At 48.1% G+C, this 57,671-nt stretch carries 55 protein-coding genes, 1 tRNA gene and 1 riboswitch (1 of these 57 running past the window's edge); of the genes, 32 read left to right on the top strand and 24 right to left on the bottom strand.

All coding sequences use genetic code 11. The features are described 5' to 3' along the window. Window positions 1-140: 140 nt before the first annotated feature. The 7 genes from BBP27_RS00555 to BBP27_RS00525 form a co-directional block, all read right to left on the bottom strand. Window positions 141-896 carry a methylated-DNA--[protein]-cysteine S-methyltransferase gene (locus BBP27_RS00555; RefSeq protein ID WP_188211860.1) on the bottom strand — a complete coding sequence of 252 codons (756 nt, stop codon included), beginning with the start codon at window positions 894-896 and terminating at the stop codon, window positions 141-143. A 6-nt stretch (window positions 897-902) separates the two neighbouring features. Beyond that, the gene (locus BBP27_RS00550) at window positions 903-1,250 is read right to left on the bottom strand and encodes a VOC family protein (RefSeq protein WP_070822023.1); all 348 of its coding nucleotides are present in this window, start codon (window positions 1,248-1,250) and stop codon (window positions 903-905) included. 95 nt (window positions 1,251-1,345) lie between these two features. Continuing rightward, window positions 1,346-2,479 carry a succinyl-diaminopimelate desuccinylase gene (gene dapE / locus BBP27_RS00545; RefSeq protein ID WP_188211861.1) on the bottom strand — a complete coding sequence of 378 codons (1,134 nt, stop codon included), beginning with the start codon at window positions 2,477-2,479 and terminating at the stop codon, window positions 1,346-1,348. A gap of 111 nt (window positions 2,480-2,590) precedes the next feature. Beyond that, a complete protein-coding gene (locus tag BBP27_RS00540) occupies window positions 2,591-3,211 on the bottom strand; it encodes a glucose-6-phosphate 1-dehydrogenase family protein (protein WP_188211862.1) in 621 nt (206 codons plus the stop codon). A gap of 33 nt (window positions 3,212-3,244) precedes the next feature. After that, a complete protein-coding gene (locus tag BBP27_RS00535) occupies window positions 3,245-3,754 on the bottom strand; it encodes a hemerythrin domain-containing protein (RefSeq protein ID WP_188211863.1) in 510 nt (169 codons plus the stop codon). A 92-nt stretch (window positions 3,755-3,846) separates the two neighbouring features. Continuing rightward, window positions 3,847-4,425 carry an azurin gene (gene azu, locus BBP27_RS00530; RefSeq protein WP_003748712.1) on the bottom strand — a complete coding sequence of 193 codons (579 nt, stop codon included), beginning with the start codon at window positions 4,423-4,425 and terminating at the stop codon, window positions 3,847-3,849. Between the two features lie 291 nt (window positions 4,426-4,716). Then, window positions 4,717-5,139, bottom strand: a complete 423-nt coding sequence (locus tag BBP27_RS00525; RefSeq protein WP_188211864.1) for a DciA family protein — start codon at window positions 5,137-5,139, stop codon at window positions 4,717-4,719. 155 nt (window positions 5,140-5,294) lie between these two features. Between BBP27_RS00525 and secA the strand changes: the two genes are divergently transcribed. The 3 genes from secA (at window position 5,295) to BBP27_RS00510 (ending at window position 9,835) form a co-directional block, all read left to right on the top strand. Further along, window positions 5,295-8,048 (top strand): preprotein translocase subunit SecA, encoded by a 2,754-nt coding sequence (secA, locus tag BBP27_RS00520; protein ID WP_188211865.1) that lies wholly within the window; start codon window positions 5,295-5,297, stop codon window positions 8,046-8,048. 128 nt (window positions 8,049-8,176) lie between these two features. After that, complete coding sequence (aroC, locus tag BBP27_RS00515; RefSeq protein ID WP_188211866.1) at window positions 8,177-9,277, top strand: chorismate synthase; 1,101 nt, start codon at window positions 8,177-8,179, stop codon at window positions 9,275-9,277. A gap of 117 nt (window positions 9,278-9,394) precedes the next feature. Next, a complete protein-coding gene (locus BBP27_RS00510) occupies window positions 9,395-9,835 on the top strand; it encodes a ProQ/FINO family protein (protein WP_188211867.1) in 441 nt (146 codons plus the stop codon). 344 nt (window positions 9,836-10,179) lie between these two features. Here the strand turns inward: BBP27_RS00510 and BBP27_RS00505 are convergent, their stop codons facing one another. Then, window positions 10,180-11,754 (bottom strand): inorganic phosphate transporter, encoded by a 1,575-nt coding sequence (locus tag BBP27_RS00505; protein WP_003748724.1) that lies wholly within the window; start codon window positions 11,752-11,754, stop codon window positions 10,180-10,182. A gap of 153 nt (window positions 11,755-11,907) precedes the next feature. Between BBP27_RS00505 and BBP27_RS00500 the strand changes: the two genes are divergently transcribed. Continuing rightward, the gene (locus BBP27_RS00500) at window positions 11,908-13,017 is read left to right on the top strand and encodes an anhydro-N-acetylmuramic acid kinase (protein WP_188211868.1); all 1,110 of its coding nucleotides are present in this window, start codon (window positions 11,908-11,910) and stop codon (window positions 13,015-13,017) included. Window positions 13,018-13,073: 56 nt separating this feature from the next. Here the strand turns inward: BBP27_RS00500 and BBP27_RS00495 are convergent, their stop codons facing one another. From BBP27_RS00495 to rlmD, 9 genes are all read right to left on the bottom strand, one after another. Beyond that, window positions 13,074-14,633 carry a TerC family protein gene (locus BBP27_RS00495; protein WP_188211869.1) on the bottom strand — a complete coding sequence of 520 codons (1,560 nt, stop codon included), beginning with the start codon at window positions 14,631-14,633 and terminating at the stop codon, window positions 13,074-13,076. 449 nt (window positions 14,634-15,082) lie between these two features. Beyond that, window positions 15,083-15,478 carry a UCP019853 family protein gene (locus BBP27_RS00490; protein WP_188211870.1) on the bottom strand — a complete coding sequence of 132 codons (396 nt, stop codon included), beginning with the start codon at window positions 15,476-15,478 and terminating at the stop codon, window positions 15,083-15,085. A gap of 245 nt (window positions 15,479-15,723) precedes the next feature. After that, a tRNA-Asn gene (locus tag BBP27_RS00485) sits at window positions 15,724-15,799 on the bottom strand. A 98-nt stretch (window positions 15,800-15,897) separates the two neighbouring features. Continuing rightward, the gene (locus BBP27_RS00480; RefSeq protein WP_003679682.1) at window positions 15,898-16,257 is read right to left on the bottom strand and encodes a roadblock/LC7 domain-containing protein; all 360 of its coding nucleotides are present in this window, start codon (window positions 16,255-16,257) and stop codon (window positions 15,898-15,900) included. 39 nt (window positions 16,258-16,296) lie between these two features. Further along, the gene (locus BBP27_RS00475; protein WP_003748732.1) at window positions 16,297-16,938 is read right to left on the bottom strand and encodes a hypothetical protein; all 642 of its coding nucleotides are present in this window, start codon (window positions 16,936-16,938) and stop codon (window positions 16,297-16,299) included. 1 nt (window position 16,939) lies between these two features. After that, window positions 16,940-17,476 (bottom strand): GTP-binding protein, encoded by a 537-nt coding sequence (locus BBP27_RS00470; protein ID WP_003748733.1) that lies wholly within the window; start codon window positions 17,474-17,476, stop codon window positions 16,940-16,942. 10 nt (window positions 17,477-17,486) lie between these two features. Next, window positions 17,487-18,590: a response regulator gene (locus BBP27_RS00465; protein WP_003748735.1), complete on the bottom strand. Its 1,104-nt coding sequence runs from the start codon at window positions 18,588-18,590 to the stop codon at window positions 17,487-17,489. Between the two features lie 23 nt (window positions 18,591-18,613). After that, window positions 18,614-20,101, bottom strand: a complete 1,488-nt coding sequence (locus BBP27_RS00460) for a 23S rRNA methyltransferase (protein WP_070822019.1) — start codon at window positions 20,099-20,101, stop codon at window positions 18,614-18,616. A gap of 124 nt (window positions 20,102-20,225) precedes the next feature. Beyond that, on the bottom strand, window positions 20,226-21,551 hold the full coding sequence (rlmD, locus tag BBP27_RS00455) for a 23S rRNA (uracil(1939)-C(5))-methyltransferase RlmD (RefSeq protein ID WP_188211871.1): 1,326 nt from the start codon (window positions 21,549-21,551) through the stop codon (window positions 20,226-20,228). A gap of 139 nt (window positions 21,552-21,690) precedes the next feature. Here rlmD and BBP27_RS00450 point away from each other — a divergent pair, with 139 nt between their 5' ends. Next, a complete protein-coding gene (locus tag BBP27_RS00450; RefSeq protein ID WP_188211872.1) occupies window positions 21,691-22,752 on the top strand; it encodes a L,D-transpeptidase in 1,062 nt (353 codons plus the stop codon). Between the two features lie 95 nt (window positions 22,753-22,847). On the opposite strand, the gene queC is transcribed toward BBP27_RS00450, so the two are convergent. After that, window positions 22,848-23,507, bottom strand: a complete 660-nt coding sequence (gene queC / locus BBP27_RS00445) for a 7-cyano-7-deazaguanine synthase QueC (RefSeq protein ID WP_188211873.1) — start codon at window positions 23,505-23,507, stop codon at window positions 22,848-22,850. A 3-nt stretch (window positions 23,508-23,510) separates the two neighbouring features. Then, window positions 23,511-23,556: riboswitch (PreQ1 riboswitch) on the bottom strand. Window positions 23,557-23,627: 71 nt separating this feature from the next. Here queC and BBP27_RS00440 point away from each other — a divergent pair. Next, entirely contained in the window at window positions 23,628-24,227 is a 600-nt protein-coding gene (locus BBP27_RS00440; protein ID WP_188211874.1) for a CDP-alcohol phosphatidyltransferase family protein, read from the top strand. Window positions 24,228-24,366: 139 nt separating this feature from the next. On the opposite strand, the gene BBP27_RS00435 is transcribed toward BBP27_RS00440, so the two are convergent. Beyond that, window positions 24,367-26,229 (bottom strand): Pycsar system effector family protein, encoded by a 1,863-nt coding sequence (locus tag BBP27_RS00435; RefSeq protein ID WP_188211875.1) that lies wholly within the window; start codon window positions 26,227-26,229, stop codon window positions 24,367-24,369. Between the two features lie 166 nt (window positions 26,230-26,395). Then, window positions 26,396-26,680 (bottom strand): PepSY domain-containing protein, encoded by a 285-nt coding sequence (locus BBP27_RS00430; protein WP_049323918.1) that lies wholly within the window; start codon window positions 26,678-26,680, stop codon window positions 26,396-26,398. 234 nt (window positions 26,681-26,914) lie between these two features. Between BBP27_RS00430 and BBP27_RS00425 the strand changes: the two genes are divergently transcribed. The 10 genes from BBP27_RS00425 (at window position 26,915) to ubiT (ending at window position 36,502) form a co-directional block, all read left to right on the top strand. Next, window positions 26,915-27,685 carry a PP2C family protein-serine/threonine phosphatase gene (locus BBP27_RS00425; protein WP_188211876.1) on the top strand — a complete coding sequence of 257 codons (771 nt, stop codon included), beginning with the start codon at window positions 26,915-26,917 and terminating at the stop codon, window positions 27,683-27,685. A 156-nt stretch (window positions 27,686-27,841) separates the two neighbouring features. Beyond that, window positions 27,842-29,584, top strand: a complete 1,743-nt coding sequence (locus tag BBP27_RS00420) for a bifunctional alpha/beta hydrolase/class I SAM-dependent methyltransferase (RefSeq protein WP_188211877.1) — start codon at window positions 27,842-27,844, stop codon at window positions 29,582-29,584. A 64-nt stretch (window positions 29,585-29,648) separates the two neighbouring features. Next, on the top strand, window positions 29,649-30,935 hold the full coding sequence (locus tag BBP27_RS00415) for a phosphatase PAP2/dual specificity phosphatase family protein (RefSeq protein ID WP_188211878.1): 1,287 nt from the start codon (window positions 29,649-29,651) through the stop codon (window positions 30,933-30,935). A gap of 2 nt (window positions 30,936-30,937) precedes the next feature. Next, a complete protein-coding gene (locus tag BBP27_RS00410) occupies window positions 30,938-31,312 on the top strand; it encodes a hypothetical protein (RefSeq protein WP_188211928.1) in 375 nt (124 codons plus the stop codon). A gap of 63 nt (window positions 31,313-31,375) precedes the next feature. Beyond that, window positions 31,376-32,083, top strand: coding sequence for a lysophospholipid acyltransferase family protein (locus tag BBP27_RS00405; protein ID WP_049323910.1), 708 nt, complete (start codon window positions 31,376-31,378; stop codon window positions 32,081-32,083). Beyond that, on the top strand, window positions 32,080-33,069 hold the full coding sequence (locus BBP27_RS00400; protein WP_049323909.1) for a phosphatidate cytidylyltransferase: 990 nt from the start codon (window positions 32,080-32,082) through the stop codon (window positions 33,067-33,069). Before BBP27_RS00405 ends, BBP27_RS00400 begins: the two co-directional genes overlap by 4 nt. Before the next feature lie 108 nt (window positions 33,070-33,177). Further along, on the top strand, window positions 33,178-33,798 hold the full coding sequence (locus BBP27_RS00395; RefSeq protein ID WP_188211879.1) for a DUF2238 domain-containing protein: 621 nt from the start codon (window positions 33,178-33,180) through the stop codon (window positions 33,796-33,798). 335 nt (window positions 33,799-34,133) lie between these two features. Then, window positions 34,134-35,141 (top strand): ubiquinone anaerobic biosynthesis protein UbiU, encoded by a 1,008-nt coding sequence (ubiU, locus tag BBP27_RS00390; RefSeq protein WP_188211880.1) that lies wholly within the window; start codon window positions 34,134-34,136, stop codon window positions 35,139-35,141. Window positions 35,142-35,151: 10 nt separating this feature from the next. Beyond that, window positions 35,152-36,069, top strand: coding sequence for a U32 family peptidase (locus tag BBP27_RS00385; protein WP_070822660.1), 918 nt, complete (start codon window positions 35,152-35,154; stop codon window positions 36,067-36,069). After that, complete coding sequence (gene ubiT / locus BBP27_RS00380) at window positions 36,056-36,502, top strand: ubiquinone anaerobic biosynthesis accessory factor UbiT (RefSeq protein ID WP_188211881.1); 447 nt, start codon at window positions 36,056-36,058, stop codon at window positions 36,500-36,502. The genes BBP27_RS00385 and ubiT overlap by 14 nt, the downstream gene beginning before the upstream one ends. Before the next feature lie 152 nt (window positions 36,503-36,654). Here ubiT and ccoP read toward each other — a convergent pair whose 3' ends face one another. The 4 genes from ccoP to ccoN are packed head-to-tail and all read right to left on the bottom strand — an operon-like array spanning window position 36,655 to window position 40,272. Beyond that, on the bottom strand, window positions 36,655-38,001 hold the full coding sequence (gene ccoP / locus BBP27_RS00375; RefSeq protein WP_188211882.1) for a cytochrome-c oxidase, cbb3-type subunit III: 1,347 nt from the start codon (window positions 37,999-38,001) through the stop codon (window positions 36,655-36,657). Then, a complete protein-coding gene (locus BBP27_RS00370) occupies window positions 38,001-38,198 on the bottom strand; it encodes a cbb3-type cytochrome oxidase subunit 3 (protein ID WP_003748776.1) in 198 nt (65 codons plus the stop codon). Before BBP27_RS00370 ends, ccoP begins: the two co-directional genes overlap by 1 nt. Window positions 38,199-38,202: 4 nt before the next feature. Beyond that, window positions 38,203-38,814: a cytochrome-c oxidase, cbb3-type subunit II gene (gene ccoO, locus BBP27_RS00365; RefSeq protein ID WP_003748778.1), complete on the bottom strand. Its 612-nt coding sequence runs from the start codon at window positions 38,812-38,814 to the stop codon at window positions 38,203-38,205. A gap of 24 nt (window positions 38,815-38,838) precedes the next feature. Further along, complete coding sequence (ccoN, locus tag BBP27_RS00360) at window positions 38,839-40,272, bottom strand: cytochrome-c oxidase, cbb3-type subunit I (RefSeq protein ID WP_003748780.1); 1,434 nt, start codon at window positions 40,270-40,272, stop codon at window positions 38,839-38,841. A 332-nt stretch (window positions 40,273-40,604) separates the two neighbouring features. Here ccoN and BBP27_RS00355 point away from each other — a divergent pair, with 332 nt between their 5' ends. The 16 genes from BBP27_RS00355 to nqrF form a co-directional block, all read left to right on the top strand. After that, the gene (locus BBP27_RS00355) at window positions 40,605-42,356 is read left to right on the top strand and encodes a M61 family metallopeptidase (RefSeq protein ID WP_188211883.1); all 1,752 of its coding nucleotides are present in this window, start codon (window positions 40,605-40,607) and stop codon (window positions 42,354-42,356) included. A 78-nt stretch (window positions 42,357-42,434) separates the two neighbouring features. After that, window positions 42,435-42,875, top strand: coding sequence for a TIGR01244 family sulfur transferase (locus BBP27_RS00350; RefSeq protein WP_188211884.1), 441 nt, complete (start codon window positions 42,435-42,437; stop codon window positions 42,873-42,875). Between the two features lie 422 nt (window positions 42,876-43,297). Continuing rightward, entirely contained in the window at window positions 43,298-43,594 is a 297-nt protein-coding gene (locus BBP27_RS00345; protein WP_003680870.1) for a helix-turn-helix domain-containing protein, read from the top strand. Window positions 43,595-43,613: 19 nt separating this feature from the next. Next, complete coding sequence (gene glnD / locus BBP27_RS00340; RefSeq protein WP_188211885.1) at window positions 43,614-46,172, top strand: [protein-PII] uridylyltransferase; 2,559 nt, start codon at window positions 43,614-43,616, stop codon at window positions 46,170-46,172. A 790-nt stretch (window positions 46,173-46,962) separates the two neighbouring features. Then, window positions 46,963-47,430 (top strand): pilin, encoded by a 468-nt coding sequence (locus BBP27_RS00335; protein ID WP_070822668.1) that lies wholly within the window; start codon window positions 46,963-46,965, stop codon window positions 47,428-47,430. Between the two features lie 92 nt (window positions 47,431-47,522). Next, window positions 47,523-47,996, top strand: a complete 474-nt coding sequence (locus tag BBP27_RS00325; protein ID WP_188211886.1) for a pilin — start codon at window positions 47,523-47,525, stop codon at window positions 47,994-47,996. Between the two features lie 405 nt (window positions 47,997-48,401). Beyond that, the gene (locus BBP27_RS00320; RefSeq protein WP_003684427.1) at window positions 48,402-48,884 is read left to right on the top strand and encodes an Lrp/AsnC family transcriptional regulator; all 483 of its coding nucleotides are present in this window, start codon (window positions 48,402-48,404) and stop codon (window positions 48,882-48,884) included. Window positions 48,885-49,001: 117 nt separating this feature from the next. Then, window positions 49,002-49,598 (top strand): DUF1415 domain-containing protein, encoded by a 597-nt coding sequence (locus tag BBP27_RS00315; RefSeq protein ID WP_070587487.1) that lies wholly within the window; start codon window positions 49,002-49,004, stop codon window positions 49,596-49,598. Between the two features lie 13 nt (window positions 49,599-49,611). Then, the gene (locus BBP27_RS00310) at window positions 49,612-49,971 is read left to right on the top strand and encodes a YbaN family protein (protein ID WP_049323898.1); all 360 of its coding nucleotides are present in this window, start codon (window positions 49,612-49,614) and stop codon (window positions 49,969-49,971) included. Window positions 49,972-50,411: 440 nt separating this feature from the next. Continuing rightward, window positions 50,412-51,830, top strand: coding sequence for a sodium:proton antiporter (locus BBP27_RS00305; RefSeq protein WP_188211887.1), 1,419 nt, complete (start codon window positions 50,412-50,414; stop codon window positions 51,828-51,830). Window positions 51,831-52,166: 336 nt separating this feature from the next. Further along, a complete protein-coding gene (locus tag BBP27_RS00300) occupies window positions 52,167-53,510 on the top strand; it encodes a Na(+)-translocating NADH-quinone reductase subunit A (RefSeq protein ID WP_003748800.1) in 1,344 nt (447 codons plus the stop codon). A gap of 2 nt (window positions 53,511-53,512) precedes the next feature. Continuing rightward, window positions 53,513-54,745 (top strand): NADH:ubiquinone reductase (Na(+)-transporting) subunit B, encoded by a 1,233-nt coding sequence (locus tag BBP27_RS00295; RefSeq protein ID WP_003748802.1) that lies wholly within the window; start codon window positions 53,513-53,515, stop codon window positions 54,743-54,745. Further along, complete coding sequence (locus BBP27_RS00290; protein WP_003748805.1) at window positions 54,738-55,514, top strand: Na(+)-translocating NADH-quinone reductase subunit C; 777 nt, start codon at window positions 54,738-54,740, stop codon at window positions 55,512-55,514. The genes BBP27_RS00295 and BBP27_RS00290 overlap by 8 nt, the downstream gene beginning before the upstream one ends. Continuing rightward, window positions 55,514-56,140 carry an NADH:ubiquinone reductase (Na(+)-transporting) subunit D gene (locus BBP27_RS00285; protein WP_003684313.1) on the top strand — a complete coding sequence of 209 codons (627 nt, stop codon included), beginning with the start codon at window positions 55,514-55,516 and terminating at the stop codon, window positions 56,138-56,140. The genes BBP27_RS00290 and BBP27_RS00285 overlap by 1 nt, the downstream gene beginning before the upstream one ends. Window positions 56,141-56,143: 3 nt before the next feature. Further along, a complete protein-coding gene (gene nqrE, locus BBP27_RS00280; protein WP_003684365.1) occupies window positions 56,144-56,737 on the top strand; it encodes an NADH:ubiquinone reductase (Na(+)-transporting) subunit E in 594 nt (197 codons plus the stop codon). 13 nt (window positions 56,738-56,750) lie between these two features. Then, a protein-coding gene (nqrF, locus tag BBP27_RS00275) for an NADH:ubiquinone reductase (Na(+)-transporting) subunit F (protein WP_003748808.1) crosses the window boundary here: on the top strand, window positions 56,751-57,671 show its 5' portion. It continues 297 nt past the right edge of the window; only the first 921 of its 1,218 coding nucleotides appear in the window; the start codon lies at window positions 56,751-56,753; its stop codon lies off the right edge, out of view.

Below are 57,671 nucleotides of genomic sequence, written 5' to 3'. Positions count from 1 at the left end.
CGTATTTCTCTTTTCTAGCGTGGGCGTTGCCCAACATTTTTCTCCGTGCAGATTTTGTCGGACTTCCCCGACCTTCTGCTACTCAATTTTTCAGAATGCGAAGCCTGCCCGTAGCGCGGCCTCTTATCCTCTATCAAAACTCAAAACAAGGCCGTCTGAACTTCGCCTCGCTCCAAGGCAAGCAACGATTGTTTGCGGTTCAAACCGCCTGCGTAGCCGGTCAGCTTGCCGTCGCTGCCGATAACGCGGTGGCAGGGAATCAGGATGGACACCTTGTTCTGCCCGTTGGCAGCGGCAACGGCGCGGACGGCTTTAGGATTACCCAACTGCTGCGCCTGCTCCTTGTAGCTGCGCGTTTCGCCGTAAGGAATGGTCAGCAGCGCATTCCATACCTGCTGCTGAAAGGCCGTGCCTATCATTTCCAAAGGCGTCGCAAAAACTTTCAGACGGCCTTGGAAGTATAAATCCAATTCTTGGCGCAAAAGTTGCGTTTGCTCATTTTCTTGGAAAATAAACTGTCCGTGCAAAGCTTTTTGGACAGCCGTGATTTCCTGCTCTAGCTGTTTCTGCCCGACAAATTCCAGCAGACACAAACCCTTACTGCCGAATACCGCCAACATCTCGCCCAAAGGCGTGGCAACCGCGGCCGCAGTCAGTTCGTTCGGACTATCAGGATAACGCGTTTCCAACAGTCGGATAGCTCGGCGGATACGGACATATTCTTCAGGCGCACAACCGATACAGTCAATAAAATCCTGCTTAAACTGCTTGGCTTCGTGTTCGGTAAGACGCTCGTGCAACAAGGTTTCGAGGTCTGTGGAAAAATCGGTTTCCAGCCGCTCGCGGATTTCATTCCACTTTGATGGAAGTCTGTTTAAAGAAGGCAGAGTAATCATCTACATTTACTCCCGATAATCAACAAACCCCAAACGATTACCCGACGGATCAAAAAATTCCACAGCCCATCCGGTACGAATACGGAAAGGTTCACTTAGAAAACGGATATTTCTACCCTGTAACGCCGCATACTTCGCCTGCACATCATCCACTTCAATCCACACAGCAGGTGTCATATTGGGAAATTTATTCCGCTCTTTGAGAATGATGGCAGCTTCTTCTTCGCCCACCCGAAAAGCAACCATGCCACTTTCGGAAAAGTCGAATTTAACGGGCAAATCCAGTACATCTTGGTAAAAACGGCAACTGGTAACCAGATCATCTGCGGGAAAGAAAAAATTATCGTACTTCAATTTTTCTCCTTATCAACTAATTGTTATCACAGTATTACCTAAGAAAAATATACACCATTTTATCAGGCTAATATCCTACTTTTCAGACGGCCTTTTCACTTCAACAAACGTTTCAACATACCTTCATACACCGCCGACAACTTCGGAATATCGTCCAGCCGCACGTTTTCATTGATTTGGTGGATGGTCGCGTTGGACGGGCCTAATTCGATGAGTTCTTTGGCAATGGCCTTGATGAAGCGTCCGTCCGAAGTGCCGCCGGTAGTGGACAATTCGGCCTCAACGCCACAAATCTCGGCAATGGCTTCGCGTGCCACGTCGGTCAGTTTGCCCGCGTGGGTTAGGAAAGGTTGGCCTGAACAAGACCACTGCAAATCGTATTGCACACCGTGTTTGTCCAAAATGGCGTGGACGCGTTGTTTCAGCCCTTCTTCGGTGGACTCGGTAGAAAAGCGGAAATTGAATTTGACGTTCAGCTCTCCCGGAATCACATTGGTCGCGCCTGTGCCGCCGTTGATATTGGAAATTTGGAAACTGGTCGGCGGGAAGTATTCGTTGCCCTCGTCCCAGACTTCCTGCGTCAACTCCAGCAAGGCCGGGGCAAAAGTATGCACGGGATTGATGGCCAAATGCGGATAGGCAATATGGCCTTGCTTACCTTTGACGGTCAGGTTGCCCGACAACGAGCCACGCCGTCCGTTTTTCAACATATCGCCTAATTTATCCACAGCAGTCGGTTCGCCGACGATACAGTAATCAATCAACTCGCCGCGCGCTTTCAACACATCGACGACTTTGGTCGTGCCGTCCAGCGCATCGCCCTCTTCGTCCGAAGTAATCAGGAGCGCAATGCTGCCTTGATGATCGGGATGTTCGGCAACGAAACGCTCGCAGGCGGTAACGAAACAGGCAATGCTGGTTTTCATGTCCGCCGCACCGCGGCCATACAGACGGCCTTCACGCTCGGTCGGTTCAAACGGTGGCGAATCCCATTTTTCAACAGGGCCTGTCGGCACAACGTCGGTGTGCCCGGCAAAGCAGAACACCGGAGCCTGTGTACCGCGGCGCAACCAAACATTTTTGGTATCGCCAAAATGAAGCTCTTCTACGGCAAAACCGATTTTTTGCAGGCGTTCGGCCAGCAGTTGTTGGCAATTTTGGTCATCCGGCGTAACGGATGGGCGGGAAATCAACGCTTTGGCGAGTTCTAGGGATTGGGTTTCGGTCATTGTGTTTACTTTGAAAAACAGGCCGTCTGAAACGTTCTGAATATGATTTTCAGACGGCCTTGAGTTTATTTGAAGATACTGAATAGGCAGTCTGCCTTTCGGTATTCTGAGTTATTTTCCATGGCAAGCTTCATAAAGCGGCAGTAAGTCTTCCACTGTTTCCACTATCCATTTCGCGACATCCTGCTTGCCCAAATCATCGCGTTCGATGTGTTTGCCGATACAGAAGAAATCTTTGTCGTCTCGAAGCTTTCTATCGCCGTCGCTTTGTTGGGCGACGGTGCGGTAGTCGTCATATTCGCTTTCCGCACCGTGCCACATATCGAAGGAAGCGTATTTTTCGGTATCAAAATTATCCAGCCAGCGGTTGTAATCAGGCAGCGCAATGGGGGAAATATCGGCTTTATAGCAGTGCCAATCCAAGCTGACGCTCAAACGGCGGCGGTTGAGCAAAATCGATAAAATTGCTGCGGAATTTTTATATTGTTCGTATTTGAAATAGGCAAAGAAATGGGCGCGGACCTGCCAGCCGTTACACCAGCGTTCAATATGCGGCGGCGCAAACGGCGCACCCAATTCGGCGGCAACCTGCTGGATCAGCTGCTGCCATACCTGCCAGTTTTCTTTATAGTCCGCCTTGATTTGCGGAATACTTTCAGGCTGGTATTTTTTAAGCTGGGAAAATTGGAAAAAGGGAATATTGAACAAATCGCAACTTTTTGGGGTCAGCATAATATATCCTTGAGACGATTGTTTCAGACGGCCTTATTTGCGGCGGCGTGCAGCCATAATTTCGCCGATTTCGGTCAGTTTTTCTTTGGGGATAAAGGTTTTGCCCATATCAAACAGCGGCTCTTCAATCGCCAGATGGACATCATATCCTGCGACAAAGCGTTTGAACGCTTCCGCATCAGGGACATAGGCGTTGTCTGCTTCGAGTTTGGCGAATTCGGCGGATACTGCCGCCCAGTTGTTGTGCAGGCTGATATGTTGGCGCAACAGCTCGTCAACGCTTTCTTGAGCTTGCGGCGCATATTGCAATAGAAGCGGGAAGAAATTTTCTTCTTCGTCTTCATGGTGCAACGGCGCGGCAACATTAAAATATTGGGCAATCTGGCGGATGGTTTGCAAAACGATTTGATTGCAGCCGTTTTCGGCAATATAGTCCGACAACATGGCAACCTGGCTGCAGAAACGGCGCACTTTGCCATGACAGGCGTACAGCATTTCAATGGGTTCGGCAAAAGTAACGCTTTTGGTTTCAAACGGATTCATGGTTTTGAGGTTTTATTCTTAAATTAATGTTTCCAGATTATAACAAAACAGCCTGCGCAAGGCAGGCTGTCTGTTTTTAAGCTTAAAGCGGATTAGTCAACCAAAGTAACTTTACCGTTCATCAAAGCACCGTGACCTGGGAAGGTACAAGCGAATTTGTATTCGCCGCCGGCCAATTTAGCAGGATCCAGAGTCAGGGAAGCTTCTTCGCCGCCGCCAACCAGTTTGGTGTGGGCAACAACGCGTGCGTCGTCAGGTTTAACGTAGTCAGTTGCAGCAGCACCGGCACCGTCTTTGAAAATACCGTCCATGTCTTCGGCTTTACCGATGACGATGTTGTGACCCATGCTTTCTTTCGGTTGGGTACCGGTGTGTTTCAAAGTAATGGTGAATTCTTTACAAGCTTTGCTTACTTGGATTTCTTTAGTGTTGAACTGCATAGCGTCGTTGGCTTCAACAGTAGTTGCGCAGTTGCCGGCAGCAGGAGCGGCGGCAGCATCGGCCGGAGCAGCTTCAGATGCAGGAGCGGCATCGGCAGGTGCAGTAGTTTCTGCAGGAGCAGCTTCAGAAGCAGCGGAAGCAGCAGGTGCTTCAGCAGGTTTTGCAGCTTCTTGAGAGCATGCAGCCAAGCCGATAACGGCAGCGGAAATCAGAGCCAGATAAGCTTTCATTGATGTATCTCCTAATGATGAGAGTCTTGTTAAGTTCTATTAATAGAACCCGCGCGAATATATTAACAAAGGCAAATACCAAACTTAAACTTATTCACGCAGAGCGATAAGAAATTCAGGCGTTATTTTGCTACAAACTTCACACGAAATCAAAGTTTCAGGCCAAGTTTACATCAGTTTACCTAAAAGAAAACAGTTACTGTTTAGGTCGTATTTCTTTAGTATTAGATGCTATCAGTCAAATGAAATAAGTTTTAACATTTATTAACTGTAATCTCATTCGGCATGATTTTAGCGGCTGTGTTTGCGTACCAATTCTGCCAATGCCGCTGCCAATTCGGGATGCTTGCCTTCCAATTTGGCCGCAGCCGCATCGAAGCTGTCCAAAGCGGCCTCGCTCAATTGCAAGCTGTTGGTTTTCGGTTGAGGCGGAGGCTTGGGGACCACCCTGACCGCCACTTCCCGTATTCCGTCATGCAATGCTTGCAACTTGGGCAACATGGCGGGCAGAATCATTTTCAAACGCGAAGCAGCCATATTGTTGGCGGCCAGCAAAACCAGTCTTCCGTCTTCGATACAGGCCGTCTGAAAATGCGGATGCAGGTTGACCGGCAAAACCGTTTTGATTTTTGCATCCAATTTCCGCCATTGTTGCGATTGTTGCAACAAGCCCGCCAATAAGCGGTCGCGCTTGCCCAATTGTGCTAAATCCATATATTTCAGACGGCCTTTCAGTAAATTAACCAAACAATTACAATTGAAATACAGCAAAACCGCCTTTATTTCAAACAGCATTACCGCGTTATACAAGCGCTTGTGTTAAAATCCCAATTTCGCCCACCTATTATATCAAGGCGCAGGAATTATTCATGCTGACAAACATTGCTAAGAAAATCTTCGGCAGCCGCAACGACCGCCTGCTGAAACAATATCGTAAATCCGTTGCTAAAATCAATGCACTCGAAGAACAGATGAAAGCGTTGAGCGACGCAGATTTACAGGCCAAAACCGCCGAATTCAAACAACGCCTCGCTGACGGACAAACGCTAGATGATATTTTGGTTGAAGCCTTTGCCGTCTGCCGCGAGGCATCCCGCCGCGTATTGGGCATGCGCCACTTCGATGTACAGCTGATCGGCGGTATGGTCCTGCACCATGGCAAAATTGCCGAAATGCGTACCGGTGAAGGTAAAACTCTGGTGGCTACCCTTGCCGTTTACCTGAATGCATTGTCAGGAAAAGGTGTACACGTCGTTACCGTCAACGACTACCTCGCCTCTCGTGACGCGGGCATTATGGAGCCGTTGTACAATTTCTTAGGATTGAGCGTCGGCGTGATCGTAGCCGATTTGCAACCTTTCGAACGCCAAACCGCTTACGGTGCCGACATTACTTACGGTACAAACAACGAATTCGGCTTCGACTACCTGCGCGACAATATGGTGACCGACCAATACGACAAAGTTCAGCGCGAATTGAACTTTGCCGTTGTCGACGAAGTGGACTCCATTTTGATCGACGAAGCGCGTACGCCGCTGATTATTTCCGGCCAGGCAGATGACAACATCCAGCTCTACCGCGTGATGGATGCCGTTCCGGCCCACCTTATCCGCCAAGAAACCGAAGAAGGCGAAGGCGATTACTGGGTGGACGAAAAAGCACACCAAGTTATTCTGAGCGAAGCCGGTCACGAACACGCCGAGCAAATCCTGACCCAAATGGGCTTATTGCAGGAAAACGACTCGCTCTACTCTGCCGCCAATATTTCCCTGATGCACCACCTCATGGCGGCATTGCGTGCGCACACTCTGTTCCACAAAGACCAACACTACGTCATTCAAGACGGCGAAATCGTGATTGTGGACGAGTTCACAGGCCGTCTGATGGCCGGCCGCCGTTGGTCCGAAGGCTTGCACCAAGCCGTTGAAGCCAAAGAAGGCGTAGAAATCAAACGCGAAAACCAAACGCTTGCCTCCATTACCTTCCAAAACTACTTCCGCCTGTACAGCAAACTGTCCGGCATGACCGGTACGGCCGACACCGAAGCCTTCGAGTTCCAAAGCATTTACAACCTCGAAACCGTCATCATCCCGACCAACCGTCCCGTACAACGCAAAGACTTCAACGACCAAATCTTCCGCTCAGCCGAAGAAAAATTTGAAGCCGTTGTCAAAGACATCACCGAATGCCACAAAAACGGCCAACCGGTTTTGGTCGGTACCACCAGCATCGAAAACTCCGAACTGGTTTCCCGTTTGTTACACGAAGCCGGTCTGCCGCACAACGTCCTCAACGCCAAAGAACACGAGCGCGAGGCATTGATTGTGGCCCAAGCCGGTAAAGTCGGCGCAATTACCGTTGCCACCAACATGGCCGGCCGCGGTACCGATATTGTCTTGGGCGGCAACCTCAAACATCAAATCGAAGCCATCCACGCCGATGAAACCCTGAGCGAACAGCAAAAACAAGCGCAAATTTCCGCCCTTGAAAGCGGCTGGCAAACCGAACACGACCAAGTTGTGGCCGCAGGCGGTTTGCACATTATCGGTACGGAACGCCACGAAAGCCGCCGTATCGACAACCAATTGCGCGGTCGTGCAGGCCGTCAGGGCGATCCCGGCTCCAGCCGTTTTTACCTGTCGTTTGAAGACCCATTGCTGCGCCTCTTCGCACTCGACCGTGCCGCCGCCATCCTCAACCGTCTGGCACCCGAACGCGGCGTTGCCATCGAACACGGCCTGCTGACCCGTCAAATCGAAGGTGCGCAACGTAAAGTCGAAGGCCGCAACTTCGATATGCGTAAACAGGTTTTGGAATACGATGACGTTGCCAACGACCAACGTAAAGTGATTTACCATCAACGCAACGAAATCCTGACGACTAAAGACGTCAGCGATTTGACCCGCGAAATCCGCGCCGACGTTATCAGCGACTTGGTTGATTACCACATTCCGCCTGACAGCATGGAAGAGCAATGGGACATTCCGGCACTTGAGCACCAACTTGCCGCCGATTTCCGCCTGCATGTCGATATTAAAGGCTGGTTGAAAGAAGACAGCACTTTGGACAACCAAGACATTAAAGAGCGTCTCATCAAACGCATCGAAGACGAATATGCCGAGAAAGTCGAATTGGTCGGCAAACAAGCCATGTCGGATTTCGAACGCAACGTTATGCTGCAAGTTATCGACAACCAATGGCGCGAACACCTCGCCGCCATGGACTACCTGCGCCAAGGCATCCATCTGCGCAGCTATGCTCAGAAGAATCCGAAACAAGAATACAAACGTGAAGCTTTCATCATGTTTGAAAACCTGTGGCGCAGCATCAAACAAAACATTGCCGCTTTGCTGACTGCCGTTCAAATCGAGCGCAACAGCGAATACGACCACACCGCCGCACAAAGCGTCAGCGATGTTCAAACCGTCCACTCCGACGCGCCCGATATGGAAGAATTGCTCGGCCAATCGCAAACCGATTTGGTAACCGAAGCATTCGATCCTGACGGTACCGACTTCAGCCCTGAAGCGCTTGCACAAAACGGCCTGATTGTTCACCGCAACGATCCTTGCCCTTGCGGCAGCGGCCTGAAATACAAACAGTGCCACGGTAAATTGAACTAAGCAGTCAATTCAAAAGGCCGTCTGAACAGTGAAACGAGAATCTTTGATTTCGTTCTCACATCTGTTCAGACGGCCTGAGAATTATCCAAACAAAAAATTTCCAAACCCAATTTCAAAAGAGTATCCCTATGGCAGGCAATACTTTCGGACAAATCTTTACCGTTACCACTTTCGGCGAAAGCCACGGCGCAGGCTTGGGCTGCATCATCGACGGCTGTCCGCCCGGATTAGAATTGAGCGAAGCGGATATCCAATTTGACCTTGACCGCCGCAAACCCGGCACCAGCCGCCACGTTACCCAACGCCGCGAAGCCGACCAAGTCGAAATCCTCTCCGGCGTATTCGAAGGCAAAACCACCGGCACCCCCATCGCCCTCCTGATCCGTAATACCGACCAACGCAGCAAAGACTATGGCAATATCGCCACCAGCTTCCGTCCCGGACATGCCGATTACACCTACTGGCACAAATACGGCACACGCGACTACCGCGGCGGCGGTAGAAGTTCCGCCCGCGAAACCGCCGCACGTGTTGCCGCCGGAGCAGTCGCTAAAAAATGGCTGAAAGAAAAATTCGGCACGGAAATTACCGCCTACGTTACCCAAGTCGGTGAAAAAGAAATCCAGTTTGAAGGTTACGAATATATTTCCCAAAATCCTTTTTTTGTCGCAAACCAAAGTCAAATTGAGGACTTGGAAAACTATATGGACAGTGTGCGCAAAGCATTGGACTCTGTCGGCGCAAAACTGCATATCGAAGCGGCTAACGTCCCCGTCGGCTTGGGCGAACCGGTTTTTGACCGCCTCGATGCAGAAATTGCCTATGCCATGATGGGCATCAATGCCGTCAAAGGCGTAGAAATCGGCGCAGGTTTTGATAGCGTAACGCAACGCGGCAGCGAGCATGGAGACGAACTCACGCCTCAAGGTTTTCTATCCAACCACTCAGGCGGCATCTTGGGCGGCATCAGCACCGGGCAAGACATTCATGTGAATATTGCCATCAAACCGACCAGCTCCATCGCCACACCGCGCCGCAGCATCGATATAGAAGGCAATCCTGTCGAGCTTGCCACACACGGCCGCCACGACCCCTGCGTCGGATTACGCGCCGCTCCGATTGCAGAAGCCATGCTGGCATTGGTATTGATTGACCACGCCTTACGCTATCGTGCGCAAAATGCCGATGTACAGGTCAATACACCGGACATCGCCAAACTGGGAAAATAACCGTTTATTTCTGAATATTCTCAGAAAAATTTAGCCAAATCACAGTCTTTATACTACAATAGCACCTTATTGCCGTATGAAGAAAATACGGATTTAGATTAGAGGAATACAACCGCAATGGCACAAGAAACCGCTTTGGGCGCTGCACTGAAATCTGCCGTCCAAACCATGAGCAAGAAAAAACAAACAGACATGATTGCCGACCACATTTACGGCAAATATGATGTGTTCAAACGATTCAAACCGTTGGCTGTCGGCATCGACCAAGATTTGGTTGCCGCCCTGCCCCAATACGACCCTGCACTGATTGCACGCGTACTGGCCAACCACTGCCGCCGCCCACGCTATCTGAAAGCCTTGGCCCGCGGCGGCAAACGTTTCGACCTGAACAACCGCTTCAAAGGCGAGGTCAGCGCAGAAGAGCAAACCATCGCCCAACAGCATCCTGCCGTTCAACAGGCATTGGCTGCACAAGCCGAACGCCAAGCCGCTAAAGCCGCCGCTGAAGCAGAAGAGGCTCCTACTCAAGCTGAGGAGACCAACAAAGCTGCTGAATAATGTTCAGACGGCCTGTCATAGCTTGTTCTAAATAAAGACCCCGATTCAATGACTTTCTTTAATGTCGTTGAATCGGGTTTTTTATTACTGAGTCTTATCTGATCGTGAACTGATTAAAAATAGTTTTACTTTTTTCTCACTAAGCTAATTCTTGAAACCAAAATCTTGTCTAAGCTATTCCCAACAAGGTATTTCTCTATCACCTTGATTATTCTTGTATCAGTTCAAACATTGAAAAGCATGATTTATGCATCGTTAAAACAAACTAAAATCTATCCCTTATAAAAATAAGCAAAGGCCGTCTGAAATCTATCTTTCAGACGGCCTTTTTCAATCAAGTAATCTTAAAACACGGCCTGCAAAACCAAATAGCTGACAACAGACAAAACGGCAGCGGCAGGCAAGGTAATGACCCAAGCAAGGCCGATCGGTTTCATCAATTTCCAGTTGGCATTGCGGTTAACTAAGCCGATACCCAAAACGGCACCTACCAAGATATGGGTACTGGAAACAGGCAAGCCCATAAATGATGCGGCCATCACAACGGCGGCGGCAGAAAGCTCTGCAGAAAAACCTGACGCAGGGTGCATTTCCGCCAAGCTGGTCCCTACAGTTTTAATCACTTCTTTGCCGACAAACCACAAACCGACGATCAAAGCGATACCGAAAGTTAACATAGCAATCGGCGGCACGGCGTTTTGAGCAGTAATGCTGTTGGTACGCAGCACATCCATAATCGCGGCAAACGGACCAATCGCATTGGCAATATCGTTCGCACCATGGCTGAATGCGAAACCGCAAGCGGTAAACACCTGCATCCATGAGAACATTTGGAAGGTCGATTTATCCAAATCTTTGCGTTTCAAACTTTTGGCGAATACGAATGTACCCATCCAAATAGCCGCGCCGATCATGAAAATGGTCAGGAAGCTGTTGACGTTGCTCATACCCAAATGCAGATTTTTCAGACCTTTGAAAATCAGCATGGCCGCAATCATCATGCCACCGACAGAAGCAATAAACGGCACCCAGGAATGCAGGGCTTTGTAAGAATCCACTTCGCCCTTACGGCTGTCAAAGCGGTATAGGCCGCGATAATACTCAGACTGCAACTCTTCGGGATCAAAGTCCGGCTCATCATAAATTTGGGCATCATGCGCCATTTTGGTGGCGTATTCGACTTTTTCAGATTCACTCAAGGCCTCAAAAAACTGGCGGTGCTCTTCTTTATAGGCTTTCTTCTCCAGTTTGATGCCTTTCAGCGTATTGCCTGCCCAAGAGTTGTAATCCAAAACATTTTTCTTGATTCGTGAAAACAACAGATAGGAAACGATACCGCCCAAAACCGGGGACAAAATCCAAGACAAGGCAATCTCGCCCAATTTATCCCACTGAATCAATGCAACGGAATCTACGCCGTTTAACGTCGCCATACACAATGCACTACCGACAATACCGCCGATAATCGCATGCGTCGTCGAGACAGGAAGGCCTTTGTGCGAGGCAAAAAGCAGCCACAATGCCGCAGCCAAAAGCGCAGACATCATAATAAAGACAAACTGCATCGGATCCAAATGCATCGCATTCAAATCGACAATACCCTTGCGGATGGTATCTGTTACCTCGCCGCCGGCAATCACTGCGCCGCTGACTTCAAATACTGCCGCAATCAGCAAGGCTTGAGGAATGGTTAATGTGCCGGAGCCGACACTTGTACCGAAAGAGTTGGCAATATCGTTACCGCCCACATTAAACGCCATAAAGACGCCAAAAAAGGTGGCAAGGATAAACAGGCCGGAGTGGTTGTAATGGGTATAACCCAGGCCCCAATAAATAAAATAGCCGACCATGCTCACAAGCATAGCGGCGAAAGCCGTATTAATCAGCTTCAAGTTCGCACTCGACTGAGTTTGAGCCATGGAAAGTTTCCTTTTGGAAAACATGTTGAGTCGCGCTATTTTAACCTCTTTGTAATCTTTCTTGCACCAACTATTTACATTAAACACCGAAATTCCCGTAAAAACGTCAAAAGGCGTTAAAATGTCGTTTTACCTTCCCTTTCTGTAACCGAAATGCAACCCCAATACTATATCGGCATCATGTCCGGAACCAGCATGGACGGTGCCGATGCCGTACTGATTCAAATGCAGGGCAAGCAATGGCAACGAGCCGTCGCCCATAGTTTTCTCCCCTATTCAGACGGCCTGCGCCAAGAATTGTTGGCACTGCAAGACATGGGCGAAAATGAATTGCACAGAAGCAATATTCTGGCGCAAACACTCAGCCGCCTATACGCCCAAACCGTACAGCAACTGTTGGCAGAGCAAAACCTTTCTGCCAAAGACATTGCCGCAATCGGCTGCCACGGACAAACCATCCGCCATGCGCCTGAACACGGTTACAGCATTCAACTGGTTAACCTCCCCCTTTTGGCCGAACTGACTGGCATTTTCACGGTCGGCGACTTCCGCAGCCGCGACCTTGCCTGCAACGGTCAAGGTGCGCCCCTCGTCCCCGCTTTTCACGAAGCGCTGTTTCAAGATGCGAATGAAACCCGCGCCGTACTCAACATTGGCGGCATTTCCAATATCAGCATCCTCCCGCCCAACAGCCCTTCTTTCGGCTTCGATACCGGCCCCGGCAATATGTTGATGGATGCATGGATGCAACATATCTGGCAACAGCCTTACGACAAAAACGGGGAAAAAGCCGCACAAGGCGAAATCCTCCCTGACCTGCTCGCTTCCCTGCTCGACCATCCTTACTTCAGCCGCTCCTATCCGAAAAGTACAGGCCGAGAGTTGTTTTCCCTAAGCTGGCTTCAAGACCGTCTGAAAGGTGATGAAAAGCCGGAAGATGTCATGCGCACATTGGTCTTTTATACTGCACAAACTATTTTTGACGCGACCAAACAAGCTGCCCCGGCAATTCATCATCTTTATATCTGCGGCGGCGGCATCCGCAATCCGGTTTTGATGCAAGACTTGGAAACCCTGTTTTCTCCCGACACCCAATTGCACAGCACAGCCAAGCTCCATCTTGATCCGCAATGGGTCGAAGCCGCCGCTTTTGCCTGGCTTGCAGCCTGTTGGTGCAATCAAGTTCCGAGCAATCCGCACCATGCGACCGGCGCACATTCACACCGGATTTTAGGCTCTGGACATTACGGCAACCAAAGTTGAATCAATAAAAAAGCCGTCTGAACATTTTCAGACGGCCTTTACTAATTAGCCTTTACTTATTCTTCTTCCGGCAAACGGTTGATTTTCACACGAGCAATCCGTTGTCCGTCTTTTTCAACCACTTCAAAACGCCAACCGTGATAATCGATGAAATCGCCTACATCAGGAATACTTTGCAACTCTTCCATAATCAAGCCGGCAACGGTATGAAAGTCAGCGTCTTCCTCTTGGGCAGGTAGATTCAATTGAGAAGCCAATTCCACATACTCCAATGCACCATCCACAGACAGCGTTTCATCCTGACTGGCTGGAGCAGCTTCTTCTTCCTCACGCTCAAACTCTTCGGGGAATTCACCGGCAATGGTTTCCAACAAATCTTTCATGGTCACCATACCCAGCACCGCACCAAATTCATCCACTACCAAGGCATAATCCGCGCTGCTTTGACGGAACAATTCAATCGCATTCAACGCCGTCGTACTGTCCGGCAAAATCAACGGCTGGCGCAAGGCCGTCTGAATATTGATTTCTCCCGATTCAAGCAGCTGGTTCAGCAAATCTTTTTTACTGATATAGCCCAAAGGCTCATCTACACCTGCCTTACCGACAACCAACAAACGGCTATACGGCGTATTTTTCAACTGCGCATTTTGTTCTTCCCGACTTTGGGAAATATCCAATTTCTCGATTTCCCGACGCGGAATCATCACACCCATAATCGGACGCTCCGCCAAAGTCAGCACGCTGCGAATCATGGATTTTTCGTTTTCTTCAAAATGCTCGTCATCGCCGCCGTTATCGCCTGCTTTTGCCAAAATGCTTTCGCGGATACCCATCATGCCCAACACATTTTCAGCGGTGCGCTTACGCCAAGAAGTACTGATGTAGTCATTTTTGCGGGCATTCTTTTGCGAAACCTGATTAAACAGTTCGATCAAAATCGAGAAGCCGATCGCCGCATACAAATAGCCTTTCGGAATATGGAAATGGAAGGCTTCCGCAATCAGGCTGAAACCAATCATCAACAAGAAACCCAAACACAACATCACAACGGTCGGATGCTTGTCCACAAAGGCAGTCAACAGTTTGCTGGCGGAAATCATCACCGTCATCGCCACAACCACTGCACCCATTGCTACCACAATATGATCAACCATCGCCACTGCCGTAATGACAGAATCGATAGAGAAAACCGCATCCAAAATCAAGATTTGCGCCACAACGCCCCAAAAGGAAGAATGCTTCTTCTGTCCTTCAGCAACCGCAAATTGATTGTGGCCTTCAAGTCGTTCGTGCAGCTCGGTAGTCGCTTTATAAAGCAGGAAAATACCGCCGGCAAACATAATCATGTCTTTGCCGGAAATCTCCAAGCCACCCAGCTCAAACAAAGGATGCGTCAGCGTCATGATATGCGCCATGAAGCCCAGCATGAAAATCCGAATAACGACAGCCAAACCCAAGCCCGTTATCCGCGCCCTATCCCGTTGCGACGGTTTGACCTTGTTTGCCAAAATCGCTACGAAAACAAGGTTATCAATACCTAAAACAACTTCCAAAACCAGAAGCGTGGCAAAGCCTATCCAAGTATGCGGCTCGGCCAACCAACTGAAATCCATAATGATTGCGTTCCTTTAAAATACAAAAAGGCAGCCGTTCCGCTTAAAACGGACAGACTGCCAAATTTCGGGCATAAATAAAGGGAAAGAAGCGGTATAACAACTACTCTGCTCTGCGTCTTTCATGAAAAATTTATGCCCCGGTCAAAAATAATGGCAAACAGTTTATCAGTTTGACGAAAGAAAGGCAAAGTCCGACAGCATATTTTCTTTTAAAAACAGTCTACAGCTGCCAACAAATCACTTTCTCCAGCGTTAATAAAAGGAATCGGTCGATTTGGTGATCATGGTTTGTTCGGTTTGCCGAAAGAAGATTCTTATAAGACCCCCCCTAAATGCCTGGGTGAAAATTTATTTTTTTTACCAAGGTCTCAAGCCGTCTGAAAAATTGGGATTTTTTCAGACGACACGGTTTATATAGACAATAATTTTCTTAGAAAATATAACGATTATATTCTTTCAGAAATTACGGATATACTTAATCTCCATACAGTTAAAGTAATTAATCTGCCATCTAAATAAGAATATTCTAATTGAAGAGCATCATCTTCAAAGCAAATATTTCCAGCTGTAAATATATTGCCATCTAGCCTACCTGTTATCTTATATTGTGTACTATCACCTATTCTTTCAAAAGGAATAATAACAGATTCATCTGTATTAACCTCTTCCAATATAAACTCATCAATAATGAAATAGTCAAGTTCCACATTGTAAACTTTATTCACTTCAATAGCCATTGGACAACAATTAAGGAAACAATATAGATCGTTATTTTCTATAGAAAAATATGCAAATTCCTCAATTGTTTCATCCATTTTTTTTAGCTTTGCTGAATAAATCATTTTTAACCTTTCATAAATTATTTTACTTCATAAATTGTTTTATCTTTTGGATTGCTACGATTTATAGCTTTCCAAAACTCTTTTCCACTTTTCACATGGATGGTTGTGATGTAACCTTGATGATTTGTTCCTATAAAGACTGATGAATTAAGTGTAATCATTTAATCAATTACCATCAAAATATCTTAAAATATTAACCAATAGATAAAATAAAAACCACCATGTAACATGGTGGTTTTCAAATCTGGCTCCCCGACCTGGGCTCGAACCAGGGACCTGCGGATTAACAGTCCGTCGCTCTACCGACTGAGCTATCGGGGAATTAAAGATAAGATTATATAGAAAATATCAGAAACCTGTCAAGCAACAATCTATATAAAAACAAAAATATTTTTATATCTTTTTAATTTATAAAACTTTTATAAGATTTCAGCAATTTGTTTGGCCGCACGTTTCGCATCCAACAAAATCAAACCCAATTTACCGCTTTCTTTTGCCATCAATGCCAACACTGCATTTTCACCTGCCTGACTCAGCAGAATATAGCCATTTTTACCTTTAACCATTACCTGATCCAACTCACCGCAAGCCAACTCGTGTACGGAACGATTACCCAACGCCAAAAGCGTTGCCGACATCGCACCTACACGGTCTGCATTCAAATGCGAAGGCAGCATGGTTGCGATTGGCAGGCCGTCTGTAGAAATAACTGCAGAAGCAGTGATATCCGCAGAGGTATTGTTCAAATCGCTTAATACAGAGATTAATAGTTGTTGCATAGTCGCTCCATTCTAAAATAAATATCGGTCAGGCAAAAATCAACGGCTGCCGTATCGGTGGTACAGCACTTTAACCAAAGTAACAAAAGCCTCTTTATTTAAATCAGGCATGCCGCCAATTACCAAAATCAGTTTGGTCATGCCAATATACAGTGGGAAAAAGGTCAATTCACTTTGGCCAGAAGGATCACAAATACCCCATGCGCTATTATTGATATGCAGGTTATTGCGAATCAAAAGACGGTGATTGTCTTCCATTTTGGCCACTTCGCTCGCCAAAAGGCCCAATTCTTCCGCAGCCTCGTGATGGAAATTGGCATTGGCAAAATACAAACCGTTTTCATCAGCCAACAAAGCTTTGCCAGAATTAGACAACTGTTCCAACAATGTCGGTAATTGCTCGTCAGTCAGATGGATGTCCTCTGTGCTGATTTCCTCGTCACCGTACAAAAACTCCAAGCGTTGGAGGCGATACAACAGGTTTAAAGCGGTATTGATATCGCTGGTGTCTGCCCACGCCAAAAGTTTTTCACTGCTGATGGTTTCAGACGGCTCTGCGCGCAACAAACCATACAATAAAGTTCTGCTGGCGCTGGGCGTATCGCTTGAAACGGCATAATACGCACCTGCCGGTGTAATCTTAGGATATAAATTTGATTGTAAAGAGAGTGTCGCTTCCATCTTATACCTCTAATCCGGGGTCAATTGAGAACAACATGGCAGTAACCAATTGTTTTACATCGTCTTCTCGACGTGCATCAATCTCAAAAACCGGTACATTAAAATTATTCTGTGCTAAATATTTTTGATAAACATCTACGCTTGGCAAGGAGCGGATATCCATCTTCGTTACCCCTACAACCAAAGGCGCTTTTTTCAGCAACTCGCGGAACGCATCCAAGAAAAATTGCAAATCTTTCAATGGGTTGCTTCTTGTATTATCTAAAAGAAGCACTAAGCCCATGCTGCCTTGGCTCAGAATTTCCCACATAAAATTAAAACGCTCCTGACCAGGCGTGCCGTAAAGGTGAACCTTGGTTTCCTCATCCAAATGAATGACACCGTAGTCCATTGCCACAGTCGTGTACCCCTTGCGGACAAGTGTCATATCGGATGCGGATGCATCGGTTTGAACCGGCGGTTCATCAGATAAAGCTGAAATTGCAGTGGTTTTACCTACGCCAACAGGACCGGTAAAGATAATTTTATTTTCTTTCATGACGTGTCCTTTACGATTTACCCAGCAACTTACGCATCAGGCGTTGCAACAGGCCGCGAGGTTGTTCTTTAGACGGACCGGCAACTTTTTGAGCCTCTTTGCTCATTGCTGTTTCAGGTACGTCTTTGCTATTCACATCAATCTGTTCATTCAAGGAAGGCGTATTGTTCGCATCTGTTGCAAACTCTGTATCTGTCGCCAAAAAGCCTGTTATATATGTTGCCGATAAATAATTCAAAATATCAGGCATTTCTAATGGCATGACTTTATAGAGAACATTCAAATTAACGGATGTCTTCGTCAGAAATGCCGACAAACGCATAGATTCCGGAACATGCGCCAAACGGGTTAAGTTTGGCCAACGCTTGAGCGTAAAGACAGTTTGCGGCGTCATCGGATAAATCAGACGGCCTGATGCAGTCCAAATAGCCATCTGCCACAAGCATGACATAATGGTAACTTTGGCTTTCTCTTTCCATTGCGGATTATCAGGAACAGCCTTACACACAACTGCCAAGTTATCGTTTTTACACAATTTCTCCAGCTCATTGGCACTGACTGTCAGCAGCACACGTTGAATACTGGGAAACACGATCAATATCGGCTTGCCTTCATGCAAGACGGCAATATCTTGGTGTCCTTGACTGGCAAATTTCAGCGCACCCAACAAGCCTTTATTTGGATTAAATCGGCGAATGGTGGCTTTTCTTGCGCCATCGGAATTTGATTGTCCTTTATTCTCTTCAGCCGCTTGTTGTTCAGACGGCTCAAAAACATTCCCGCCCTGAGCCAGGCTGCGCAAAACAGGAAACAAGGTATCGAATTTAACCGGCTTGGCCAAATAAGGAGTCGTTACGGTTGGCAATTCAGAAGAAAACATTGCCACAGGTACTTCCGGATAAGTTTTCTTCGACTCTTTCCAAGCTTCTACACCTGCCGGCGTATCGGTATCAACCAATACCAAATCCGGTTTTTCATCAGAATCAGGAGAAACGATGACGTAATTCGTCGTATTGTGCATTTTAAATGCCATACGGAATACCGCCTGCTGTTGCTCACCCATCTCCTGTAACATAACCCGTATGGTTTTAATTTTTGGTAAATGATTATTCATTACTCGTACTTTCTACGATTATCTTATTTTTTTGAATATTGGTTCATTCGTTGCAAGAGACGACTCATTGCCAAGACAACCTCTTCAGGCAGGCTGACAACACGCTCGCGCAACAGGCGCAGGAATTGCTCCAAACGTCCCCAGTCTTCGACGCGTTCGTACAAATCAAACAAGATGATGTACAGCTGCGATTCTTGAGGATACTGCAAAACAGCTTGTTCCAGAGTGCTGATAGCCAAATCCAACTGACCGTAGGCCAACAGAGATTCCACTTCTTTCAGAGCTTCATCAGCAGGTGAAGAGCTCGCGCTGATGACAGAAGAATCTTTTTGAACCAAATCGCGATATTTGGCCTTCATCTGCAAAGAACTTGGCTGAATATAACCGCGCTTCAAACCAATCTCTTTAATTTGCTGTTCAGACGGCCCTTTTTCCAAATCATCAAAAATTTCGTGATAACCAAGGCTATAACCCCAACCAAGCATACGTTCTTTTACTTGACGGCCATATTGGCCCAAAGAGTGGTAAAGCTTCCACAGATGCTTGGCAAACTGCCCTACTTCTTCATTCTGATAATCCAGACGCAAGGCATCGATAATGAGACCAGCAGGTTTCGCAGAAGTTTGGATTGCTTTGTTGTATTGATGCAAAGCAGTCTCGTAACTAATTTTGTCTTTCAGGATTTTTGCACTGCGCTCCGGCTTAGCAAAACCAATCACCGCACCCATCTCTTCAGGGCTGATTTCGCCAAAGTCTTTCTTGCCTAATACGATAGGCGCGCGTTTGCCCATACCTGGCACAACAATGCGTTCGGCCGAATCGTTCTCAAAGGCAATATGCTCGTCGGAAGCAACTTCCAAACCGCTTTGTTCGCCAATTTGACGATCCACTTCCTGCATATTCCAACCGAGATGATGTTCGGCAAAAACGCGCAGGCGCAGGTTGGTTGAATCTAAAGCCAAACCGGCTTTCAAGTATTCAGCTACGCTGTCTTCAGAAAGGGAAGCACTATGGCGCTCAAGCGTATCTGCGAGCATGTCGATATTGCCGACGCGCAGATTCAAACCGATTAATTCATGAACCAGTTTTTCCGGTGCACCATCTTCCAAGGTATTGAGATAACCGGCCAAAGACTCTGCAGCCTTGCTCTCATAACCAAATTGTTTATAAACCTGGTATTCGGTCAATGGATCGACTTCTTGCGCAGAAACAGAAGCCGTAGCATTGCTTGAGCCGCTTCCACCCCATTCCCAATCTTGATTATCTGCATTGGAAACTGTCTGGTTGACTTTCTCAATCCAGTCGTTTCCATCCTCAGAGGAGGCTGTATGAGCGGCAGATTTATGGCCGCCTTTTGATGCATGTGCGCTTTGTTTGCCTGAGTTGCCTCTTTGTTCACTACTTTGTTTATGACGAACAAAAAACAACACCAGCAAAAAAAGCACCAGCAAAAAAATAGTTAAAAGTTGATAGTTCAAGAACACCTCCCGGTCTTGTGCTGCAAACTGCATTTATTAACATCTGTTGCTTTACACGCAACTTCAACGTTATGAATTCCCCAAACGAATGATGATAACATGAATGCACTCATTTTTACATTAAAAACCCTACTCACATAAAGGACTTGATACCAATTTACAACTCAAACACACCGATGGATTCAACATGCGAGGTTTGTGCAAACATATTCATGATTCCCGCCGCCTTAAACTTATAGCCCTTATCAAACAAGACACCGGCATCCCGTGCAAATGTTGATGGATTACACGAAACATATACTATTTTTTGGGGTAAAAACGGCTTATGTATCGATTTGACAACAGCATAAGCTCCGCTTCTCGGCGGATCGAGCAACATCTTGTCAAATTGCCCCCATGACTCAACAGTTTTTTCATCGGTATCGAACAAGTCGGCAACAGAAAACGTCATATTCTCAGCACAACGATTCAGGCGGGCATTTTCCCTTGCCCTATCTACCAAATAATCGGCGCCTTCAATACCGACAACCGATGCGCCACTTTTCGCCAGCGGCAAACTGAAATTGCCCAAACCGCAAAACAAATCGGCAATCCTCTCCCCTTTTTGAGGGTTTAAAAGCCTGACCGCCCTTGCCACCATCACTTCGTTCAATTGCGCATTAATCTGCGTAAAATCACCCGGCTTGTAAGGCATTTCCACATCAAATTGAGCAAAATTATAGTTCAGGGCAGGCGCATTCTCGGGATAAAACGGCAAGGACTCGGCATGATCCTGCAGCCATATTTGCCATGCTTTTTCAGCACCCGACAATATCTTATCAAACCAATTACGCAATTCGCTTAATATTTGTCCAAACGGTTGATTTACGAAACGAATGTTGAGTACGGTCACATCTCTCCCGCAATAAAACTCAACAAATTTCACTTTTACACCGTCATCATGCAGCTTTTGCAGCAAATTTCGGACATCAGGCAATTTATCGGAAACATGTTTAGGCAAAATAGAACAATGGCGGATATTGACGACATCATGACTTTTTTTAGCCTGAAAACCGAGTTTCAGACGGCCTTTTTTATCCACTGCAACACTTAAACGTGCTCTATCGCGATAATACCAGGAGAAACCATATAAAGGAGGCAAAATTATCTCCGGCTTGACCTTACCTATCCGTTCCAACTGCTCTTCCAAAATCCGTTGCTTTAATGCAACTTGCGCGCCAAAGGAAACATGTTGGAGCGAACAGCCGCCACATGTATCAAAATAGCAACAAGCGGGCTCCACGCGTTCGGAAGAAGGTTTTAAAACCGTTTCGACCTGAGCTTCTGCAAACTGCTTTTTTTCTTTATGAATGGCAAACGTTACACGCTCTCCGGGCAGCGCACCGCCGATGAATACAGTCTTCCCATCGACTCTGGCAACACCCCTGCCCTCATAATCCAAAGAAAAAACTTCCGCCTCTTGATACCGTTCTTTCACACTCATACCGTTTCCGTCAGACAGCCGCTTACCGGCCGTCTGACTGTCTTTCAATACCGAAAGCGCATATTTTCTCACAAAAACACAGAGTTTCAGGTATCATGCGCCAAAAACTTTCATTTCAATCCCTACAAAAAAAGACGACATGAAAAAATTATTCCTTGGCCTGACAGCCGCTCTTCTGACCTCGGCCGCTGCTGCAAACACACTTATTCCAGACGTCTCTCCCGCCTCTTCCGGACAACACGTCGTTATCAATATTACGCAACAGCGTCTATTCCTCTACGACAACGGCAAACTGAGCAAAATTTATCCTGTTGCCGTCGGCAAAGCCATGACCCAAACCACTCTGGGCGAACACAAAATCGGCGCCAAAGCCTACAACCCGGTTTGGCACATCCCTAAATCCATCCAAAAAGAACGCAATGACGGCGTAAAAAGCGTACCGGCCGGCCCGAATAATCCGCTGGGTCCGGTATTCGTCCGTCTTGGCGACCCTAAATTAAGCCTAGGCATTCACGGCACCAATGCCCCTGCCAGCGTACCCGGCGTCCGCAGCCATGGTTGCGTGCGCATGAAATCGCCTGATGCATTGGAATTTGCCAAAACCATCGCAACAGGTTCTCCTGCCTCCGTTATCTACCAAATGGCAAGCCTGAACGAAGATGCCAACCAAAACTTATGGCTGGCTGCCTATCGTGACCCATACGACAAGAAAAACCTTGATACGGCTGCCCTGAAAAAAAGCATTGCCGCTTGGGCAAAAGCGCACGGCAAAACCATTCCTGCAGCGCGTGTGGATGCAATCCTGAAAGGACGCACCGGCGCGGCAAACTGTCTGACCTGCGCTAAAGGCGTGAAACTCAAATCGCCTTTAAAATCTTTGGCATGGACCAGCGGCACGGATGCTTACAGCAAACCAAAAGTCATGCCAAAACCGGCTCCTGCTAAAGATGTGGTATTGCCTCAAGGCACTGAAATCGAAGTCGATGCTACCGACGATACAAACAAGGCAGCATCCGAACCGAAACAAAGCGTTCGTCCGACTCCGGTGAAACCGGCAAAACCTGCTGCCAAACCGGCAACCACTCCTGCTGAGACGCCTGCTTCCGAGCCTAAAGCCGCTTCGGAACCGGCTACTGTCCCGGCCTCTGCGCCTGCGAAAGAGGCTCCGGCAAGCAGCGAACCGGAAGATTTGCTGTTCTAAGCAGAACAAAACACATAACCAAAGGCCGTCTGAAACGAATTGTTCAGACGGCCTTTTCGTATTACTGGATATTGGAAATAGATGCTCCTCTTAATTCAGACGGCCTTTTTGCTTTCCAAATATTCTGACAAGCCGCGCTCGCGCAAAATACAGCTTGGGCATTCATGACAACCGCCGACCACACCGTTATAACAAGTATGCGTATGCTCGCGAATATAATCCAACACACCCATTTCATCCGCCAATGCCCAAGTTTGCGCTTTGGTTAAATACATCAAGGGCGTGTGGATTTGAAAAGCGTAATCCATGGCCAGATTCAGCGTGACATTCATCGACTTGACGAACACATCGCGGCAGTCGGGATAACCTGAAAAGTCGGTTTCGCACACGCCGGCAATGATATGGCGTATCCCCTGCCCTTTGGCATAAATAGCGGCGTAAAGCAAAAACAAAGCATTGCGTCCATCTACAAATGTATTGGGCAGGCCGTCTGAAGCTGTTTCAATGGATGCCGTATCATCCATCAAAGCGTTATGCGTAATCTGTTGCATCAGGCTCAAATCGAGTACGGTCTGCTTCACGCCCAAATCTTGGGCAATCCAACGCGCGCGCTCCAATTCGATGGCGTGGCGTTGCCCATATTGAAAAGTGATGGCCTGCACATTTTCACGGCCATAGGTTTGAATTGCCTGAATCAGGCAGGTCGTTGAATCCTGCCCGCCCGAAAAAATAACGAGGGCTTGCTGTTTTTCCATTGTAAATTCCTAGTTTTGTTAACGCGGGAGGTTTGCGAACCGCGTGATTCGAAGATTGACTGATTATAACGGATTTCGTCTATAATCACGGCACTTCATTTTCTTTTATATAGCATAATTATGAGCATCTACGCCCTGAAACCAAAATTTCAAAACCTGTTGCGCCCCATTGTTAAGCGACTGTATCAAAAAGGCATTACTGCCAATCAGGTTACCCTGTTTGCCTGCGCCGTTTCCATTTTAATCGGTTTGCTTTTAGCATTGTTTGCAGGTGTATCCACATTGTTCTGGCTTTTGCCGATCTGGTTGTTTGTCCGCATGGCGCTGAATGCGATGGACGGTATGCTGGCACGGGAATTCGGCCAACAATCGGCATTGGGCGGCTATTTGAATGAAATCACCGATATTGCCGCCGATGCTGCTTTATATCTGCCTTTTGCCTTTATCGCGCCCTTCGGTGGCGTACAAATTGCCCTGTTTATTTGGCTGGCGGCAATGACCGAGTTTTGCGGCGTTTTGGGACAAGTTCATGGCAACGGCCGGCGTTATGACGGGCCATTCGGCAAAAGCGACCGCGCATTCTTTATCGGCGCATTGTCCGTATGGTATGCAATCGCCGGTAGCTTCCATTCGCTTTTCTATATCCTTATGTGGCTGGCTTGCGCGGCATTGGTTTATACCTGCTACAAACGTGTCATCAATGGCTTGAAGGCCGTCTGAAACTTATCCACGTTTTTGGGTTTATCATCGTTGATTAGAGTATTTAAACCCATCAACCTGTTTTACTGAAAACAAAAAGGCCGTCGGAAACCATAAACTATCGGTTTCAGACGGCCTTTTATTCAGCAGCCAAGATAACTTACTGTTTACCCAGTTGACTGTAATCTACCAACATATACTTGGCAGTAATTTTCTGCGAAGCATTGCCTTCGTCGCCCATCAAAATCATCTGCGGCTTGCCGTTAACGGTAATCGAATCGACGGCTTCGACGTTGGTGATGTGTTGCAGATTAGGCAGAGAGATTTTTTGCGGTTCATCGGTCGGGTTGCCGCTCCAAGTCCACAGTTGCGAGAATTTCTGTCCATTCTCATCCTTCACTTCATTGGCAATCACGTAGGTTTTCAACACAGGATCATAGTTGAGGGAACGGATACCGCCGCCATCAATATCAATCACCGCCACTTCATCAAATTCAGGTTTGGCATTGCGCTCAAACACATCTTTCGGATTGCTGATAAATGCGACCAAAGCCATGTTGTTGAATTCAGGGTCACGGAATCCCAAAACGAGACGTTTTTTCACCGGATCAAACGCCATGCCTTCAATATTGATTTCTTCAAAAGAAACTTCAGCCTTGGTTCGCTCGCGAATCAAATCATGCAGCTTGTGGTCGGTTTCCAAAACCTGAGTCAGATTGTCGTAGCTGGTCAGCCCCAACACATTGCCGTCTTGGATTTTAAAGCGCATCAGGTGTTCGCGGTCGGGCGAACGGTTGCCTTTACGGGTGCGCGAATGTGAAGTCAGCGCGTAGATAAAGCCTTCATCGTCGCGCGCCAAAGCCTCCAAGTCGCTCAGGCGGCGTTTGAAACCGGTAATCACGCGCGTATCCAATGCCTCGTCTTCCACAAACCTGCCCGTTTTATCAATGCTGACAATACTGAACGCATGGTTGGGTTCGTCTTCCGCAATCAACAAATTACCGTCCGGAAGCTGTTGTACGGCGGAAGGCTCGTACACACCGTTAAACATATTGATCCCCATCGAACGCAGCTCTGCCGCATTGTTGGCCGGCGGTATCAGCAATGACGGCAATGTTTTCACGCCGATAAATGCCACCAGTGAAGCCAGCAAGCCCCAGCGGAATACCGCGTAAGACAAATTGATGTATTTGAACTGTTTGTCCGCCAACAAACCAAGCCAATAAAGATGGTCGCTCATCTTTTCATAGATTTGTTTACGGTCGCCCATAATCTCCTGCATCATTTCCCAATATTGATCTTTTTGCAGTTTCACACGGTCTTCATAAATCAAAATATTGGGTTGGCTGCCGCCAAAAAAGCGCGTTTCGGTACTACTGAGGCGGTTTTTCAAGTCCCGCAGCTTAGAACGGCCGCGGATAAAATCCTTAAACCATGTCCGCGCCGCCTGCATTTTGCCGATACGTTCCGGCGAAGCAGAAAGCAACGCAAACACGATAGACGCGGCGGCAGTAATCATAAACGTACTGGCCGGAATCAGAAATTCGGGCGACGATGAAAAAATAAACGCGCCCGAAATCATCAGTGCAGACACGATAAAACCATTCAGCGAAATCATAATATTCGCTTTGGTTGCCGCCAGCGCCAACAATTCCATCTCCGAGCGTACGGCGTTGCGGAACATGGTTTCCACGCCCTTATTCGTACCCAACAGATCAGGCGCATTCAAATCCTCAGCTTTATTTTTTTTCTTTTTTGCCTTGTCTTTTTTGCGTTTGGTTTTCTTTTCACTTTTTTCAGACGGCATCTCAGGATGTTCAACTGCTTCCTGACCTTCTACCGTTTCCTGAATTTCTACCGTTTCAGCCGCAACACTAACTTCGTTTTCAACAGTATTGTTTCGATTGCGCTCCCAAAAATCAACGTCCTGTTGGGAATCGGCAGATACGCCGTCGTTTAAAGATTTGCCTTGGTCGCCCATCTGCTTCTGCCAGCCATTTTCCTTCCAATCATTCAAATCCATATCATGACTCCCAACATCAAACACTTTGAATTAAATGGAAAATAAAAAGCATATTTAGTTCATTTATTTTAGGTAATTTACATGCCGCTTACATTCTTTAAATACCTAAATAGCAAACTGCCGCAGAACCCCAAAGTCCTGCGACAACCCACTTTGCATCAAAATATTAATAGTCGATGCGTTCTTTAATAATTTTCAAATCAGGGTAAGACAACACAATGTCGTACTCACGACCATCTTTAAAAGCCTCGATATCCAACACAGGCTGGCCTCGACGGCTATCGGCTTCAACATCGTGAACTTGATAGCCGCGTTGTTCCAACATTTTTACGGCTTTAGCACGGTTTTGCTCGAAGTTTTTGTCGCTGTAGATTTTTTGTTCGATGTAATCGCCGGCACCGGCAGTAGCGGCAGACAAAGCAACGATGGCGGTCAATAAGAATTTTTTCATGTTTGATTTCCTTTTCAAATGTGTATTCAGGTTTCGATGGATGTATTAAAACACAGTAAAATTAGCAGTTAATTAGTGCTTGGTTAAGCGCAGTAAAGGACGTCTGAAAACTATTTTTCAGACGGCCTTTAACCTTAATCATCAAATTTCAAACGTATTGCCCAAGTGTAAATCCGGAGGGTTAGAAGCGATGAAAAGCCTGCAGCGAATATTCACCCAACAAATGGACAAACCATGAACAACTTTTGCGAAATCACCTTTTGCCAACAAATCGGCAGCAACAAACAGCACAACCAAGATGCCCTTTTTAACGGCGAGCAAGTGTTTCAATATAAACTCAAAACCGCTGAAACACGTCTTGAAACCCGTCCACGCTTTATCATCGGGATAGCCGACGGCATTTCCAATAGCAACCGTCCCGAAAAAGCCAGCAAATCAGCCATGCACTTATTAAGCCACACAGCCCAACTCAGCCGTCAAACCATCAATCATATACAAACCGCTTTATCTAAAGAGTTGGCAGAGGATTATTTTGGTTCCTCAACCACTTTTGTTGCCGCCGAAATCGACCAAACCACCGGCAAAACCAAAATCATCAGTGTAGGCGACAGTCGCGCCTATTTGATTGATACACAAGGAAAATGGAAGCAACTGACCCAAGATCACTCGATACTCTCCGAATTGCTGGATGGTTTGTCGGATAAAAAAGAAGAAGGGTTTGCCACCATATATGGCGGCGTTTCTTCTTATCTAGTAGCAGATTATTCCGATTTCCAAGACAAAATGTGCCATGTCGAGCTTACGCTTAAAGCAGGAGAAAGCCTGCTGCTTTGTTCAGACGGCCTAAGCGACGCTCTTTCAGAAGAAATAAGAGAAAAAATTTGGCAACAATATGATAACGATAAGTCCCGTCTGACTGTATTTCGTAAATTAATGGCGAAACAAAAAGTTTATGATGATATGTCGGTAGTAGTTTGTAAGGTTATCCAAACACCCTCTATCTAACTTTTTAACAATCACTGTCATCAGTTCTAAGTAAGATTTGAAACCATCTTTTACCATTTCTCTCCATCATTGCATTCGTCCGTCTATCGGATAATCATTGCATTTATTCGATATGTCATGATACTGTTCAAAAAATATGACTATTAGGAGTTTCTCATGTCCGAACAGCAAAAATTCTTTTCAACCCAAGACGGGACTTCGCTTTTCTACCGCTATCGCCCTGCTGCCGATGGTTCTTCCGATAAAGCCATTGTGCTGTTTCATCGCGGGCATGAGCATTCCGGCCGGATGATGTTTGTGGCGGATGAGCTGGGTTTTGATGATTTTTCCTATTTCGCTTGGGACGCGCGCGGTCATGGTTACAGCCCTGGTGAACGTGGCGATAGTCCGAGTATTGGCACTTCGGTTGCTGATGTAGATGATTTTATCCGACACATTCAAAGCGAATACGGTATCAAACCTGAAAACATTTGCGTGATTGCGCAAAGTGTCGGTGCGGTATTGGTTTCTACTTGGTTGCACGATTACGCACCGAAAATCCGTTGCGCCGTATTGGCTTCGCCTGCGTTCAAAGTCAAACTCTATGTTCCGTTTGCCCGTATTGGTTTGAAAATTATGCAAAAATGGCGTGGCAATTTCTTTGTCAACAGCTATGTCAAAGCCCACTATCTGACCCACAATGTCGAACGTCAAAAAAGCTACGACAATGATCCGCTGATTGCCCGCGCTATTTCTGTACGCATCCTGCTGGGGTTATATGAAGCAGCCGAACGTGTCGTTGCCGATGCACAAGCGATTACTACGCCTGTACAACTGTTGATTTCAGGCAGCGATTGGGTCGTTCATCACAAACCGCAACACGATTTCTACAACCGTTTGGGCAGCCATATTAAAGAGCGCCATATCCTGCCAGGTTTCTACCACGATACTTTAGGCGAGCAAGACCGTGAAATTGCGTTTGTAGAAATGCGCCGTTTTATCCGCGAGCGTTTCAACCAACCTTTGCAACCAGTTGATTTAACCCAAGCCCATTTGCACAGTGGCAGCCGCCGCGAAGCTGACGAACTGGCTACGCCTTTGCCTGTTTGTACACCTCGCGGCGCATTTTGGGCAATATATCGTGCTTCGCTCAAACTGGGGGCGCGCTGGAGCGAAGGCTTGAGAATCGGTCAAGAAACAGGTTTTGATTCGGGCAGCACGCTGGATTACGTCTACCGCAATCAACCGCAAGGCAGCAACGCTTTCGGTGTATGGGTGGACAAATACTATCTCAATGCCATCGGCTGGCGCGGCATCCGCCAACGCAAAGTCAATATCGGCAAAGCCATTCAGACGGCCTCAGCCAAACTGCGTGAAGCAGGGAAACCTGTACACGTTTTGGATATTGCATCCGGTCATGGCCGCTATGTATTGGATGCCCTGACTACCGATACGTTGCCTGATTCCGTACGCTTGCGCGATTACAGCCCGATTAATGTCGAAGCCGGACGCAAACTGATTGCCGAGCGCGGCTTGCAAGAGACGGTAACCTTCAATGAAGTCAATGCCTACGACCGCGCCAATTATCACGATTTGCAGCCGCGCCCTACTCTAGGCATTGTTTCCGGCCTACATGAATTGTTTGCCGACAATGATTTGATTTTGAACTCGCTCTACGGTTTCGGTGAGGCCATTGAAACCGGCGGCTACCTGATCTACACCGGCCAGCCTTGGCATCCGCAACTGGAAATGATTGCCCGCGCCCTGACCAGCCACAAAGCAGGCAGCCCAAACTGGGTAATGCGCCGCCGCAGCCAACAGGAAATGGATCAGTTGGTTGAAAAAGCTGGTTTTGAAAAAATCCATCAATGGATAGACGAAGACGGTATTTTCACCGTGAGCTTGGCAGTGAAGAAATAAAAATAAAGGCCGTCTGAACAAATTTTTAACTTTCAGACGGCCTTATTAAACCATGTACCTATCCATGAAACCTACCCTAAAAACTTCTCTGTTCAAGCTGATTTCAGTCGGTATCCTGTTTTACACCAGCTACGGCCTGTCCAATCATTACGCGGCATCGCTGGACTATGTGCCGGAAGTCGCTTTTGCATGGGAGCGCAATATTCCGTTTTGGGCATGGACGATTGTGCCTTATTGGTCGCTAAACCTGATGTATGCCGCGGCATTTTTTCTTTGCCGTGATACACATGAACAAAACCGATATGTAGCGCACCTTGTAGCTGCCCAACTGATTGCGACTCTTTGCTTCGTGCTGTTTCCGCTGCGTTTCGGGTGGCCTAAACCGCCTGCCGATGGGCTGTCGGGCTGGCTGTTTGATTCATTGGCTGCGTTTGATTTGCCGTACAACCAAGCGCCATCTTTGCATATTGCGTTGGCGATTATCGTGGGTGCGTTTTATTGGACGCGCTTTCCCAAAATCCGCCTGCCGCTTTTCTTATGGCAAAGCCTGATTGCCTTGTCGGTATTGACGACTTATCAACATCATTTTATCGACGTACCAACCGGAGCATTGCTCGGCTGGCTGGTGTTGTGGGCTTTTCCGCGTCAGATGGCTTCACCGTTAAAACTGGGCTTGAGTCATGCACGCTCACAAAAGATTGAGCTACTGTATTTGCTTGGTGCGTGTTTGACGGCATTACCCGCGTTGCTGGGTGGCGCGTGGCTGTGGTTGATATGGATTAGCGTGTCTTTGCTGATGGTGGCCTTTGCCTATTTGACTGGAAATGTAAACGTATTCCAAAAACAGGCTAACGGTAAATTATCGGCAGCTGCGACGGTTTTGCTGTTGCCTTATCTGGTGGGCGTACGACTAAACATGGCGTATTGGTTACGCGGTAAAGCGAAAACGGCACCAGTCCGCCATGATGTATGGATTGGCAGCGTTTTGGGGATTTCAAACCATCTGCCTGCCGTATTGGATGTATGCGCCGAATATCCCTGCCGTAGCCATCAGGGAGAATATCGCGCTCTGCCTTTACTGGATATGGTAACGCCGTCTGAAAACGATTTGGTTCAGACGGCCTTGATATTAGAAACCTTGCGCCAAAAACACGGCAAAGTGCTGGTATGTTGCGCTTTGGGTTATGGAAGAAGTGCCGCAGTGGTGCTGACATGGCTGCTGGTCTATGGTAGCTGCAAAGACTTGGCACAAGCGAAGGCCGAACTCAAACAGGCTCGGCCGCAAATGGTATTATCGCCGGCCACTGCCCAGGCAGTCGAAGCTGCGGCCAACCGTTTAAAACAAGGATAATGATGGACAACTCAACCGATAGCCGTATTACTGCCCACCTACTCTCTACCGCACATTATGTTGCCGTCTGCAATGCCCTGCTGCTCGCCTTATCGGCAAAATATGGTGGTGCTTGGTTTGCGGTGCAACTCGTCTTAGCAGCGGTTTTGTTGTACTGCCATATCCGTATTCACTTCGACCGCCGCGTCTTCCAAGACTTTGCCGACAACCACTACGCTCCTGAAGACTTCGACCACGCCTTACAGCAAAACGGTTTGCGCCAAATTTCAGGCAGCCGCACTTTAACCCAACGGATAAACAGCGCACTTTCCTTATGGCGCAAAAGCTTATACCTGACCGCCGCACAATTTTTAATTTTGCTTATCCAAAGCATTTGATTATTTTGGCTGATTTACCCAAACCAAATCCTTAGCGGTATCTCACTCCCAAAGGCAGAAACAATGAAAAACTTCCTCAAAAAACAACTTGCCTGGCTGACCGACCAAGCCTTGTGTCTGTCGGTCTCTTTTCTTACGGGCGTACGTCCTAAAAGTCCGCGCGAGCTGACATTCAATCAGCACCAAAAAGTTTATTACGCCAATCACGGCAGCCATGGCGATTTTGTGTTGGTGTGGATTTCCCTGCCCCGCCGCTGGCGCTTGTCCACGCGCCCTGTAGCCGGTTCGGATTATTGGCTGACGAGCAAACTCAAACGCTTCATCATTCAAAACGTTTTCAATGCCTTGCTGATTCCGCGCCATAGCGATAATCCGCAGGCGATTACCGAACAGATGAAAGACGCGCTGAACGCAGGCGACTCCTTGATTATTTTTCCTGAAGGCACGCGTAACACTGACGACAACACCATCCTGCTGCCGTTCAAGTCCGGCATTTATCACCTGGCGAAAAGCAAACCCAATACCGAATTTGTGCCGATTTGGATAGACAACATCAGCCGCGTATTGCCCAAAGGCAAAATCCTGCCTATCCCGCTTTTGTGTGAAGTCCATATCGGACAGCCGCTTACCTTGCAGGAAAACGAAGACAAAGACAGTTTTTTGACACGCAGCCGTGAAGCGCTGCTGGCACTCAGGCCGTCTGAAAACGACCGCAGCGTGCTTCGCCAAAATGAATCTGAAGTTCAGCAAAACAAAGGAGGACAAGCATGAGCCTTTCTACGACTTCCCAACAAATCATTGTCGAACAAGCCGCCGCTCATCTGACTCCTCAAGCCGGCTATATTTTTGTCGGCGTATTTGCCGTATTGTGTTTTGCCAGCATCATCGGACAATGGCTCAAGCGCAAAAACGGCGCAGATAATGCCACCATCGCCAACCTCAACGCCCGCATTTACGCATGGTGGCTGATGACGCTGGTGTTGCTGGGTGCGTTTTGGTTCGGCAAAATCGGAACGGTTGTACTGTTTTTCCTGATTTCATTTGCCGCACTGCGCGAATTCATGACCCTCGTCTATCGCCGCCGCAGCGACTATTACAGCATGGTGGTCTGCTTTTACCTGCTGCTGCCGGTGCAATACTATTTCGTCTATGACGGCTGGTACGGCATGTTCAGCATTTTTATTCCGGTTTACGGCTTTTTGATACTGCCGATTATTGCCAGTCTCAGCGGCCAAACCGCGCACTTTTTGGAACGCGCCGCCAAAACACAATGGATGGCGATGATTTGCATCTTCTGCCTATCCCATGTTCCGGCGCTGATGTTTCTCGACTTGGACGGCTTCGACAACGGCAACAATATCCTGTTGCTGATATTCCTGATTGGCGTGGTGCAAGTATCGGATGTGTTGCAATACGTTTGGGGCAAACTGATCGGCGGTGCAAAAATCATGCCCTCGCTTTCGCCGTCAAAAACGATTTCCGGTACTGTCGGAGGTATTTTATCAGCCACGGCCATTGCCGCGTTGATGGCGCCGATTACGCCGTTCTCCCACGGCCAAGCAGCCGTTATCGGCTTTATCGTCTGCCTGATGGGCTTCTTTGGCGGCCTGGTTATGTCTGCCATCAAACGCGATTATGGTGTCAAAGACTGGGGCAATATGATACGCGGCCACGGTGGCATGCTTGACCGCGTGGATTCGATTTGCTTTGCCGCGCCCGTATTTTTCCACATCACCCGTTATTTCTGGAACGGCTAAACTTCAGGCCGTCTGAAAACTATTTTTCAGACGGCCTCTAATATCCGAAACCGCCAATCCGCCGACTCGTTATACAATACGCAACTCTTGTTATTACATACACACAACATGAATAAACCCTCTCCAATCTTTCCCATTTTTCTTGCTACGATTATTTTCGCCCTCATTGTTTGGTCTGGCATCAATCCTCATGATCGCGCGGTCTGGTACGCCGAAATCATCCCCGTAGCATCCGTATTCTTCCTTCTGGTTGCCACCTACCGCATTTTCCGCTTCAGCAACTTGGCCTACTTATTCATGAGTTTCTGGCTGATCATGCACTCCATCGGTGCATACTATACTTTTGCCGATGTGCCGTTTGAATCCATCAACCGCTTTGTCGAGCCGATTTTGGGCGAAAACCGCAATCATTACGACCGCATTGCCCACTACATCATCGGCTTTTATGCCTACCCGATGGCTGAATGGCTGCTGCGCCGCAAGCTGTGTAATCTGCCGCTGGCTTTGTTTTTCTCCCTGTTCTTTATCATGAGCGTGGCTGCCGCCTATGAAATCATCGAATGGCAATATGCCGTTATCGACGGCGGAGAGGCCGGACTGGAGTTCTTGGGTTCTCAAGGCGATATTTGGGACGCGCAAAAAGACATGCTTGCCGATACTTTGGGCGCGTTAACCTCGCTGTTTATTTTTGTGTTTACCCGACCCGATAAACGTTTGGTTTTCTCTTAAATACATCCCTTTAAAGCAAAAGGCCGTCTGAAACCAGATTTTCAGACGGCCTTTTTTTCATTTTTCTATCGCTATTATTGTAAAAATTAATAAATGCGATAGTTAAAAACATAAGCCGATTTTGAAACAAAATCCGTCATCAAAATTTTTAAGCACATGAAATATATAAAAAACAACGTCTGTTAAGATTTTGTAAACAATATGCCTACGTCAACCTGAATTTTTCAATTTGATTTAAATCAGCATATCTTGTGTCATTAATCCATAAAATATCCGGAATTCTACAAAATATTGATTAACCCGATAGAGGTTATCATCAAGACGAGGAACACAAAATGCAGAAAATTCCAGAATTGGTCTGCCCCGCCGGCAACCTGCCTGCACTGAAAACTGCTGTGGACAACGGTGCGGACACGGTTTACATGGGTTTGAAAGATGCGACCAATGCACGAAACTTTCCGGGACTGAATTTCGATATGAAATCGGCGCGGGAAGGCGTAGCTTACGCCCATGCGCGCGGGCGCAATGTACTGATGGCCATCAATACATTTGCACAAGCGGGTCAAGTGGAGCGTTGGCACGCCGCTGTGGATACGGCGGCGGATTTGGGTGCCGATGCGATTATTGTTGCCGACCCCGCCATCATGGCGTATGCGGAAGACAAACATCCGAATTTACGCCTGCATATGTCGGTACAAGGTTCGGCCACCAATTACGAAGCCATCAATATGATGAAGGAGCTGTTCGGCATCCGTCGTGCCGTTTTGCCGCGCGTGCTGACCATCGATCAGGTCAAACATGTGATTGACAATACTGATGTGGAAATTGAAGTCTTTGGCTTCGGCAGTTTGTGTGTGATGGTAGAAGGCCGTTGCATCTTGTCGAGCTATGCAACAGGCGAATCGCCCAATATGCAAGGTGTCTGCTCTCCGGCAAAATCCGTCCGCTGGGAACAACTGCCCGACCGCATGAACGTACGTCTAAACCAGGTATTGATAGACCAATACAAACCCAATGAACCGGCAGGTTATCCAACCTTGTGCAAAGGCCGCTTTGAAGTCAATGATGAAACCTACTATGCTTTGGAAGAACCGACCAGCCTGAATGTTTTGGAAATGTTGCCCGAACTCATCAAAATCGGTGTGTCCGCCATCAAAATCGAGGGACGCCAACGCAGTCCGATGTATACGGCTCAAGTAACCAAATCCCTGCGCCAAGCACTGGATGCAGCCGCAGCCGACCCGTCGCATTTCAAAGTCAATCCGTCCTGGAACAATGCATTGAGCAAAGTCTCGGAAGGTCATCAGACAACTTTGGGCGCATACAACCGTCCATGGAAATAAGGGGAAAAAAATGAATTCATTGAAATTGTCGCTGGGCCCTATTTTGTTTTTCTGGCAAAAAGAAGCCCTGCTGGAATTTTACGTTTCCATGCTGGATACGCCGTTGGATACGGTTTATTTGGGCGAAGTAGTCTGCTCACGCCGTCAGAAAATGCGCTTTGCCGACTGGTTCGGACTGGCTGAAGACCTGGCAGAAAGCGGTAAGGAGATTATTCTTTCTTCACAAGTCCTGCTCGAAAGCGAATCCGATCTGAAACGCCTGCGCAAAATCACGGAGCAGGGAAAGTTTAAAGTTGAAGCCAACGACATGGGTGCGGTCAAATTGGCACGCGAACACGGCATCCCGTTTGTTGCCGGTGCAAGCCTGAATATCTACAACGAAACCACTTTGGACGTATTCCGAAAATTAGGGGCATTCCGCTGGATTGCACCGTCCGAGCTGAGCCGCGATAAGGTTGCCGAAATCATCAAGGCTTCAGACGGCATTGAAACCGAACTCTTCGCTTGGGGTAAAATGCCGCTTGCCTATTCATCACGTTGCTTTACCGCCCGCCATTACAATCTGAATAAAGACAGTTGCGAGTTCCGCTGCCTCGACCACGAGCACGGTATGGCCATGAATACGCGCGAAGGCCAGCCGTTTCTCACCATCAACGGCATCCAAACCATGTCTTATGGCTGCCAAAACCTACTGCCCCACCATGAAGATTTGAATAAAATCGGCGTGAATATGCTCAGACTGTCGCCACAAATGCACGGCATGGCTGAAATTATCCAAATTCACCGCGATGTATTGGACGGAAAAGCCACATGGGAAGATGTCCGCCCCGAGTTGGAACGACTGACTACCGGAACACTGGTTGACGGCTATTGGCGCGGCCAGCCCGGTATTGAAACCGTAAAGGAGGCATATTATGGCGCTGCCTGAAATCGTATTACCCAAATGGATGGCAAAAATCGGTACCAAACTTCCCGGCAAACCTCCGCGCTTTGTTTTGGTCTCCGTATTGAATACCATGCTGAAAAAAGGTTTACTGCCTGCCGATATGGAACTTTTTGCCGGAAGGAAATTCGAAATCGAAGTTTTGGATGCCGGTATCAAAGTGCGGTTTAGTGCCGATACGGAAAAATTCCTGGACGACAACTTCAGCGGCGCTCCCGATCTGAGATTGGCCGCCAACGGTATAGACTTCATGCGCATGATGATGCGCGAGGAAGATCCCGATACCTTATTTTTTAACCGTAAATTGCAAATTGAAGGCGATACGGAACTGGGGCTAATTACCAAAAACTTACTCGACAGCGTCGAGTGGCCTTTCAGTGAATGGTTCCTGAAACGCAGTATGTCCACTTTGGATTGATTAATTTTGGTTGAACCAAGAACAAAGGCCGTCTGAATGTTTCAGACGGCCTTATATATTTTGCCTCTTTTTGATATGTTTTTTCTTATTGGTTTTATCAAATATAAAAAAGCGTACCTTGTTAGGTACGCTTTTTTCAATCCGACTCAAAATTAGAATTTTGCACCGGACTCATTTGCCATAAAGTCTACAGCCGCTTTAACTTCATCGTCACTCAAGCTGCTGTTGCCGCCTTTGGCAGGCATTGAATTAAAACCTTCAAGCGCGTGTTTGTGCAAAGTGTCTTTACCTTGCTTAATTCGAGGAGCCCAGTCGTCTTTTTTACCGACAACAGGTGCGCCCGGAATCATACCGCCATGACATGTTTTACAGTTGGCTTCAAAAACAGCTTTGCCATCTACCTTAACCGGAGCCGCTTCTGCTTTTTCAGCAGGTTTGGCTTCAGCAGCCGGAGCAGCTTTGGCATCTGAAGCAGCTTTATCGGCAGCAGGAGCCGAAGTGGCCGCCGGAGCAGAAGCATCGGCAGGTTGAGCTGCCGGAGCAGGCTCGGCTTTTTTAGCAGGAGCTTTTTTACCGTCTTTGTTGGACAAACCCCAAACATAAGCGGTCATGATGTGCAGCTTGTCTTTATCGAGGAAGTGACCCCAAGCAGGCATTTGGCTGCTGCGGCCGTTGGTAATGGTTTCGGTAATCGCTTTTTGAGTACCGCCCCACAACCATACATCGTCGGTCAGATTCGGGCCGAGGCCTTGGATACCTTGACCTTTGTCGCCGTGACAAGTGAAACAGTTGGCAGGTGGGCCGCTAAACAGGACTTTACCGCGCTCTGCACGTTCTTCGTCGTATTGCCCTTTAGGTTTAGAAAGGGACATCACATAATGTGTTACGTTTTTCACGCCTTCTTCACCCAAAGCAGGACCCCAGGCCGGCATAGAGGCAGTACGGCCTTTTTCGATGGTTTCCTGAATCTTTTCAGGTTCACCGCCCCACAACCAATCGCCGTCGGTCAAATTCGGGAAGCCTTTGGAGCCTTTGGCATCTGAGCCGTGACATTGGATACAGTAGGTATTGAAAAGGTTTTGTGCAATAGCACGGGCTTCAGGGTCTTTAGCCACTTTCTCAATCGGCATATTGGAAAATTTAGCATACACTTTACCGTATTGCTGATTGGCTTTGGCAACTTCTTCTTCATATTGACCATGGCTGCTCCAGCCCCACAAGCCTTTGTAATCGCCGATACCGGGATACATAATCAGGTAGCCGACGCCAAACAGCCATGTGCAGACATAAAGCCAAAACCACCAACGTGGCAGAGGGTTGTTGTACTCCGAAATACCGTCCCACTCATGGCCTGTGGTTTTTACTTCTTCGCCTTTTTTAGGGCGTTTCACAACGTTTTGCGAAAGCAGAAGCCAAGCCAGGCCGATGAAGCTGAGCACGACGATAACGGCAATATATATACTCCAGAAACTACTGGTAAATTGGGATGTTGTGTTCATTATTTTGCTCCGTGATCACGGACTGACTGAGCTTGATCGTCCTTTTCAGACGGCCTTTGTTCGTCATTATCGAAAATACTGCTGGCAGCATCGTCATAGTTTTTCTTATTGCGTCTATTGAACACAATATAGAGGACTAAAATGAAGCTGATAAATACCCAAACAGTAAAGAGCGAGCGAGCCCAGTTAGCGTCCATGATGTTACCTTACGTTTTTCAATGCCAAGCCCAAGCCTTGCAGGTAGGCGATAACAGCGTCCAGCTCTGATTTGTTGGCCAGCATTTCAGGTGCTTTGGCAATTTCTTCATCGCTGTAAGGTGTACCCACTTTACGCAGGGCTTTCATATGCGCCACAGTTGCCTCGGCATCGACTTTATTGCGTGCGAGCCATGGGAATGCAGGCATATTGGACTCCGGCACAACGTCGCGCGGGTTCAGCAGGTGAATGCGGTGCCATTCATCGGAATAACGGCCGCCGACACGAGCCAAATCCGGACCGGTACGTTTAGAACCCCATTGGAACGGATGGTCATAAACAGACTCACCGGCAACGGAGTAATGACCGTAACGTTCAGTTTCTGCACGGAATGGACGAATCATTTGAGAGTGGCAGTTGTAGCAGCCTTCGCGCACATAAATATCGCGACCGGCCACTTGCAGGGCGTTATATGGTTTCACGCCGGGTGCAGGTTCGGTAACCGCCTTGGTGAAGAACAGCGGAACAGCCTCGATCAGAAGGCCGACGCTGACTACAAGCAGGGTGAATACAATCAGTACACCGACTTTTTCTTCAGCTAATTGTTGTAATTTCATTTTGGTAGCCTATCTTTCTTGTCATTAGTGGTGTTGAGTTTGAGAAACCGCAGGAATCTCAGCATCAACTGCTTTACCACTGATAGCAGTACGGTAAACGTTATATGCCATGATGCACATACCGCTCAGGTACAGAAGACCGCCGGTGAAACGAATCATGTAGTAAGGCATGGTACGTTTTACGGATTCAACGAAGGAATAAGTCAGCGTACCGTCGTCATTCAAAGAACCCCACATCAGACCTTGCATTACGCCGGCAATCCACATTGCAGCGATATACAGAACCACGCCGATGGTTGCGATCCAGAAATGCGCCTCAACCAATTTGGTGCTGTACATTTCATTTTTGCCGAACAAGCGGGGAATCATATAGTAAACGGAACCGATGGTTACAAAGCCCACCCAGCCCAATGCGCCGGCGTGAACGTGTGCAACAGTCCAGTCGGTGTAGTGGCTCAGAGCGTTAACGGTTTTGATAGACATCATCGGACCTTCGAAGGTAGACATACCGTAGAAAGACAGAGAAACGATCAAGAATTTCAAAATCGGGTCGGTACGCAGTTTGTCCCATGCGCCGGACAGAGTCATGATACCGTTGATCATACCGCCCCAAGAAGGCGCAAAAAGGATCAAAGACAATACCATACCCAAAGATTGAGTCCAGTCAGGCAATGCGGTGTAGTGCAAGTGGTGAGAACCAGCCCACATATAAGTGAAAATCAAAGCCCAGAAGTGGACAACGGACAAGCGGTAAGAGTAAATCGGACGGCCTGCTTGTTTAGGTACGAAATAGTACATCATACCCAAAAAGCCGGCTGTCAGGAAAAAGCCCACCGCATTGTGGCCGTACCACCATTGAACCATCGCATCAATCGCACCTGCATAAACCGGGTAAGATTTCATCAAACCGGCAGGGATACTGATATTATTGACGATGTGCAACAGCGCAACGGCCAAGATAAAGCCGCCGTAGAACCAGTTGGCAACGTAAATATGTTTGATTTTACGTTTGGCAATCGTACCGAAGAATACGATAGCGTAGGCAACCCACACCAGCGTAATCAAAATGTCGATAGGCCATTCCAACTCGGCGTATTCTTTACCTTGGGTGTAACCCATAGGCAAGCTGATGGCCGCAGCCACGATAACGGCCTGCCAACCCCAGAAGGTAAATGCAGGCAGCCAACCGCCAAACAGACGGGTATTACATGTACGTTGAACAACGTAGTATGATGTACCGATCAAACCGCAACCGCCGAATGCAAAAATAACCGCATTAGTGTGCAGAGGACGCAGGCGGCCGAAGTGGAACCAAGGTCCGATATTGGATAAATCGAGGGCCGGAGCAAAAAGCTGGGCAGCGACGATAACGCCGACCAACATGCCCACAATACCCCAAACTACAGTCATGATGGCGAACTGGCGCACCACTTTGTAGTTATAAGTTTGTGTGTCCATGGAAGTCTCCATAAATTATGGGTATAAAAAATTTTTATCTCACCCCAACCTCTGCATTTACGAAAAGCGCAATACGGCCAAGGCTCAAATTTTTCTAAATTTAACATAGACACCACAACATGCCAAGCAAAATTACATTCCACATTGCATAAAATATTTAGCAAGACATAAATTCATTTCTTTTATAATCAATAAATTATTAAAACATACGCATTAAATCGGACAGGGTATTTTTTCAAGCCCCCTTTTTCATACAGTTTTATTGATATAGATTAAGCCCACCCCTTAAAACCCCTTATTCTTAATAAACTTTAGCAAATTAACCAATAGCTATGATTAATTACAAAATTACCCCCAACTTTCTGTCTCATGAATGGCACATCACCTTATCATTCACTCAAACCAATGATTCAGAAACAGAAATCAGCTTACCCAACTGGGTTCCCGGCAGCTACCTCATCCGTGACTTTGCCCGCCACATCACGCACATAAGCGCGCGCTGCAACGGCAAAGCCCAACCGCTGACACAAACCAGCAAAAACCATTGGCAAACCTCTGCCCTCAGTGGAGCGTGGGAAATTTACTACACTGTTTACGCATTCGACTTATCAGTTCGCGGCTCGTTCCTCAGCACCGAGCGTGGCTTTTTCGACGGCGCGTGTCTATTCTTAAAAGTCCACGGACAAGAACACCGGCCACATCAAATCAAATTTTCCACCCTGCCGCACACATGGCAGATAGCCACCACACTGCCCCAAACCTCGGCAACCACTTTTCAGACGGCCTCATACGCCGAGCTTATCGACCATCCGGTTGAAACAGGCATCATCGAATTTCTCGAATTTGAAGCACAAGGCATTCCCCACCGTATTGCATTAAGCGGCATCTATCCCGATTTTGACCGCGCCCGTTTCCTCGCCGATATTCAAAAAATCTGCGAAACCGAGTTGGCTATGTTCCCCTCCCCTGCCCCGTTTACCGAATACCTTTTCTTACTACATCTGGGCGACAACCTCTACGGCGGGCTGGAACACATCAGCAGCACCGCCCTACTCGCCGACCGCCACAGTCTGCCACCCTATAATATGGGCGAGGCCAACAAAGCCTATACCGAATTGCTCGGCCTTTTCTCCCACGAATACTTCCACGCATGGAATGTCAAATCCATCAAGCCAGCCGTATTCGCACCTTACAACCTCGACCAAGAAAACTACACCGAGCAACTTTGGGCATTTGAAGGCATTACGTCCTACTACGACGACCTCTTTCTAGCCCGAAGCAAAACCATCAGCCCCGAAGCCTACCTTACCCTGCTTGCACAAAGCATCACACGCGTCCAGCAGACACAAGGCCGTCTGAAACAAACTCTTGCCCAATCCAGTTTCAGCGCGTGGGACAAGTTCTACAAACAAGACGAAAACAGCCCCAACGCCATCGTCAGCTACTATCAAAAAGGCGCACTGGCCGCACTTTGCCTCGACCTCATCATCCGTGAAAAAAGCCAAGGCAAATACACCCTCGACAGCGTGATGCAGCAACACTATCGCGACTGGTGCAACACCCATCAAGGCATACCCGAAAAACACTGGCAAACCCGTTGCCAAGAAATAACCGGTTTAGATTTAGATACCTTCTTTCAGACGGCCTTATACAGCACCGAAGACCTTCCGCTTGCAGAATGCCTGCAAAGCGTAGGTGTCAAACTCGACTTTATCCCCCTGCCCCGCCAACACGGAGGAGCATTTGCAAGCGAACCCCAATCGGCTGCCCCAGCCAATGATTTGGGCGCACGTTTCAAACAAAACAGCGACCATGCAATCCTGACTCATGTATTCAATGGCGGCAGCGCAGAAAATGCCGGACTCTGCCCGCAAGACAAAATCATCGCCTTGGGCGGCTACGCCTGCAACGACCTTGCGGCGCAGTGGAGCAAACTGCCTATCGGCACGCGCACCACCATCCATTTCTTCCGCCAAGGCTTGTTGCGCGAGACCAGCATCACAGTCCAAGCAGCAGAAGCCAATACCGCCCTGCTGCACATTACCGATCGCCAAAAACTCGAAAACTGGTTGTACAATCATTAAATAAAACTTCAAACGGCCTGCTAATTCATAGGCCGTCTGAAATCAACATATCCATTTAATATAAAGAAAGGAAAAACTATGCCCATCCGTAAACTGACCGACTCCCTCTATATCTCTCCCCAACTGACCGAAGACGATGTCCAAGAAGCCGTACGTCTCGGTATCCAAACCGTCATCTGCAACCGCCCGGACGGCGAAGAAGAAAACCAACCGGCTTTTGCAGAAGTTCAAAACTGGTTTAAAGAGGCAGGCATCAACCAATTCTCACACCAGCCCGTTGTCGCGCCTCAAATCAACGCAGACGATGTCGCAGCCTTCCAAAATCTGTTGCAACAATCTCCAACTCCTATCCTTGCCTTCTGCCGTACCGGCACACGTTGCTCCCTACTTTGGGGTTATCATCAAGTGCAACACGGCGCATCCGTAGCCGAAGTGGTTGCCGCAGCCGAACAGGCAGGCGTTAACCTCAGCAACTTTGAAGCTCGCCTGCAAGAAGCCAAAGATAGAGGTTTGGCTTAATACCTAATTTATATAGTAACTAGTAACCCTTAAGGCCATCAGGCCGTCTGAAACCGATTATTCAGACGGCCTGATGGCCTTAGCTTATTTATAATTTATTTCCACTATCTTGGAGATATATTTTCTAAATTAAAACAGAATTGACCTGTGTCAATACCCCAATCCTATTTTCATTTATAATGCCTTCCAATGATTCAGGGCCATGCCCTAATCTTCCAGTTTCCTCGATAAGAGCCAGCTCTCTTATTAAATGATTTTTCTTTCCTCTTGATGTGTGTGTGTTTGGGTGTGGCTGAGTGCCACCCCCTTTTTTTATACCTACCCTCTTGAAGGCCGTCTGAAACTTTCAGACGGCCTTTTCTTTCCCCTAGCAAAAATAGTATAAAATCCCCTTATCGTTCAAACCACAAACCCAAAACACCATGGTCAACAAACTCACTCCCCCTCCCAGCCTGCCCGATCCGCAAGACCTCCGCGCCGTTATCGCCTACAACATGCGCCTCTACCGCGTCAACCACGGCTGGTCGCAAGAAGAACTCGCACGCCAATGCGGACTTGACCGCACCTATGTCTCCGCCGTCGAGCGCAAACGCTGGAACATCGCCCTTTCCAACATCGAAAAAATCGCATCCGCACTCAAAATCGCTCCTTACAAACTTCTCCTTCCGCCGCAAGAAATGCTCCGCCAAATGACCGAGCCTGCCGACACCCAAGCCTAATTCACAACCAGATACCATCATGACCGCCTCCCAACAAGCCATCCAAACCTACCGGCAGCAAAAAGCCGCAGCAGAAACCGCCTACCGCCAAAACAACCGCCCTACCGCTTACTTCCGCGACCATATCGCCGCTGCCGAAACCCTGCTGCAAACCCTCTGGCAAATCCACTTTCCCGACAGCGACGACATCAGTCTGATCGCCATCGGCGGCTTTGGGCGTTGCGAACTCTATCCCCATTCAGACTGGGATTTAGCGATTGTTTCCACCACACCATTTTCAGACGGCCTGCAACAGCAAACCGCCCAATTTATCCAAACCCTTTGGGACGCACGCCTCAATCCCGCCATCAAAAGCGGCAGCATAGAAGAAATCCTCCAAAGCACACAAAACGACATTACCGGCGAAACCGCCTTTCTTGAAGCACGCCATCTCCAAGGCAACGCCAACCTCACCGCCCAACTTCTAAACAAACTCAACACACGCCGCAACACAGCCGCCTTCATCGAAGCCAAACTCCTCGAAATGGAGCAACGCCACACCAAATCCCAAGGCACAGGCGCACAACTCGAACCCAACATCAAAACCTGCCCCGGCGGCCTGCGCGACATCCACACCCTGATTTGGACAGCCAAAGCACAAGGCATAGACAGCAACCCCACCGCCCTCGTTACCGCAGGCTTCCTCACCCGCACCGAAGCCGGCATGCTGGCCCACGGCTACCGCCGCCTCGCCAACATCCGCATTCACCTCCACCTTACCGCCGACCGCCCTGAAGACAGGCTGCTTTTCGACTACCAGTCCCAAGTTGCCGAAAGCTTAGGCTATACCCAACCCGACATCCGCGGTCGAAGCGAAGCCCTGATGCACACCTTCTACCGCGCCACCAAAGCCATCAAACAACTCAACGGCATCCTCATTCCGATTCTCAAAAACCATCAAACCCCCGGCCGCCTCCAGCACATCCACCCCATCGACAGCCACTACAAACGCATCGGCCACCAAATCGCCGCCAACGACCTTGCCCTGTTCGAGCAAAACCCCGAACACATCTTCACCATCATCCAAACCATGCAGGAGCAAAACATCACCACCATCGAGCCGCAAACCCTGCGCGCATGGTGGGCGGCCACACGAAAAATCAACACCCGTTTCACCCAAAATCCAGAAAACCGCCGCCGCTTCATCCAATTCTTCAAACACGGCACCGGCCTTACCCAAACCCTCCGTTTTCTCAACCTCTACGGCGTATTGGGCCGCTATCTCCCCGCATGGGAAAAAATCACCGGCCTACTCCAACACGACCTCTTCCATATTTACCCCGTAGACGACCACATCCTGACCGTCGTCCGTAATATGCGCCGTCTCGCCATCGAAACCCACAGCCACGAAATGCCCGAGGCCAGCGCCATCATGCAGGCCTATCCACGACCGCACATCCTCTACACCGCCGCCCTGCTGCACGACATCGCCAAAGGCCGTGGCGGCGATCACGCCAAAGAAGGCATCAAAGACGCCCAACAATTTGCCGCCGACCACTACTACACCGAAGAAGAAAGCCACCTCCTCGCATGGCTGGTTGAAAACCACCTACTCATGTCCACCGTTGCCCAAAAAGAAGACATCCAAGACCCGCACGTCCTCCAAGCCTTCTGCCGCCGTATTCCCACACGCGAATACCTCGACGCACTCTACCTGCTTACCATTGCCGACATCCGCGGCACCAACCCCAAACTTTGGAACACATGGCGCGCCAGTCTGCTCCAAACCCTCTACCACAGCACCGCTGCCGTTTTAAACAGCAAAAACCACGATCCCGAACGCCTCCCCAACCGACGCGAACAAGCCGCGGCCGACCAACTCACGCGCGCCGCCGTTCCCCTCAAAAACCAACAAAAACTCCGCCGCATCCTCGGCAGCGCATACTACGTCCGCCATCAAACGCGGGAAATCCTCTGGCACACCGCAAACCTCGCCTACGACACCCAAAGTCCGGCCGTCCGCAGCCGCATCCTCCCCCAAAGCAACAGCCTTCAAGTCATGGTATTCATGCCCAACGGCGACCGCCTCTTCGCACGCCTCTGCCGCATTTTCAGCAGCCACCGCTTCGATATCCAAGCCGCCCGCGCCTTCATCACCGAGCACGACTACATCCTCGACACCTTTATCCTCCAACTTCCCGACAATCTCCCACCCGAAGAATATCCCGACCGCCAAAGCGCACTTGAAGCCGAACTCAACAGCTTCATCCACGGCAATACCACCGTCCAAAAACAAAGCGGCCGCCCGCACATCAGCCGCCGCATCCGCCACATCCCCATTCCACCTACCGTAATCATCACCCCCGAAGAAGATTATCCCGGCTGGCATACCATAGACATCACCGCCGTCAACCGCCCCCATCTCCTCGCCGACATCGCCGAGACCTTCTTCGCACACAACATCAGCCTGCGCTACGCCAAAATCACCACCTTGGATCAGCGCATTGAGGACAGCTTCATCACCTACAGCCCATCCCTGCAAGACCCGCAAACCCAAAACACCCTAAAACAGGCATTGATCGAAGTCTTGACCCCATAAAGGCCGTCTGAACATCTTAAAAACATAGGGTGAGCATTTTTTGCTCACCCTAATCACACCCAAAAATATAAACATCCTGAATATACTCTTTTAAAACACTCAAGAAATCCAAAACTTTAAAATTCAAAACAGACCATTGCTCTGACATAAAACTACATTCTAAAATCATAATCCAAATGAATATAATTCTAATAACAAATTTTCATTCACCTATTACACCAAACCCTCTTTAAAAATCCTTCCTGCCAAATCTTTTCCCCATTCATATTCAAACAAAATACGCATACAAAATAAAACCCATAAAAAACAAAAAAATAAAATCACAAAATATTAAACCTACCGATTAATCCATAAAGATACCGTCTATCTAAATCAATTAACATATTATTGAATAAGCTTAATTTCTGACAAAAAACGTCACACACCCAAACTTGTCTCCCTTCCCTGTCACAAAAAACACAAAACTGACAAAAAACGTCAACCACCCAAATTCCCTAAAATCCTGAAACTTTCAAACAAAACCTCACAAAACTTAAAAATTAAAAAATAAACCCAATAAAAACAATAAACAAAAAATAAAAAATAAATTTTTTAACCAGTTTTGCACACTTGGCACACAGACTGCTTGTAACAACACATCCGATAAGGCCCAAGCCTCAAAGCAGCAAGCCCGACGGAAGCTGTATATTCCTTCTTACTTATGGTTTACTCATAATACATAGTGCCAAGCACATTACGGACTTTTTACTTAAACACAATTATTCACACTTTCAAACTGGAGTTTTAAACAATGAAAGCAATCCAAAAAGGTTTTACCCTGATCGAATTGATGATCGTCATCGCCATCTTGGGCATCTTGGCCGTAATCGCCCTGCCTGCATACCAAGACTACACTATCCGCGCTAAAATTTCAGAAGGTCTGAGCTTGGCCGAGCCAGCCAAATTGGCAGTAGCAGAAACTTCTGCTGCACTGGGCGGCTTAAAAGAAGTTAAAGGCACAGATAGCAAGGATAGCAATACTGGTTATAACCTTCCTGCTCCCACTAAGTATGTATCCAGCATTAAAATTGCTGACGGTGGCGCAATTGAAGTTACAACTAAAAATACTGGTGCCTCAACTAATCCTGTATTTACGCTGACACCTACCCAAGCCAATGCAGAATCTCCTGTTACTTGGGAATGTACTACTACTGGTGGTGAAACTAAACACGTTCCAGCTAACTGCCGAACTGCTACTCCTCCTGCTAAGAAGCCATAATTTTTACATAAACAGCACATTTCAGATAAAAGCAAATCCCATAAAGCAATTATGGGATTTGCTTTATAAAAATAAGAAAACGATACACTCAAATGAATACCCCATTTCAAGCCCAAAAAGGTTTTACCCTGATTGAGCTGATGATAGTTATCGCCATCATCGGTATTCTGGTTGTTGTCGCCATACCCACTTACCAAAACTATACCGGTAGGGCGCAAGCCTCCGAAGCACTATACCTTGCCGACGACCTGAAAACCGAAATCAGCATTACCTCAGCGGTAAATAACCGCCTGCCCAATGCAGAGGATGTCAGCAAACAAGGTGCAATCGGCATTACTGCTCAACGCATCGGCGGTACATACATCCAAAACGGTGGCGTAACTGTAGAAGCAGATACAGGCAAAATCAGTATTCCTTTCGATAAAGGCCAAAACAAAGGCAAAGTCCTGACCCTGACCCCTTATCGAATTAACAATGACTCGACTTGGTTGCTTAACTGGCAATGCGGCGGAACGCTGGATCCGATGATGATCCCCGCCATGTGTCGTGACAATTCAAACGGATAACAACCAAGCCCATACCCTACAAAAAAACACAAAAATACATTGCGAAGAAAACATCCCAAGCAAAGCCAAATACAAACGCGGAAAACGAACAAAAGCAAAAGAAACCAAACTCTCCAAAACAAGGTCATTAAGAGCCTGAATCATCACATTACGAGAATAAATGCCGTCTGAAATCCATTTTCAGACGGCCTCTTTATATTTAATCCTGATCCGACAGAAAAGTTTTAACTTGATTGGTTCAGACGGCCCTCGTCTTTTCACCACTACATAAAACAAATTCGCAACACTCCTGATAAGACAATTTGTCGCCCATCTGAACTCAATATATAATTTAACCATACAAGTCTTTATTTTTAAGCATTTTTCATTTTTAAAACATACATTGCCTACATTGGGAGAAACATCATGCCTCATCTGAATTTAGATAAAACGGATTTAAAGATTCTGCAGGTTTTGCAAGAAAACGGGCGGTTGAGCAATGTTGAACTTTCTGAAAAGGTGGCACTCTCCCCTTCTCCCTGCCTGCGCCGTCTCAAGCAGCTTGAAGATGCGGGCATTATTCAAAAATACGCCGCCCAGCTTTCCCCTGTTTCTTTGGGCTTGGGCTTGCAGGCTTTTATCCGTGTATCGATTAGCAAGGCAAAAGATGCGCGCGAGGATTTTTCCGAATCTGTCCGCGCTTGGCCGGAAGTATTGAGCTGCTTTGCTTTAACGGGTGAAACCGACTATCTGCTCCATGCCTTTTTTACCGATATGAACGCGTTTTCCCATTTTGTTTTAGACACGCTGCTTTCTCACCACGGCGTGCAAGATGCGCAATCGAGTTTTGTGTTGAAAGAAATTAAAAACACGACCGCTCTGCCTTTGGTTCATTTGGTTCAGGATTAGTGATTTGAAACTGATAAAGGCCGTCTGTTGTTCAGACGGCCTTTTAAATTTCTATGGTTTGCGTTCACATCCATACACTTGTATACTTTTTAAGAATAATTCACATAAGCTTTTACCATGACTGACACCGCCCATCTCGACGCCCATACTGTTGCAGAACATACCAAACAATGGCTGGAAAAAGCCGTTATCGGCCTAAATCTCTGCCCGTTTGCCAAAGCGCCGCACGTTAAAAATCTGGTTCGCATCGTTGTCAGCGAAGCCCGTCATTTGGACGGTTTCCTTGAAGACTTGGATCGTGAATTGCAGCTTCTGGGCAATACGCCTGCTTCGGAATTGGAAACCACTTTACTGGTTCATCCGACGCTGTTCCCTGATTTTGAAACCTTCAACCAAATGTTGGAAATCGCCGATGATGCCGTTGTAGAAAACGAATTGGAAGGTATTGTCCAAATTGCGCCGTTCCATCCTGATTTTCAATTTGAAGGCACAGAAGCCGACGACATCAGCAACTACACCAACCGCTCGCCCTACCCGACTTTACACCTGATTCGTGAAGACAGCATTGCCAAAGCGGCTGAAGCGTTTCCCGATGCCTCGGCAATTTTTGACCGCAATATTGCGTTGCTGGAAAAAATGGGGCATGAGGGCTGGGATAAGTTGGACATTCCGCGTTGTCCATTTCCGCATCACAAGCCGTCTGAAAACAACTAATTGGTGATGGAAGATGGTTCGTCATCTATTGATTTTTTGCGGCGCATTGTCGCTTGTCTTGGGTATTATCGGTATTTTCCTGCCATTTCTGCCGACTACGCCTTTCATTTTATTGACCGCTACTTGTTGGGCACAGGCTTCGCCGCGCTTTCACAATTGGCTCTATCATCACCGCTATTTCGGCCCCATCATACAAAATTGGGAAAACAACGGTGCCGTGCCGCGCAAGGCAAAGTTTTTCGCTATCGGCATGATGACCTTTTCCTGCCTGTTGATGTTTTGGCGGTTTCCGGAACGCTGGTGGATCGGTGTCATATCGTCAATCTGTTGCAGCTGCGTGGCCGTGTGGATGTGGCTGCGGCCGGAGGCATAAATAAAACAGGTAGGCATTTTTGCTCACCTGTTTTTGTTTTTATACCCGATTTATCCGTCAAAACAATCAGTAACACCTAAAACACCCTATTCAACCCTCATTTTTCAGACGGCCTCTATTTATTCAATCAAATGTAAATTTTAGCTAAAATTAATCTAAATTGTTTTTCTGATAGGATTATTATTAATAATTCAAACCCCTGTTTCAAAACCACTTTTCTACTACTTTCGACTACTTCCCTCCTTTTTATTTCTTTATTTGTATCAACATTTCTTTTGATTCCAACACTCTAAACCGTCCCTTAACACTTGCTTTGCGTTATACTTTCCCCTGACACAACCGCGCAGTTCGTCTGGATATTTTCAGACGGCCTGAATATTTCACCGCCGTGCTTTCTCAACGAAGTTTCTAACGGTGCAACAGAATAAAAAGGAAATACTATGCGCTCTCTCTCATTTTTACTGCTTCTTGCCGCCTTTCCTGCCTCGGCATCCGATTTTGACGGCTCATCCGCAAGTCTGCTTTGGGGTCTGCCGTTTGCCCTGATTCTCTTGTCCATTGCACTCGGGCCTCTGTTTTTCTCCCGTATTTGGCACCACCATTTCGGCAAAATTACCGCGTTTTGGACGCTGCTGTTTCTGACGCCGTTTATCGTAACCTTTGGTTTCGGAGCAGGCGTACATACCGTTGCCCATGCGTTGGTTGAAGAATACATTCCGTTTATCCTGCTGCTTTTGGCGCTCTATACCATTTCGGGCGGTATTTTTGTCAGCGGCGACTTGCACGGCTCGCCTAAATTGAACACAACCCTGTTGGCAGTCGGCACGGCTTTATCTTCCATCATGGGGACGACAGGCGCGGCGATGTTGATGATTCGTCCGCTTTTGAAAGCCAACCATAAACGCCATTACCGCGTTCACATCGTGATTTTCTTCATTTTCTTGGTGGCCAATATCGGCGGCGGTCTGACTCCTTTAGGCGATCCTCCTCTGTTCTTAGGATTCCTGAAAGGCGTAGATTTCATGTGGACTGTCAAACACATGCTGATGCCTGTATTGATCAGTTCTGTGGTTTTGCTGGCCGTTTTCTACATCATCGACAGCCGACACTTCAACCGTGAACAAAGCGAGCACCTTGCTCCTACTCCTTCCGATAAAGAAGAAAAAGTCAAAATTTACGGCAAATGGAATTTCCTGTTACTGGCCGGTGTAGTCGGCGCTGTTTTGCTGTCCGGTTTGTGGAAACCAAATCATCCGGGCTTTGAAATCTTGGGCAGCCATTACGCCTTGCAAAACCTGATGCGCGATGGCATTTTGCTGGCTTTGACCGCCGTATCTTGGATTATCACGCCCAAACAGGTACGCGCAGGCAATGAGTTCAACTTCGAGCCGATTGCCGAAGTGGGCAAACTGTTTTTGGGTATTTTCATTACCATTTCGCCCGTCTTGGCGATTTTGAAAGCCGGTGAAGCAGGCGCACTGGGCGCTGTCGTTTCTCTGGTTCACGACGCGGCAGGCAATCCGATTAATGTGATGTATTTCTGGATGAGCGGCATTTTGTCGGCATTCTTGGATAACGCGCCGACTTATTTGGTGTTCTTCAATATGGCAGGGGGCGATGCCCAAGCCTTGATGACAGGCCATCTGTTCCATTCGCTGCTGGCCGTATCCATGGGCTCCGTATTTATGGGCGCGCTCACTTATATCGGTAATGCGCCGAACTTCATGGTAAAAGCCATTGCCGAACAACGCGGCGTACCGATGCCTTCTTTCTTCGGCTACATGGCATGGTCGGTGATTGTATTGGTACCGCTGTTTGCCCTGCATACGATGATTTTCTTCGTTTGGCAGCTCTTTTAAACTTAAGGCCGTCTGAAATTCAGACGGCCTTTTATTTTCTAACAAACCAGCAAACATAATTCTTAAATATCAATCAGTTAAAATTTTTTCGCTTTAACATTTCATTACATATCCCTACTTTTTTCCCACTTTTCCCGTAAAAATAAGCGTAAAACTGACATAAAACGGCCCATACCTGATAAAATCTAAAGCTTTGTTGTTTGCGTTTATTCGTTGTTTTTATAGCAAACCTCTGCTTTTTTCAGACGGCCCGTCCTTTGTTTCAAAGCATTACATGCCGTCTGAAAAAATAATCCGACATCCGAATATCAACCCACCAAAAAGTAACGCATCCTTATGATTAAGATAAAAAAAGGCTTAGACCTGCCCATCGCGGGCAGACCGGAGCAAGTCATTTATGACGGTCCGGCCATCACCGAAGTCGCGTTGCTTGGCGAAGAATATGTCGGCATGCGCCCCTCGATGAAAATCAAGGAAGGCGAAGCCGTCAAAAAAGGCCAAGTGCTGTTTGAAGACAAAAAGAATCCGGGCGTAGTATTTACTGCTCCGGCTTCAGGCAAAATCGCCGCGATTCACCGTGGCGAAAAGCGCGTACTTCAGTCAGTCGTGATTGCCGTTGAAGGCAACGACGAAATCGAGTTCGAACGCTACGCACCTGAAGCGTTGGCAAAATTGAGCAACGAAGAAGTGCGCCGCAATCTGATTCAATCCGGTTTGTGGACTGCGCTGCGTACCCGTCCGTTCAGCAAAATTCCTGCTGTCGATGCCGAGCCGTTCGCCATCTTCGTCAATGCGATGGACACCAATCCGCTGGCCGCCGATCCTACGGTCATCATCAAAGAAGCCGCCGAAGACTTCAAACACGGCCTGTTGGTATTGAGCCGCCTGACTGAGTGTAAAATCCATGTGTGCAAAGCTGCCGGTGCGGATGTGCCGTCTGCAAACGCTGCCAACATCGAAACACATGAATTCGGCGGCCCTCATCCTGCCGGTTTGAGCGGTACGCACATTCATTTCATCGAGCCAGTCGGAGCGAATAAAACCGTTTGGACCATCAATTATCAAGACGTGATTGCCATCGGACGTTTGTTTACTACAGGCCGTCTGAACACCGAGCGCGTGATTGCCTTAGGTGGCTCTCAAGTCAACAAACCGCGCCTTTTGCGTACCGTTTTGGGTGCAAAAGTATCGCAAATTACCGCCGGCGAATTGGTTGACGCAGACAACCGCGTGATTTCCGGCTCGGTATTGAATGGCGCGATTGCGCAAGGCGCGCACGATTACCTCGGCCGCTACCACAATCAGATTTCCGTTATCGAAGAAGGCCGCAACAAAGAGCTGTTCGGCTGGGTTGCGCCGCAGCCGGACAAATACTCCATCACGCGCACAACCCTCGGTCATTTCCTGAAAAACAAACTCTTCAAGTTCAACACAGCCGTCAATGGCGGCGACCGCGCTATGGTACCGATCGGCACTTACGAGCGCGTGATGCCGCTGGATATCCTGCCCACCTTGCTTTTGCGCGATTTAATCGTCGGCGATACCGACAGCGCACAGGCTTTGGGTTGTTTGGAATTGGACGAAGAAGACCTCGCTTTGTGCAGCTTCGTCTGCCCGGGCAAATACGAATACGGCCCGCTGTTGCGCAAGGTGCTGGAAACCATTGAGAAGGAAGGCTGATTATGGGCTTGAAACATTTTCTGGAAAAAATCGAACCGCACTTCCTGCCGGGCGGCAAACATGAAAAATGGTATGCCCTCTACGAAGCTGCGGCGACGATTTTCTATACATCCGGCGCGGTAACGCGCAAAGCGGCACACGTCCGCGACGCGCTCGACTCCAAGCGCATGATGATTTTGGTGTGGCTGTCTTTGTTCCCTGCCATGTTTTACGGCATGTACAACGTCGGCGTACAGGCATTCGGTGCGTTAACGCCCGATTTGTTGCAACAAAACATCGCCAACGACTGGCATTACGCCCTTGCCAACGCTTTGGGCATCAATATGTCGTCTGAAGCGGGCGTGTTGGGCAAAATGCTGTTCGGCGCGATCTACTTCCTGCCGATTTACGCAACCGTATTTATCGTCGGCGGTTTTTGGGAAGTTTTGTTCGCCACCGTGCGCAAACACGAAATCAACGAGGGTTTCTTCGTGACTTCGATTCTGTTTGCTTTGATCGTTCCGCCTACGCTGCCGCTGTGGCAGGCTGCCTTGGGTATTACCTTCGGCGTGGTGGTTGCGAAAGAGGTGTTTGGCGGTACGGGTAAAAACTTTATGAACCCTGCACTGGCAGGCCGTGCCTTCTTGTTCTTCGCCTATCCTGCCAATATTACCGGCGACACCGTTTGGACGGCGGTTGACGGCTATTCCGGCGCAACCGCGCTGGCTCAATGGGCGGCACACGGTGCAGACGGCCTGCAAAATACCGTTACCGGTAAATCCATCACTTGGATGGATGCGTTTATCGGTAATCTGCCCGGCTCTATCGGCGAAGTATCCACTTTGGCACTTTTAATCGGCGGCGCGTTTATCGTGTTTGCCCGCATCGCTTCTTGGCGCATTATTGCCGGCGTGATGATCGGTATGATTGCCATGTCTTCGTTGTTTAACTTCATCGGTTCGGACACCAACCCAATGTTCAGCATGCCTTGGTATTGGCATCTGGTTGTCGGCGGCTTTGCCATCGGTATGCTGTTTATGGCGACCGACCCTGTTTCCGCTTCCTTTACCAATGTCGGCAAATGGTGGTACGGCGCGTTAATCGGCGTGATGTGCGTATTGATCCGCGTGGTCAACCCTGCTTACCCCGAAGGCATGATGTTGGCGATTCTGTTTGCCAACCTGTTTGCCCCGATTTTCGACTATTTCGTCGCACAAGCGAACATCAAACGCAGAAAGGCGCGCAGCAATGGCTAAGAAATTCGATAAAGACAGCTTCAGTGGCACGCTGATTGTGGTATTGGTTGTCAGCCTGATTTGTTCCATCATCGTTGCCGGTGCGGTCGTCGGCTTGAAACCCATCCAAGAGAAACAAAAACTCCAAGACAAACAAGGCTATATCTTGAGCGTAGCCGGTTTGATGGATAAAAACACCGACATCAGCAAAACCTTTGCCGAGCGTATCGAGCAACGCGTTGTCGATTTGGCAACCGGCGAATACGTGAAAGATGCGCCGAAAGACTTCAGCGCGCGCATCGCAGGCAAAGACCCTGCCCAAAGCATCCAAATCAAACCCGAAGACGATTTGGCCGGCATCAAAAGCCGTGCCAAATACACCGAGGTTTACTTGGTAAAAGGCGATGACGGCAAAGTCAGTCAAATCATCCTGCCTATGCACGGTAACGGTTTGTGGTCTGTTATGTACGGTTTTGTCGCCATCCAACCCGACGGCAACACCATCAACGGCATCACCTACTACGACCAAGGCGAAACCCCGGGCTTGGGCGGCGAAATCGGCAATCCGTTGTGGCAACAAAAATTCGTCGGCAAAAAACTGTTTGACGAACAAGGCAAACTCGCCCTGCATGTCGGCAAAGGCGCAAGTTCGGACAAAGAACACGGCGTAGATGCCCTCTCCGGCGCATCGCTGACATCTAAAGGCGTGCAAGGTTCGTTCGCCTACTGGTTCGGCGAAAACGGCTATATCCCCTACCTGAACAAATTGAAATCAGCAGGAGCACAATAATGGCTGACATGAAACGCTTGAAATATTTGATGTTTTCACCCTTTATCGACAACAACCCGATTGCCTTGCAGGTTTTGGGTATTTGTTCGGCTTTGGCGGTTACCACCAAGCTTCAGACGGCCATCGTGATGGGTATTTCCGTAGCTTTGGTAACCGGTTTTTCCAGCTTCTTCATTTCTTTGGTGCGCAACTACATCCCCAACAGCATCCGTATTATTGTGCAAATGGCGATTGTTGCTTCCTTGGTAACGCTGGTTGACCAACTGCTCCAAGCCTTTGCTTATGAGCTGTCCAAACAGCTCTCCGTATTTGTCGGTCTGATTATTACCAACTGTATCGTGATGGGCCGTGCCGAAGCATTCGCCATGAAAGAGCCGCCGCTGGAAAGCTTGGTTGACGGTATCGGCAACGGCGCAGGTTACGGCATGATGTTGATCATCATCGCAACCATCCGCGAACTGATCGGCTCAGGCAAGCTCTTTGGCTACACCATTTTCCAAACCGTACAAGATGGCGGCTGGTATCAAACCAACGGCTTGTTCCTGCTCGCTCCCAGCGCGTTCTTCATCATCGGTTTCTTGGTATGGGGTCTGCGCACTTGGAAACCTGAACAGGCGGAGAAATAACACATGGAACATTACTTAAGCCTCTTTGTAAAATCCGTCTTTCTGGAAAACATGGCACTGTCCTTCTTCTTGGGGATGTGTACGTTTTTGGCGGTATCTAAAAAAGTATCCACCGCATTCGGTTTGGGCGTTGCCGTTACTTTCGTACTCGGCCTATCCGTCCCTGCCAACCAACTCGTTTATTCGCTGCTGAAAGACGGTGCGCTGGTTGAAGGCGTGGATTTGACCTTCCTGAAATTCATCACCTTCATCGGCGTGATTGCTGCTTTGGTGCAGATTTTGGAAATGTTCTTGGACAAATTCGTCCCTGCCCTCTACAACGCATTGGGTATCTACCTGCCTCTGATTACCGTAAACTGCGCGATTTTCGGTGCCGTATCGTTTATGGCGCAACGCGAATACAACTTCGGCGAGTCCGTTGTATACGGTTTCGGCGCAGGCTTGGGCTGGCTTTTGGCTATTGTCGCTTTGGCGGGCATTACCGAAAAAATGAAATATTCGGATGTCCCTAAAGGCCTCAAAGGCTTAGGCATTACCTTTATCGCCGCCGGCCTGATGGCAATGGCGTTTATGTCGTTCTCCGGCATCCAGTTATAAGAAAGGAATCGGCATGGAGATTATTTTAGGTATCGTGATGTTTACCGTCATCGTCTTGGTTTTGGCACTGATGATTCTGTTTGCCAAATCCAAGTTGGTGAGCGAAGGCGACATCACCATCAAAGTCAATAACGAAAAAGAGCTGACGATGCCTGCCGGCGGCAAACTGCTGGGTGCGCTTGCCAGCCAAGGTATTTTCGTTCCTTCCGCCTGCGGTGGCGGCGGCTCATGCGGTCAGTGCCGCGTTGTCGTGAAAAGCGGCGGCGGCGACATTCTGCCGACCGAGCTGTCCCACATCAGCAAACGCGAAGCGCGCGAAGGCTGCCGTCTGTCTTGTCAGGTCAACGTCAAAACCGACATGGACATCGAAGTACCGGAAGAAGTGTTCGGCGTGAAAAAATGGGAATGTACTGTCATCTCCAATGACAACAAAGCCACGTTCATTAAAGAACTCAAACTTGCCATTCCCGAAGGCGAAGAAGTTCCTTTCCGCGCCGGCGGCTATATTCAAATTGAAGCCCCTCCTCACACTGTTGCCTACAAAGACTTCGATATTCCTAAGGAATACCACGAAGACTGGGACAAATACAATCTGTGGCAATACGTTTCCAAAGTGGACGAACCGATTTTGCGCGCTTACTCCATGGCTTCATATCCAGAAGAAAAAGGCATCATCATGCTGAACGTGCGTATCGCCACACCGCCTCCACGCGTACCCGATGCGCCTCCGGGACAAATGTCTTCTTACATCTGGTCGCTCAAACCCGGCGACAAAGTAACCATCTCCGGTCCGTTTGGCGAATTCTTTGCCAAGGATACCGATGCCGAAATGGTATTTATCGGCGGTGGTGCAGGTATGGCGCCGATGCGCTCCCACATTTTCGACCAGCTGAAACGTTTGAACTCCAAACGCAAAATCACCTTCTGGTACGGC

Origin of the sequence: Neisseria sp. RH3002v2g, assembly GCF_014596425.2 — a bacterium.
In the GTDB taxonomy this organism is placed as follows: Bacteria; Pseudomonadota; Gammaproteobacteria; order Burkholderiales; family Neisseriaceae; genus Neisseria.
Note: the sequence above shows the minus strand (reverse complement) of the source record. Positions and strands in the feature narration are given on the sequence as shown.

Coding starts and splice junctions, on each gene's coding strand:
- BBP27_RS00555 (WP_188211860.1), bottom strand. CDS start 896: ATGATTACTCTGCCTTCTTTAAACAGACTTCCATCAAAGTGGAATGAA.
- dapE (WP_188211861.1), bottom strand. CDS start 2,479: ATGACCGAAACCCAATCCCTAGAACTCGCCAAAGCGTTGATTTCCCGC.
- BBP27_RS00540 (WP_188211862.1), bottom strand. CDS start 3,211: ATGCTGACCCCAAAAAGTTGCGATTTGTTCAATATTCCCTTTTTCCAA.
- BBP27_RS00535 (WP_188211863.1), bottom strand. CDS start 3,754: ATGAATCCGTTTGAAACCAAAAGCGTTACTTTTGCCGAACCCATTGAA.
- azu (WP_003748712.1), bottom strand. CDS start 4,425: ATGAAAGCTTATCTGGCTCTGATTTCCGCTGCCGTTATCGGCTTGGCT.
- BBP27_RS00525 (WP_188211864.1), bottom strand. CDS start 5,139: ATGGATTTAGCACAATTGGGCAAGCGCGACCGCTTATTGGCGGGCTTG.
- secA (WP_188211865.1), top strand. CDS start 5,295: ATGCTGACAAACATTGCTAAGAAAATCTTCGGCAGCCGCAACGACCGC.
- aroC (WP_188211866.1), top strand. CDS start 8,177: ATGGCAGGCAATACTTTCGGACAAATCTTTACCGTTACCACTTTCGGC.
- BBP27_RS00510 (WP_188211867.1), top strand. CDS start 9,395: ATGGCACAAGAAACCGCTTTGGGCGCTGCACTGAAATCTGCCGTCCAA.
- BBP27_RS00505 (WP_003748724.1), bottom strand. CDS start 11,754: ATGGCTCAAACTCAGTCGAGTGCGAACTTGAAGCTGATTAATACGGCT.
- BBP27_RS00500 (WP_188211868.1), top strand. CDS start 11,908: ATGCAACCCCAATACTATATCGGCATCATGTCCGGAACCAGCATGGAC.
- BBP27_RS00495 (WP_188211869.1), bottom strand. CDS start 14,633: ATGGATTTCAGTTGGTTGGCCGAGCCGCATACTTGGATAGGCTTTGCC.
- BBP27_RS00490 (WP_188211870.1), bottom strand. CDS start 15,478: ATGATTTATTCAGCAAAGCTAAAAAAAATGGATGAAACAATTGAGGAA.
- BBP27_RS00480 (WP_003679682.1), bottom strand. CDS start 16,257: ATGCAACAACTATTAATCTCTGTATTAAGCGATTTGAACAATACCTCT.
- BBP27_RS00475 (WP_003748732.1), bottom strand. CDS start 16,938: ATGGAAGCGACACTCTCTTTACAATCAAATTTATATCCTAAGATTACA.
- BBP27_RS00470 (WP_003748733.1), bottom strand. CDS start 17,476: ATGAAAGAAAATAAAATTATCTTTACCGGTCCTGTTGGCGTAGGTAAA.
- BBP27_RS00465 (WP_003748735.1), bottom strand. CDS start 18,590: ATGAATAATCATTTACCAAAAATTAAAACCATACGGGTTATGTTACAG.
- BBP27_RS00460 (WP_070822019.1), bottom strand. CDS start 20,101: ATGCAGTTTGCAGCACAAGACCGGGAGGTGTTCTTGAACTATCAACTT.
- rlmD (WP_188211871.1), bottom strand. CDS start 21,551: ATGAGTGTGAAAGAACGGTATCAAGAGGCGGAAGTTTTTTCTTTGGAT.
- BBP27_RS00450 (WP_188211872.1), top strand. CDS start 21,691: ATGAAAAAATTATTCCTTGGCCTGACAGCCGCTCTTCTGACCTCGGCC.
- queC (WP_188211873.1), bottom strand. CDS start 23,507: ATGGAAAAACAGCAAGCCCTCGTTATTTTTTCGGGCGGGCAGGATTCA.
- BBP27_RS00440 (WP_188211874.1), top strand. CDS start 23,628: ATGAGCATCTACGCCCTGAAACCAAAATTTCAAAACCTGTTGCGCCCC.
- BBP27_RS00435 (WP_188211875.1), bottom strand. CDS start 26,229: ATGGATTTGAATGATTGGAAGGAAAATGGCTGGCAGAAGCAGATGGGC.
- BBP27_RS00430 (WP_049323918.1), bottom strand. CDS start 26,680: ATGAAAAAATTCTTATTGACCGCCATCGTTGCTTTGTCTGCCGCTACT.
- BBP27_RS00425 (WP_188211876.1), top strand. CDS start 26,915: ATGAACAACTTTTGCGAAATCACCTTTTGCCAACAAATCGGCAGCAAC.
- BBP27_RS00420 (WP_188211877.1), top strand. CDS start 27,842: ATGTCCGAACAGCAAAAATTCTTTTCAACCCAAGACGGGACTTCGCTT.
- BBP27_RS00415 (WP_188211878.1), top strand. CDS start 29,649: ATGAAACCTACCCTAAAAACTTCTCTGTTCAAGCTGATTTCAGTCGGT.
- BBP27_RS00410 (WP_188211928.1), top strand. CDS start 30,938: ATGGACAACTCAACCGATAGCCGTATTACTGCCCACCTACTCTCTACC.
- BBP27_RS00405 (WP_049323910.1), top strand. CDS start 31,376: ATGAAAAACTTCCTCAAAAAACAACTTGCCTGGCTGACCGACCAAGCC.
- BBP27_RS00400 (WP_049323909.1), top strand. CDS start 32,080: ATGAGCCTTTCTACGACTTCCCAACAAATCATTGTCGAACAAGCCGCC.
- BBP27_RS00395 (WP_188211879.1), top strand. CDS start 33,178: ATGAATAAACCCTCTCCAATCTTTCCCATTTTTCTTGCTACGATTATT.
- ubiU (WP_188211880.1), top strand. CDS start 34,134: ATGCAGAAAATTCCAGAATTGGTCTGCCCCGCCGGCAACCTGCCTGCA.
- BBP27_RS00385 (WP_070822660.1), top strand. CDS start 35,152: ATGAATTCATTGAAATTGTCGCTGGGCCCTATTTTGTTTTTCTGGCAA.
- ubiT (WP_188211881.1), top strand. CDS start 36,056: ATGGCGCTGCCTGAAATCGTATTACCCAAATGGATGGCAAAAATCGGT.
- ccoP (WP_188211882.1), bottom strand. CDS start 38,001: ATGAACACAACATCCCAATTTACCAGTAGTTTCTGGAGTATATATATT.
- BBP27_RS00370 (WP_003748776.1), bottom strand. CDS start 38,198: ATGGACGCTAACTGGGCTCGCTCGCTCTTTACTGTTTGGGTATTTATC.
- ccoO (WP_003748778.1), bottom strand. CDS start 38,814: ATGAAATTACAACAATTAGCTGAAGAAAAAGTCGGTGTACTGATTGTA.
- ccoN (WP_003748780.1), bottom strand. CDS start 40,272: ATGGACACACAAACTTATAACTACAAAGTGGTGCGCCAGTTCGCCATC.
- BBP27_RS00355 (WP_188211883.1), top strand. CDS start 40,605: ATGATTAATTACAAAATTACCCCCAACTTTCTGTCTCATGAATGGCAC.
- BBP27_RS00350 (WP_188211884.1), top strand. CDS start 42,435: ATGCCCATCCGTAAACTGACCGACTCCCTCTATATCTCTCCCCAACTG.
- BBP27_RS00345 (WP_003680870.1), top strand. CDS start 43,298: ATGGTCAACAAACTCACTCCCCCTCCCAGCCTGCCCGATCCGCAAGAC.
- glnD (WP_188211885.1), top strand. CDS start 43,614: ATGACCGCCTCCCAACAAGCCATCCAAACCTACCGGCAGCAAAAAGCC.
- BBP27_RS00335 (WP_070822668.1), top strand. CDS start 46,963: ATGAAAGCAATCCAAAAAGGTTTTACCCTGATCGAATTGATGATCGTC.
- BBP27_RS00325 (WP_188211886.1), top strand. CDS start 47,523: ATGAATACCCCATTTCAAGCCCAAAAAGGTTTTACCCTGATTGAGCTG.
- BBP27_RS00320 (WP_003684427.1), top strand. CDS start 48,402: ATGCCTCATCTGAATTTAGATAAAACGGATTTAAAGATTCTGCAGGTT.
- BBP27_RS00315 (WP_070587487.1), top strand. CDS start 49,002: ATGACTGACACCGCCCATCTCGACGCCCATACTGTTGCAGAACATACC.
- BBP27_RS00310 (WP_049323898.1), top strand. CDS start 49,612: ATGGTTCGTCATCTATTGATTTTTTGCGGCGCATTGTCGCTTGTCTTG.
- BBP27_RS00305 (WP_188211887.1), top strand. CDS start 50,412: ATGCGCTCTCTCTCATTTTTACTGCTTCTTGCCGCCTTTCCTGCCTCG.
- BBP27_RS00300 (WP_003748800.1), top strand. CDS start 52,167: ATGATTAAGATAAAAAAAGGCTTAGACCTGCCCATCGCGGGCAGACCG.
- BBP27_RS00295 (WP_003748802.1), top strand. CDS start 53,513: ATGGGCTTGAAACATTTTCTGGAAAAAATCGAACCGCACTTCCTGCCG.
- BBP27_RS00290 (WP_003748805.1), top strand. CDS start 54,738: ATGGCTAAGAAATTCGATAAAGACAGCTTCAGTGGCACGCTGATTGTG.
- BBP27_RS00285 (WP_003684313.1), top strand. CDS start 55,514: ATGGCTGACATGAAACGCTTGAAATATTTGATGTTTTCACCCTTTATC.
- nqrE (WP_003684365.1), top strand. CDS start 56,144: ATGGAACATTACTTAAGCCTCTTTGTAAAATCCGTCTTTCTGGAAAAC.